The organism is Pseudomonas kuykendallii (assembly GCF_900106975.1).
Lineage (GTDB): Bacteria > Pseudomonadota > Gammaproteobacteria > Pseudomonadales > Pseudomonadaceae > Pseudomonas_O > Pseudomonas_O kuykendallii.
On record NZ_FNNU01000002.1, the window covers coordinates 780277 to 836054 of the forward strand.

Below are 55778 nucleotides of genomic sequence, written 5' to 3' on the forward strand. Positions count from 1 at the left end.
CCCGCTGCATTCCAAAGGCAAGAGCAACATCGATACGCCGGAAACGCTTTCCTTCAGCGCCTTCCATCAGCTCAACGAGCGCATCGCGTTGATGGCCGACCTGACCTTCACCGGCCACTCGCGGCTGGACACCGTGAGCCTGGCGATCGACGAAACTCCCGGCTACCCGTACTTCAATGGCGTCAAAGAGGGTGATCTGTCGGTCAAGCAGGACTGGAAGGACACCTACAAGATCTCCCTTGGGATGAACTACCAGTACACCAAGGACCTGATGCTGCGCACCGGGGTGGCCTACGACAAATCGCCGGTGAACGGCACCGACCTGCGCCATCCCGGCTTCCCCGATGCGGACCGCTACTGGCTGTCGTTCGGCGCCAACTACAAGTTCACCCCGGAGACCTCGGTGGACCTGGCCTACAGCTTCGTCAAGTTCGACAGCGGCAAGATGGACTACACGGACGGCTGCTCGCCGGCTGGCTGGGTGCCCGGACCGGGCGGTCTCTACGAGGACAGCGGGGTGCGCTGCACCGGCAACGGCGGCACCTACAGCGGCGAGTACAAGACCCGCATCCACTTCATCGGCCTGGCGCTCAACCACAGCTTCTGATGCCTGGGGCGGTGCCGGCGGGTCTGCTAGACTCGCCGGCCCTTCGCCAATGCCCCGTCGATCATGCATGCCGTCGCCCGCCTGCGCGCCGAACGCCTCGCCCGCAGCCTGAAACCCTTCGTCGCCCGTGGATCGCGTGCGCCGCGCTGCCCCGATTGCCGAATCCAGTTCAGCCACTGCGTGTGCGCCTGGCGGCCACGGGTGGAGACGCGCTCGGCGATGTGCCTGCTGATGCACGACGTCGAAGCGTTGAAACCGAGCAACACCGGCTGGCTGATCGCCGACCTGGTACGCGACACTTCGGCGTTCGGCTGGCTGCGCACCGCGGTCGACCCGGCGCTACCGGCGCTGCTGGAAGACCCGCAATGGCAGCCGTACCTGGTGTTCCCCGGCGAGTACGCGGCGCCCGAACGGGTGGTCGACGAGGTGCGGGTGGAAGAGGGCAAGCGGCCGCTGTTCGTCCTGCTCGACGCCACCTGGACCGAGGCGCGCAAGATGTTTCGCAAGAGTCCCTACCTGGATCGCCTGCCGGTGCTCAGCCTGCAGCCCGAGCAACTGTCGCGCTACCGCCTGCGCCGCTCCAAGCGCGATGACCACCTGTGCACCGCCGAAGTCGCCGCGCTCTGCCTCGAGCTGGCCGGCGACGCCGCCGCGGCCGATGCGCTGGGCGTCTACCTCGACGTGTTCACCGCCCACTACCTGGGCGCGAAGTATCACCACGAGATCGACCCGAAGGACGACGCCCACCAGCGCCTGAAAGCCTTCCTGCCGTAGGGTGGATCGCGCTTTACCGATCCACCAGGCGCTGCGTCATCCCGCCTGCGCGGACAGCCGCGCCACCAACGCCAGGGTCAAACCGCTTTCCTCTGCCACAGCTGCGCCACCAGCATGCCGGCGAACATCAGCGCGCAGCCGATGTAGCCTTTGGGCGCGAGAATCTCGTCGAGGAACAGCGAGCCGGCGAGGGCGGCGAACACCGCCTCCAGCGAGAGGATGATCGCCGCATGGGAGGCGATGGCGTGTTTCTGCGCCACCACCTGCAGGGTGTAGCCGATCGCCACGCCGCACAGACCGCCGTAGAGGATAGCCGGGCCGGCGTCGAGAATCGCCGCGAGGCGGATGTCCTCCAGGCACACCGCCAGCAGCAGGCTGACCACCGCGCAGGTGGCGAACTGCAGCAGCGCCAGGCGCAGCGGATCGTGGCGGCTGGCGAAGAACCCCACCAGCAGCACATGCACGCCCCAGACGAACGCCCCGGCCAGTTGCAGCCAGTCGCCCGAGGCGACGTGGAAACCCTCGCCGACGCTGAGCAGGAACATCCCCACCACCGCCAGCGAGGCGCCCAGCCAGGTGCCGGCGCCGGCGCGCTGGCCGATCAGCAGTCCGAGCAGCGGCACGATGATTACGTAGAGCCCGGTGATGAAGCCGGAATTGGTGACGCTGGTGAACAGCAGGCCGACCTGCTGCAGGTTGATCCCCAGCGATACCGCCAGGCCCATGCCGATGCCGCCCAGCAGCAGCCCGCGATTGAGCGGCTGGTGCGGCTGGCCGTTTCGGGCGCGGCCGAGGAACAGCACGATCGGCAACAGCACCAGGCTGCCGAGGGCAAAGCGCAGGCCGGTATAGAGGAAGGGACCGATGGAATCCATGCCCAGGCGTTGCGCGACGAAGGAAAATCCCCAGATGAGGGCGGTCAGGACCATCAGCAGGTCGGCGCGCAGGGCGTGGCTTCGCATGGAGACTCTCGGCGGAAAAAGGCGCAGACTTTGCCGCAAAGCCCGCAGCTTGACCACCCCGGCATCGCTCGGCATGCTTGGCGCCGCTCAGAGGGGTGTTTAGGATCGATGCGGGTCCGGGCGGCGTCGAAATCGGCACCAAGGTGCTCACTCACGCCGGATGGCCGGGTGTACCAGCCCAGCCGTCGTTGGCTGATCCGCGTCGCCCGGGATCGCGCGTTACGTCCGTAACACCCTCTCGAATGTTCGGGCCCAACAAGAAATAGGGATATGTCATGGCCGCCCACGAAATTCTCATCGCCGACGATCACCCGCTGTTCCGCAGCGCGTTGCACCAGGCTCTGACCCTGGGGCTGGGCAGCGGCGTGCGGCTGGTGGAAGCCGCCAGCATCGCCGAGCTGGAAAGCCGCCTGGCGGAAAAGGGCGACTGGGACCTGGTGCTGCTCGACCTGAACATGCCGGGCGCCTACGGGTTCTCCGGCCTCGTGCTGCTGCGCGGTCAGTACCCGCAAGTGCCGGTGGTGATGATCTCGGCCCAGGAAGAGGCCGCAGTGGTCGCCCGCTCGCGGGAGTTCGGCGCCAGCGGCTTCATTCCCAAGTCCAGCCCGCTGGAAGTGATCCAGCACGCCGTGCGCGCGGTGCTCGATGGCGATGAGTGGTGGCCGGTGCTCTCGGACACCGCGGTCAGCGTCTCCGCCGAAGCCAAGGCCGCCAGCGCCGGCCTCGCCAGCCTCACCCCGCAGCAGTTTCGCGTGCTGACGATGGTGTGCGAGGGCCTGCTGAACAAGCAGATCGCGTACGAGCTGAGCGTCTCCGAAGCCACCGTGAAAGCCCACGTCACCGCGATCTTCCGCAAGCTCGGCGTACGCACCCGCACCCAGGCCGCGCTGCTGCTGCAGCAGATGGAAAGCATCCCGGCGAACTGAGCGCCGCCTCGCTTCACGTTTTCTTGACCGACCGCCGCCTAGCATCGCCCCTCTCGAACAACGAGGGGCGCAGCATGTCACCGTACAAAGGGCAGGTCGGATTCAAACGCGTCTTCAACGCCACCGGGTATTCCCTGGCCGGGCTGCGTGCCGCCTTCCGCGGCGAGGCGGCGTTCCGCCAGCTGGTGCTACTCAACCTGGTGCTGATTCCGCTCAGCTTGGTCTTCTCGGTCAGCCGCGGCGAACGCGCGATGCTGATCGCCGTGTGCCTGCTGGCGTTGATCGTCGAGCTGTTCAATTCGGCGATCGAGGCGGTGGTCGATCGGATTTCCCTGGAGCGGCACCCCCTGTCCAGGGATGCCAAGGACATGGGCAGCGCCGCCCAGTTCGTCGCGCTGACGATGATCGCCGTGGTCTGGGCGCTGATCCTGCTGGGTTGATCAGGCGATCGGCAGCAGCTGCACCTGGTCGCTGCGCTCCACGCCGGCGGTGAGTTGGCGGCACTGTTCGAGGAACTCGCGCATCGCCGCGGTCTGGTACTTCTGCCGGTGCCAGATGAAATAGAACTGCCGGCGCAGGTCCAGGTCGGGCGTTTCCAGCGCCACCAGACTGCCGCGGCGGAAGGCGTCGCGCAGCGCCAGGCGCGAGATGCAGCCGATGCCCAGGCCTGACTCCACCGCGCGCTTGATCGCCTCGGTGTGCTCCAGCTCCAGGCGCACGTTCAGCTCGGCGAGGTGGGTGCGCAGGGCCTGCTCGAAGGTCAGCCGCGTGCCCGAACCGCTTTCGCGCAGAATCCACGCCTCGGCGGTGAGCTCCGCCAGGCTGGCCCGGCCGCGACCGGCGAGCGGATGGCTGGGCGCGCAGAACACCACCAGTTCGTCCTGCACCCAGGGTTGCACCTCGATGTCCGGATGCCGGCAATCGCCCTCGATCAGGCCGAGATCGAGTTCGTAATGCGCCACCTGCTGCACCACGTTGGCGGTGTTCTGCACCTGCAGCTTCACCCGGCATTCCGGATGGCGCTGCATGAAGCTGCCGATCAGCAGGGTCGCCAGGTAGTTGCCGATGGTCAGGGTCGCGCCCACCGCCAGCGAGCCGAAGCTGCTGCGACCGTCGAGGAGGTTCTCGATCGCCTTGGCCTGGTTGATCAGCGCCATCGCCTGCGGCAACAGCTGATGGCCGAGGGCATTCAGGCTGACGCGCTTGCCAGCGCGGTCGAAGAGCTGGCAGTCGGTCTGCCGCTCCAGCTCGGTCAGCGCGGTACTCGCCGCCGATTGCGAAAGCGCCAGCGATTCGGCCGCACGGGAGACGCTTTCGTGCTGGGCCACGGCGACGAAGATCTGCAATTGCCGGAGAGTAAAACGCATATCTATATAACCGATAACCCTTATCTTGATAATTCATTTAACAGATATTGTGGGCGCGATTAGAATCCCGCGCAATTCTCTGCCCGCCTGGGCGGCTGCTTCTATCTGGAGACCCCGAATGAGCAAGTTGGCGACCGAACGCGTTCTCAGTGTTCATCACTGGAACGACACCCTGTTCAGCTTCAAGGTGACCCGCGATCCGGGGTTGCGCTTCCAGAATGGGCAGTTCGTCATGATCGGTCTCGAAGTCGACGGTCGCCCGCTGCTGCGCGCCTACTCCATCGCCAGCCCGAACTACGAGGAGCATCTCGAGTTCTTCAGCATCAAGGTGCAGGACGGCCCGCTGACCTCGCGCTTGCAGCACCTCAAGGAAGGCGACGAGCTGATCGTCAGCCGCAAGCCCACCGGCACCCTGGTGCTGGACGACCTGCTGCCCGGCAAGCACCTCTATCTGCTCAGCACCGGCACTGGCCTGGCGCCCTTCATGAGCGTGATCCAGGACCCGGAGACCTACGAGCGTTTCGAGAAGGTCATCCTGATCCACGGCGTGCGCTACGTGAACGAAGTGGCCTACGAGCAGTTCATCACCCAGGAACTGCCGGAAAACGAATTCTTCGGCGACGCGGTGCGCGAGAAGCTGATCTATTACCCCACCGTGACCCGCGAGCCCTATCGCAACCAGGGGCGCCTGACCGACCTGATGCGCAGCGGGAAGCTGTTCAGCGACATCGGCCTGCCGCCGATCAACCCGCAGGACGACCGCGCGATGATCTGCGGCAGCCCGAGCATGCTCGACGAGACCAGCGAAGTGCTGAACAGCTTCGGCCTGAAGATTTCCCCGCGCATGGGCGAACCCGGCGACTACCTGATCGAGCGCGCCTTCGTCGAGAAGTGAGTGAGTCGATGTGAAAGAAGCCCGCCTTCCGGCGGGCTTTTTTTGTGGGTGCTTTTCCTGGGGGGCTTGTGAGTCGCCGCCGGGAAACTCAGCTGACCTGCAGCACGCGAATCATCCCGGCCTGCGGGTAGTGCCATTGCACGTCGACGTCCCACAACCGTGCGCCGTAGCGGCGTTCGGGCTCGGGTTGCTGATAGGCCGGGCGCGGGTCCTGCGCCAGGCACTGCTCGATCAGTTCCACCAGCGGCTCGCCCAGGCGCTGCGCGTGCTCGCGGGCTTCCTGCAGCGCCAGGTCGTTCCACTGCACCGGAATCGAGGTCGGCGGCGCCGGCGCGATGCCGTTGCGTGCCTGCGCGACGCTGTCGGCGTAGGGCACGTAGGGCTTGATGTCGAGCACCGGCGTGCCGTCGAGCAGGTCGATGCCGGACAGCCACAGGCGCCCGGTCTCGATCCTGTCCAGCTTGACCACCGACTGACCGATGCCGTTCGGACGGTGCGTGGAGCGGCTGGCGAACACGCCGATCGAGCGGTTGCCGCCCAGGCGCGGCGGGCGAACCTTGAGCCGCGGCTGATCCTCAAGCGCCTGGTGGAAGAGGAACAGCAGCCAGACATGGCTGACCTGCTCCAGGCCGTCCAGAGCCTCGGCCTTGTCGAAGGGCGGCAGCAGTTCCAGCACGCCGCGTGCGGCCGGCGCCAGGTGTGGCTGGCGAGGGATGGCGAACTTCTCCTTGAAACAGGAGTGAACGTAGCCGATGGGAGAAACCTGATAAGACATCGTTGGGGCTCGTCGCGGGTTGCGGTCCTCAGGGCTTGCAGGCCGCATTGCGGAAGGGACCACTGACCCGCTGCCAGTTCGGCGCGGGGCTGTGCTGGGCACAGACGCGTCGCTCGCTGTCGGCGCTCTGCCACCAGTACCAGGGCGCTGGCGCGGCTATCGCGGCGGCGCTCCAGCCGCAGGCAAGAAGCAGCAGGGCGGCGAGGAGGGGGCGTGAACGCATGGCGGGTTCCGGGTTTGAGTAAAGCAGACACGCAGGATAATGGCTGCGGCCAATCGCGCCAACCGCGCGCGGGGAGTTCCCCGCGGAGCACCCCCGCGCACTGCCGCGGCCCCTTGAACTGGTCTAGGATGCGGCGCTGCCCGCCCGATCATTCACGGAAAAAAGTGCCATGCCCGAACTGCCCGATGCGCATCAGGAAGCCTTCGCCCGCCACCTTGCCGACCTCTGGCCGAGCGTCGAGGCGGCGCCGCGGCTGCACGGCTTCCCGATCAGCCGTCATCCGGCCTGGAAGCAGTGGCGCGCGCTGACCGGCCAGGAAGCGAACAGTTGGTGGTGCACCTCCCTTGAGCAGGCGCAGCGGCATTACTCCTGGACGCAGCGCGAGTCCGGCGAGCCGTTCGAGGTGTTGGCCGCCGGTTTGCGCGCTGCGCTGGACGAGGGCGACGAGGCGGGTGCCCGGCATTTCTGCCTGGCGATCTTCACCTGGGGCGGCGTGGCGAAGAAACCGGACGATGGCTCGCGGCTGTGGGTCGAGCGGCAGTTCGCCAATGCCACGCTGTGCCGTCAGATGCTCGCCGCGGTCGCCTTGCTGCAGCCGGGTTCGATGGCGTCGCTGGCGTGTTTCGACGGCGCCGACCTGCTGATGAACGCGGCGATGACCAAGGTCTACGCGGCGGCTTCGCCGGCGTCGCTGATCATCTATGACGGTCGTGTCGGGGCCGCGCTCGGGCTGCTCGCCCGGCGCCTGCTGGCGGCGCAGGGTACGATCGGTGTGCCGGCGTCGCTGGCGTTCCGCTGGGGCGCGGCGCAGACCAGGCCCTACGATTCGCGCAACCCGTCGCAGGCGGGCTATGCGTTCCAGTCGCTCTACCAGCAATCGCGCCGCGCCGAGCGGCATCCCGACCGGCTCTGGGCGGAGCTGGTGCGCGGTAGCTCGACGATGCTGCTGCGTGCGCGCGAGTTGCTGACCGGGCGCGGCATTCGCACGAGCCTGGGCGACTTCGAGCAGGCGCTGTTCATGCTCGGCTTCAACGTGCGCTATCCGCTGCACGACGAACCCCGCGCCGGGGCCCAGCGCCTTCCGGCAACCTGCGCCTGACCAAGGAGCCCAGCATGACCTCGACCTGGCATTTCGATCCCACTCCCGGCGCCGCCAACCGGCTGCCCGAGACCGTGCTGGAAACCGTGCGATCGGCGCAGCGCGCGGTGGTTTTCGGCGGCGCCGGCATGTCCGCGGAAAGCGGTATCGCCACTTTTCGCGATGCCCAGAGCGGCGCGCTCTGGGCACGCTTCGATGCCGAACAGCTGGCCACGCCGGAGGCCTTCCTGCGCGACCCGGAGCGGGTCTGGGGCTGGTACGAATGGCGCCGCATGCAGGTGCTGCAGGCACGCCCGAACGTGGCCCACCGGGCGGTCGTCGAACTGGCGCAGCGCCTGCCCCAATTGCGCGTGATCACGCAGAATGTCGACGACCTGCACGAGCGCGCCGGTAGCCGCGAGGTCCTGCACCTGCACGGCAGCCTGCACCAGGCGCGCTGCTTCGACTGCGCGGCGGCGCACCCGCTGGACGCCCTGCCCGACGAACCGGAAGGCGGGCGCTACCTGGCGCCGCCGCGTTGCCTGTGCTGTGGCGGGCCGGTGCGGCCGGGCGTGGTCTGGTTCGGCGAGAGCCTGGACCCGCACGTGCTGGACGCCGCCTTCGCCGCCGCTGGTGCCTGCGACCTGTTCCTCAGCGTAGGCACGTCGGGGCTGGTGCATCCCGCGGCCCAGTTGCCGGACGTGGCCCGCCAGCAGGGCGCGACGCTGCTGCACGTGAACCCGCAGAGGCCCCAGGGCGTGTCCGGCGAGGACGTCTGCCTGCTTGGCCCCGCCGGGCAGATCCTGCCGCTGCTGCTGCGCCAGGCCTGGGGCTGAGCAGCGCCGTCCGACACCCGGAGGGAATTCGCGAGGCGCTACCGGGTTCTCATGCAATGAGGCCCCATCCATCGTTGGAGGTAGAAATCATGATCAGCCCGCACAGCGAACGCGATCCGCATGCGATTCCCGCGCCCCTGCTGGCCGGTGGCGTTCCCGGCGACCCGGAAGAACCCGGCCTGCCGCCGACGCCCAGCGAACCCGGCGAGCCGACGCTTCCCGACCAGCCGCCGCCGATCCCCGTCGCCTAGACGGGCCGGCCAAGAACGGGCGAACTGTGCGCGGTGGGTGGGTCTAACCCACTCATCACGGTGACCCCGTTCCGAATTTCGCTCATGAGGAGGGCAGCGCATGGCGCAATGGACCATCAGCTATAACAACGACAACAACACTTCGACCCTGGACATCGAGTCCGCCGACAAACCGACCATGGAGCAGGCGGTCCTCGAAGTGCTCGAATGGGCGTCCCGCAACCTCGAACGTGGCGAGTTCGGCGATGGCGAAGAAAGCAGCACCGAGCCCGCCATGCGTCTACTCAACGACTACGGCATCACCATCACCGGCATCGCCGCCCGCTGATCCCTCTCCCGGCAGCGCCCACACGCCGCCGTCGCCCACCAGGTAGAGCCTGGTTCCCGGGGCGGCGGCGACGTCCATTCCGCCGGTGAAAGTGCCGAACGCCGGCAGCACGCTCACGCGTTCGCCAATCTGGAAACACGGCAGCCGCAGGCTGAGCCGACCACGCCCGCGCAGCCGATGCACCGGGTGCAGGTGGCCGGCCAGCACGTGATGGCTGGGATGTGAGTGAGGTTCGTGCTGCAGGGCGAAGGGGCCGAGTAGCAGCGGCTCGGCGACCACCTCGATGTCCAGTTCGGCGGGCGGATCGCCGGCGCGGCGGTCGTGGTTGCCGCGGATCAGCGTCATCTGCAGCGCCGCATGCGCCTGCCGCCACTCGGCCAGCGCGGCGAGGGTGGCCGGGGCATGGGATTCCGGCGCGTGGAGGAAGTCGCCGAGAAAGACGATTCGCCGGCTGGGATAACGCGCCAGCAGCGCGTCGAGACGCGCGAGGTTGGTTTCGGTGCTGCCGTGCGGCACCGGTTGGCCCAGCTTGCGGTAGGCGGCAGCCTTGCCGAAGTGCACATCGGCGATCAGTAGCGCCTGCTGCGCCGGCCAGTGGATCGCCTTGTCGCCGAGCAGCCAGAGTTCGGCGCCGGCGAGGGTGATCGGTAGGTGGTCGGTCATCGCTTACAGCCTTTTCTTCATGCCTGTCGGTCGTTTATGTGGCCGCTCATTCGCCGGCCTTGCGCTTCTTGCGTGGTGTGCCGTCCTTGCGCGAGCGCGGGGTTCGCGGCCGCGCGGTTTCGCGCTCCACCTCGATGCTGTCGCTGCGATAACCGCACGTGCCGGCGGCCTTCTCCAGGTCTTCGACCATGCGGCGGATGCGATCGGCGAGTTTTTCCGAACTCATGCTCTCGCGCATGCGTTCCACCAGCAGCGGAAAGCCCAGCGGCGTCGGCCGCCTCACCGGGCGAATGTCCAGGCGCCGGGTCTGCAGGCGTTGCAGGGTCTGTTCCAGGCGCTGCACGTCCAGCTCCTGGCGCAGCACTTCTTCCTGGGCCTGGCCGAGCAGCAGGTTGTCCGGGTCGTACTGGCGGAACACGTCGAAGAACAGCCCGCTGGACGCCTGCAACTGGCGCGCGCTTTTCTGCGCGCCGGGGCGCCCGGCGAAGACCAGCCCGGCGATGCGGGCGATCTCGCGAAAGCGCCGCCGCGCCAGCTCGCCGGCGTTGAGGCTGCCGAGCACGTCGTGCAGCAGGTCCTCGGTGGCGAACAGCTCCGCCGTCAGCCAGCGCGTCCAGTCGACCTCGGTCGCCGAGAGCAGCTCGAAGCCGTAGTCGTTCACCGCGATGGAGAAGGTCACCGGGGTGCGCCGGGCCAGGCGCCAGGCCAGCAGGCTGGCGAGGCCTAGGTGAACGTGGCGGCCGGCGAAGGGGTAGAGGAACAGGTGCCAGCCCTCGCGCGAGCGCAGCACTTCGGCGAGCAGGCTGGTTTCCGTGGGCAGCGCGGACCAGTCCAGCTGCACCTGCAGCAACGGCTGCACCAGGCGCATCTCGGCGCTGGCGTATTCGCCGCGCGAGGCCGCGCCGAGCTTTTCCACCACCGCGTCCGCCAGCTCGCTGGAAAGCGGCATGCGCCCGCCGTTCCAGCGTGGCACCGCGGCCTTCTTGCCGGTGGCGCGGCGCACGTAGGCGGTCATGTTCTCGACCCGCACCAGTTCCAGCAGGCGACCGGCGAAGAGAAAGCCGTCACCAGGGCGCAGGCGGGCGATGAAACCCTCTTCCACCGAGCCCAGCGAGCCGCCGGCGCCGCCGCGGGTCCAGTATTTCACCGTCAGGCTGGCATCGCTGACGATGGTGCCGATGCTCATCCGGTGGCGCAGCGCCAGGCGCCGGTCGGGCACCTTCCACAAGCCGTCCGCGTCGGGCTCCACGCGCTGGTAGTCGGGGTAGGCCGTCAGTGAGTGGCCACCGTGGCGGACGAAGGCCAGCGCCCAGGCCCATTCGTCGTCGCTCAGGGCTTGGTAGGACCAGGTCTGGCGGACTTCGCACAGCAGTTCGTCAGGCCGAAAACCGCCGCCCAGCGCCATGCTCACCAGGTGCTGGACCAGCACGTCGAGCGGCTTGGCCGGCGCCTCGCGGCCTTCGATGCGCCGCGCGGCGACGGCATCGTGGGCGGCGGCGGCCTCGACCAGCTCCAGCGAATGGGTCGGCACCAGGGTGACCCGCGACGGCCGGCCGGGGGCGTGGCCGGAGCGCCCGGCGCGTTGCATCAGACGCGCCACGCCTTTCGGCGAGCCGATCTGCAGCACCCGTTCCACCGGCAGGAAATCCACCCCGAGGTCGAGACTGGAGGTACAGACCACGGCCTTCAGCGAGCCATCCTTCAGGCTCAGCTCGACCCAGTCTCGCACCTCGCGTGACAGCGAGCCGTGGTGTAGCGCGATCAGGCCGGCCCAGTCCGGGCGCGCCTCGAGGATCGCCTGGTACCAGATTTCCGACTGCGCGCGGGTGTTGGTGAAGACCAGCGAGGTGGCGGCGGATTCGACCTCGGCGACCACCTGCGGGAGCATCCGCAGGCCCAGGTGCCCGGCCCAGGGAAAGCGCTCGATGGCCGGCGGCAGCAGGGTGTCGACGCGCAGTTCCTTGGCCATCTCGCCCTGCACCAGGCGGCCGTCGCCCGGCGCCAGCAGTACCTCCAGCGCGTGGGCCTGATTGCCCAGCGTGGCGGAGAGGCCCCAGACGATCAGCTGCGGATTCCACAGGCGCAGCCGCGCCAGCGCCAATTGCAGCTGCACGCCGCGCTTGTTGCCGAGCAGCTCGTGCCATTCGTCCACCACCAGCATGCGCAGGCCGGCGAAGGTCTGCCGGGCGTCGGCGCGGGTCAGCAGCAGGGTCAGGCTTTCCGGCGTGGTCACCAGCGCGCTGGGCAGGCGGCGACCCTGGCGCGCGCGCTCGGCGCTGCCGGTATCGCCGGTGCGCAGGCCGATGCTCCAGTCGATCTCCAACTCGTCCAGCGGTGCTTGCAGGGCACGCGCGGTGTCGGCGGCGAGGGCGCGCATCGGGGTGATCCAGAGCAGCGTCAGCGGTGCCGCCTTGTCGCCGCGTTTCGCCGGGGCGCTGCGCGGCCTGGCGAAGCGGTTCAGCGCGGCGAACCACACCGCGTAGGTCTTGCCGGCACCGGTGGTGGCGTGCAGCAGGCCGGAGTCGCCCTCCTTCACCGCGCGCCACACGGCCTGCTGGAAGGGAAAGGGCGTCCAGCCCCGAGCGGCGAACCAGCGCGCGCCGAGGCCGCTCATGCCGCACGCTTCGCGGTGCCGGTGCGCGCGGCGCACCCTACGGTTTTCGTGTGCAACGCGGCCCCGGCTCCCGTAGGGTGCGCCATGCGCACCGTAAGCAGATTCAACCGGGCGGGCGGCCTCACCCGAGCCGCTTCCGCTGGCTTGCCGGTGCGCGCGGCGCACCCTACGGTTTTGGTGGGCAACGCGGCCCCGGCTCCCGTAGGGTGCGCCATGCGCACCGTGGGCGGATTCAACCGGGAGGGCCGCCTCACCCGAGCAGCTCCCGCAGGCTTTCCAGGGTGTCGGCATCGTCCACCGGCTTGTCGTGGCGCCAGCGCAGCATGCGCGGGAAGCGCACGGCAATGCCGCTCTTGTGCCGGCTGCTGGCGGCGATGCCCTCGAAGCCGAGCTCGAAGACCAGGCTCGGGGTGACGCTGCGCACCGGGCCGAACTTCTCCACGGTGGTCTTGCGCACGATGGCGTCGACCTTGCGCATTTCCTCGTCGGTGAGGCCCGAGTAGGCCTTGGCGAAGGGCACCAGCTTGCGTTCGGGATCGCCCGGCGCGCCCTCCCAGACGGCGAAGGTGAAGTCGGTGTAGAGGCTGGCGCGACGGCCGTGGCCGCGCTGGGCGTAGATCAGCACCGCGTCCACCGAATAGGGGTCGACCTTCCACTTCCACCAGGTGCCGACGTCCTTGGTGCGGCCCACGCCGTACTGGCCGTCGCGGGCCTTGAGCATCATGCCTTCGACGCCCAGCTCGCGTGAGGCTTCGCGCTGGCGCGCCAGGTCGGCCCAGTCGCGGGCTTCGAGGCGCGGCGAGAGCATCAGTACCTCCGGGCCGGCGGGCAGGCCGTCGAGCAGATCGCCCGCGGTGGTTTCGGCGACCAGCGCTTCGAGCTGCGCGCGACGCTGCTGCTGCGGATGCTGGCGCCAGTCCTCGCCGCGCCATTCCAGCAGGTCGTAGGCGAGCAGCGCTACCGGCGCCTGTTCCAGCACCTTGGCGGTCAGCGTCTTGCGGCCGATGCGTTGCTGCAGCAGGGCGAAGGGTTGCACGGCGAAGCGTTTCAGCGCCTCGCTGCCGGCCGTCGCGGTATCGACCGGCGCGCGCTCGGTGAGGGCCTCGGGCGCGCCTTTCCAGACCACGATCTCGCCGTCGATCACGCAGCCGTCGGGCAGGCGCGCGGCCAGCGCCTGCAGTTCGGGAAAACGCTCGGTCACCAGTTCCTCGCCGCGCGACCAGACCCACAGCTGGCCGTCGCGCTTGACCAGTTGCGCGCGGATGCCGTCCCACTTCCATTCCACCAGCCAGTCCGCCGGCGCGCCGAGCTGGGCGTCGAACTCTTCCAGCGGAAGTTGCAGCGGGTGGGCGAGGAAGAACGGATACGGCTGGCCGCCGCGCTGCGCGTGCTCGTCGGTGGATTCGGCGGCGATCAGCGCGCGATAACCTTCGGCGCTCGGTCGGTGCGACAGATCGGTGTAGCCGACCAGCCGTTGCGCCACGCGCTTGGGGTCGAGGCCGCCGACGCTGGCCAGCGCGCGGGTCACCAGCAGTTTGGAGACGCCAACGCGGAAGGCGCCGGTGATCAGCTTGATGCAGACCATCAGGCTGCGCCGGTCGAGCTGCGCCCAGAGCCGCGGCAGGCGCTCGGCCAGCGCTTCCGGCGGCAGGCCGCGCAGCGGCAGCAGCTTGTCCTGCATCCACGCGGCGAGCCCTTCGTCGGAGCTGTGCGGCGATTCCGGCAGCAGCAGCGAAATGGTTTCGGCGAGGTCGCCGACCGCCTGGTAGCTCTCCTCGAACAGCCATTCCGGCAGCGCCGCCGCCTGCATCGCGGTCTCGCGCAGCAGCCGGCTCGGCACCAGTTGGCGTGGCCGCCCGCCGGCGAGAAAGTACACGGCCCAGGCGGCATCGGCGGCGGGCACCTGCTGGAAGTAGAACTGCATGGCGGCGAGCTTGGCATTGCTCGAGGTGGTGGCGTCGAGCCGCGCGTAGAGGTCGGCGAAGGCTTTCATCGGCGCGATTCCGCCGTGGCGCGGGCCTTCATGTCGGCTCCGCCGCGCTGTCGTCTTCCTCGCCGTACTCGGTCTCGAAGCCCTGGGCGTCGAGGCCCTTCTGTTCGCGCAGGTAGCGCACCAGGACCGCCACCGAGCCGTGGGTGACCATCACCCGTTCGGCGCCGGTCTGCTCGATGGCCCACAGCAGGCCGGGCCAGTCGGCATGGTCGGAGAGCACGAAGCCACGGTCCACGCCGCGCCTGCGGCGGGTGCCGCGCAGCATCATCCAGCCGCTGGCGAAGGCATCGGAATAGTCGCCGAAGCGGCGCATCCAGGTGCTGCCGCCGGCCGAGGGCGGAGCGAGGACAATGGCCTGGCGCAGGCGCGGGTCGTTCTTCTTCAGGTCGCCGGCGTAGAGCGTTTCCGGGATGCGGATGCCGGCCTCGCGATAGACCCGGTTGAGCGGTTCCACCGAGCCGTGGGCGACGATCTGGCCGATGCTCTCGTCCAGCCCGTGGAGAATCCGCTGGGCCTTGCCGAACGCGTAGCAGAACAGTACCGAAGGGCGTCCGGCGGCGGCGTTGGCGCGCCACCAGTCGTTGACCTCGGTGAAGATTTCCGCCTGCGGTTGCCAGCGGTAGATCGGCAGGCCGAAGGTCGATTCGGTGATGAAGGTGTGGCAGCGCACCGGCTCGAAGGGCACGCAGGTGCCATCCGGTTCGACCTTGTAGTCACCCGAGGCGACCCAGACTTCGCCGCGGTATTCCAGGCGCACCTGCGCCGAGCCGAGCACGTGGCCGGCAGGGTGGAAGCTCAGGGTGACGCCGTGGTGTTCGAGGCGCTCGCCGTAGGCCAGGGTCTGCAACGGCATGTCCGCGGCGATGCGCGAGCGCAGTACGCCTGCGCTGTCCGCGGCGGCCAGGTAATGGCCCATGCCCCAGCGCGCGTGGTCGCCGTGGGCGTGGGTGATCACCGCGCGTTCCACCGGGCGCCAGGGGTCGATGTAGAAGTCGCCGGGTGGGCAGTAGAGTCCTTCGGGGCGGGCGATGACGAGGTCCATGGGGCTCTGCGCTGACGGGCTTGTCAGTTTGGAGCGACGGCAACGCGGCGAAGTTCGCCGCCTTGACCGGCGGCGCACCCGGCGAAACGGGTGCGCACGCCGTCATCCGCGGATCATTTCGCCGGCAGCAGGTACAGGCGTTTGTTGCCGTAGGCGCGGTCGAGGTTTTCCGCCTTGAACGGGAAGGTCTGGTACTGCGCCTTGAGCCAGGCGTCGATGCCGTCCGCGTAGTTCTTGCTGGCCGGGTTGCCGGATTGCCCGGAGCTGTTCACGCCCATCAGCGGCTCGTCGCGACCGAAGTCGACGACGATGCGCATGGCCGGCACCAGCCAGGTGTCGAAACCCTCGCCCCAGTGGTAGGCGGAGACGTTCAGCGTACTGTGGTCGCCGCCGGCCATGTACGGGCCGCGGTCCAGATATCCCTTGATCGCGTCGATCTTGGCGCGCTCGCCGGCGGCCATGTGCGGCGCCATCTTGCTGGCGTCGCTGGCAAAGGTGTAGGTGTGCAGCTTGCCCCACTGCCAGGCGCTGCGGTCGCTGCCGAGCTTGCTTTCGCTGAAGGTGACGGCGGCGGCCAGGCTGCGCGCGAGGATCGCTGGCTTGTCTTCCTTTTGCGGCGTGTTGACGTCATCCCAGAACGGACTGTCGACACGGCCGAGCAGATGGTCGGCCTGCGCCGAGTAGGAGGTGTCGGCGGTCTGCACCAGGGCTTTCCAGGCCGGGCTGGTCTCCGGGCCGAGTTCGTCGAGGAAGGTCTGCCGCGCGCTTTCGTAGAGGAAGGCCTCGTACAGCGCGGCGTCGGGCGAATTCGCCGCCAGCTTGCCGTCGAAGGCGCGCAGGCGATCCAGCGCCTCGCGCGCCTTGCCGCGCTGGTCGGCGGGCAGGGCGTCGATGGCTTTCTTCAGCGGTCCGGCCATCAGCGGCTCGTCGAACATCGCCTTGAGCTTGGCGGCGAACGGCGTGGTCTGGTCGTACTGCATGGCGACCATGCCCTGCGCGTCCTGCTTGCCGCGCCCGGCGAGTTCGGCGATGCGCTCGGCGCGCTCCGGGTAGTACCAGGAGTTCGACAGCTGCACGCCGTAGCCGCCCTGCACGGTGCGGTTGTTGGCGGTGCCCAGCCAGCCCTGCGGCGGGTCCTGGTCATAGGGGAAGAGCATCGAGTCGGCGTAGCCGTCCCAGCCGTAGCGGTCGTCCCAGCCCGGCGAGGGCATCAGGCCGCGGCCCAGGCGGCGGTTCGGGTAGCGCCCGGTGACCTGCCAGCCGATGTGCTCGGCGTCGGCGAAGACGATGTTCAGCGCCATCGCCTGCACGCCGCGGGTGATGTCGAACGCCTGCTCCACCGACTTGGCGCGCGACAGGTCGAAGAACGCATCGAGGGTCTTGTCACCGTCAGGCTGGATGCTCTTGAGCGCCAGCCCGTAGCCGCTGGAGAGCTGCAGCGGTTGCAGCGGGGTCTTGCGCTCGCCCAGCACGCTGTTCAGCAGCGGACCGTTGCGGGTCTCGTAGATGGTTTCGCGGATCGGCTTCTGGCCTTTGACGAAGAAGGTCTCGCTGCGCTCGCGCGCCGGCTGCCACTTGCCGTTGACCTGGTAATAGAGGCGACCGCCTTCCTTCTTCACCTTCTCCAGGAACAGGTCCTGGTTGTCGCCCATGACCATGGTCATGCCCCACGCCAGCTTGCCGTTGAAGCCGGCGACCACGGCCGGCACGCCAGCGATGGACACCCCGGCGGCGTTGTACTTGGGTGAGCGGATCTGCACGAAATTCCACAGCGACGGCATCGACAGCGGCAGGTGCGTGTCGTTGGCCAGCAGGCTCTTGCCGCTGCGACTCTTGTACGGCGCGATCGCCCAGTTGTTGGAGGCGGCGACGCCGAGCATGTTCAGGCTGGCGACCTGCGCGGCGGCGGAGTCCACGGCGGCGAGGCCGGGAATCTGACCTCCGAGGTTGAGGCCCTTGAGCTTGTCCGCTTCGTCGAACGGCAGCGGCTCGTCCGGGTAGGTCGGCAGCAGCCAGGCCAGCTTGTCGCTGCCGACCTTCTGCGCCAGCACCAGCGAATCGATTTCTTCCTGCAGGTTCACCGCCAGGCCGAAGTTCAGCAGGCAGAACACCAGCACCGAGTCCTCCGGTTTCCAGTAAGCCGGTTTGTAGCCGGATTCGGCGAGGTCCATCGGCAGCTTGTCGCGGTAGCGATAGAGGTAGGCATTGACCCCGCGCGAATACACCTCGAAGAACTGCTTGAGGCGCGGCGAGGCGTTCTTGTAGAGCACCTCGGCGCTGGCGCGCAGGTTCACCGCGCGCATGAAGCGGTCGATCTCCAGCGCGCCGGGGCCGGCCATCTCCGACAGCCGTCCTTCGGCCATCAGACGCATGCCGACCATCTGGCTCAGGCGGTCGCTGGCGTGCACGTAGCCCAGCGCGAACAGCGCGTCGTGGAAGTTGCCGCTCTCGATCAGCGGCATGCCCAGCGGGTTGCGCCGCACCACCGCGCTTTCCGCCACGCCCTTGATGCGCAGCACGCCCTGGTCGGGCGCCACGCTGTCGGCGTAGCGGCTGTCGAGCAGGGACTGGCAACCGGCGAGGCCGAGCAGGGCACCGAAGCCCAGGCCAAGGGACACACCGGTCAGCGGACGGAACAGGCGAAAGCGCATGCGAAAAGCCTCTTGCAGCGAAGACGATAGGAAGAGGTGAGGGGCGACCTGGGTTTCGGCCAGCCTAGCAAAGGCGCTGGCGACCGGCGCGGCAACGCGCCGCGAAGGCGAGCTAAGGTAGTGAGCGACGCGGCGGCTGGCAAGGGGTGCACGGGGGCAAATTCAAAGACGTTCGGGCGGGGCTGTAACCGGGCGGGCAGCCGGGGCGCCGGCTGCCCGAAAGCGCCTCAGGCGCCGTGGCACTTCTTGAATTTCTTCTCGCTGCCGCAGGGGCACGGATCGTTGCGACCGACGTCCTTCAGCGGGTTGCGCAGCGGTTCCTGGTGCGCGTGGCCGCAGTCGGGACCGTGTACGTGGTGGTGATGCTCATGGTCATGCTCGTGATTGCAATCGGGACCATGGACATGCGGTTCTTGGGACATGGAAAGCTACTCCGGTAGGTAATCGCCCGGGATTATCTCGCCTATGCGCAGAACCTGCACGTTGCGGGAGAACATTCCGGTCTTCACCTCGCCCTTGAGGCGGTAGCGGATCGGCGCATCGGGCTCCTCGAGCATCTTCACCATGCCCTTGACGTGCCGCCAGAGGTTGGTGCGCACCGGGATCTCGAAGGTCTCGTGACCATGCGCGGGCACGCTGACGTGCTTGTTGAACTCGCCCTCGGTGAGCGGGATGTCGTTCAGGTAGATGTCGTAGATGAGGCCGCGCACCGACAGGCGAACGTCGTTCGGGTTGTCGATCCTGAAGCGCAGCGTGAAGCGTTGCTCCAGCAGGCGCGCCTTGACCACCTCGACCTTGACCAGGCGGACCTCGGGGTCCTTCAGGTGGCTGGTGAACCAGGTCGAGCAACCCACCTGACTGGCGCTCAGGGCGAGCAGTGCCAGAAGGCCGAGAATTCTTGCTAGGTAAACCTGGGGAAACATGCCGGTACTCCGATTGACGGCTGAGTGTAACAAGCAACTGCTTGGCGGCAATCGGTTGTGGAGGGAAAAAAAGCTGCGCCATACTGGAAACGGTTTTTACAGGAGTTTCACCCATGAGGCTTTACGAGATCGCTTTCAGCGGCCGATTGATGCCCGGCGCACAGCCCGATGCGGTCAAGGCCAACCTGGCGCGTCTGTTCCAGGCCGACGCGCAACGCATCGCGTTGCTCTTCTCCGGTCGGCGCATGGTGATCAAGAACAACCTCGACGAAGCGGCGGCGGAAAAGTACCGCGTCGCGCTGGAGCGAGCCGGCGCGCTGGCCGAAGTCAGCTCGATGGAGGTGGACGTCGAGGAAGTCGAAATGGCGCCACCTCCGCCGATGCCGGCCGCCGAGCCACCGGCTGAGTCCACGCCGGCGCGCCGGCTGCAGGTGGCACCTCGCGACGAGTACATGGCGGCCTTCGTCGACGTCGAGGCGCCGGATTTCGGTATCGCGCCCATCGGTGCGGACCTGCAGGACCGCAAGCCCGAACCGCAGGCGCCGGCGGTCGACCTCTCCGCGCTCAGCTTGGCACCGGTCGGCAGCGACATGGGACAAGCCAAGGCAGCGCCCGCCGCTCCAGCCCCGGATGTCTCGCACATCAGGCTGATGTAATCAGAAGAAACCTGCACAGCACTTCTTGAATTTCTGCCCGCTGGCACAGGGGCAGGGATCGTTTCGTCCCGTGTTCAGCGGCACGCCCGGGTCGATGAAGTACCAATGACCGGCGTTCTGCACGAACGCCGAGCGCTCCTGCTGGGCGTGCTCGCCCTGGCCGTCGTGCCAGCGCGCGACGAACGTCACGAAGGCATGTTCGGGCTGGCCGCCGAGCACCTCGCTGCTTTCCACCTGCAGACCCAGCCAGGTGCTTTGCGCGCTCCAGGCCGCCATCGCGCCGCGGTCCAGCGCCGACTGCTGGGCGGGGAGGGTGGTCGCGACGAGGTAATCGATCAGCCCGAGCACATAGGCGCTGTAGCGACTGCGCATCAACTGCTCGGCGCTCGGCGCCGGCGTTCCGCCGTGGTAACGACCGCAACATTCGATCAGCAGGCTGCCGCTGCCGCAGGGACAACTGGGACTCATGGCTTCACCACCAGTATTTGCCGAAGTTTTCCGGGTTGGCCCAGAACCGGGCGTTCAGCCAGTCCGGGACCTGCTTGTAATCATGGAGATCATAGGTGAACAGGGTCAGAACCTGCTCGTCGCGGCGGAAACGTTCGCGGGCCTGCATCCCCAGCGAATAGAAGTCGGTGGCCTGCCAGTCGCAGGCGGCCAGGTCGACCAGCACGGCCAGCCGATGGGCGTTCAGGTTGCGGATGCCGCCGAGCAGTTCCAGGCCGCTGCGTTTGGGCAGATGTTCGAGGCAATCGGCGACCACCGCCAGTGCATAGCGCTGCGCTGCGATGGCCGCCGGTAGCGGGCCGGGGGCCACATAATCTATCTGGCAGCTCGGGTGCGTATCGCGGTAGGCTTGCAGCGCTGGCAGATCGCTGGCGCCAGCCAACAGCAGGCGTTCAGGGACCTGGCTTTCCAGTAATGCAGCCAGGGCTTGTTGGGGTGTTCGTTGCGAAAAGCTTTCCGTCATTGGGGAACCTCAGCGTGAAGCAGAGAGACTAACGTCTCGAACCCTCATGGCACAGGGCCAGTCGCCCACGCCTGGCGGACTTATAAAAGCGTTGCCATCCAAAGTGTCGGCATACGATCCGATTCTTCCAAGGAGACTTCACATGAGCATGTTAAGGAAAGCTGTACCGCTGGTTCTGATTTCCGGCGTTCTGACCGGTTGTGCCGGTGTACAGAAATCCGACTGGCCGATGTGCGCGGCTGTCGGCGGCGTCACCGGTGCCGCTCTGGGCGCCATCGAAAGCAGCGCTTACGCTGGTTGGGGCGTGCTGGTAGGCGGCGCTACCGCTGCAGCCTACTGCTGGGTTCACGGTCAGGGTGAAGAAACCGTCGCCTACGTCGAAGAGACGCCGGCTCCGGCACCCGCTCCGGCTCCGGAACCGGCCGCTGAAGCCGTTCGCGTCGAACTCGACGTGAAATTCGACTTCGACAAGGCCACCGTGAAATCGGAAAGCCTGGGCGATATCCAGAACCTGGCTGACTTCATGAAGCAGTATCCGCAGACCACCACCGTTGTTGAAGGCCACACCGACTCCGTCGGCACCGACGCCTACAACCAGAAACTGTCCGAGCGCCGCGCCAGTGCCGTTCGTGACGTTCTGGTCAACAAGCTGGGTGTCTCGGGCGCTCGTGTCGAGTCCGTTGGCTACGGCGAGTCGCGTCCGGTTGCCGACAACGCAACCGACGCCGGTCGTGCCATCAACCGTCGCGTTGAAGCCGCAGTGGAAGCCGAAGCCAAGTAATCTTGCGCCGAGGCCACGCCGGCCAAGGTCGGCGTTCCACGAAAAACCCGCTTCGGCGGGTTTTTTTATGCTCGGGCAATGCCTTCGTCGGGGTCATCGGCTAGCATCCCGGCACGCGTGGCGGCCACCGTCGCGAACACTCGGAAGGAAGTTGGATGAAACTGTTGAGCCTGCTGGGCAAAACCATCGTGCTGGTGTTCTGGCTGGTGCTGCTGGTGAACCTGCTGCAGCCCTTCGCCGCGCCGTTCGCGCTGTTGCTGAATCTGTGCGGCGTGCTGTTCCTGGTCGCGCACCTGATCGAAATCCTGGTGTTTCGCGCGCGTCTGCAGGGCCGTCCCAAGCCCTGGTCCGATCGCCTGCAGATCATGCTTTTCGGCGTGTTCCACCTGCTGGCGCTACGTCCGGCCAAATCGGCCGGGTGAACGTCAGAAGCTCGGCCGCGCGGCGACGACCGCCACCAGCGCCAGTCCGAGCAGCAGGTTGATACCCACCAGGCGGCGAATCTTCCCCAGCGCCGCGCCACCCGCCGGCCAGTCCTCGGCGCCCACTGCCTGGCGCAGCGCCGGCAATTGCAGCAGTTGCACCCGCAGGAACAGCGCGAGCATCGCCAGGTACAGGCCGATCATCACGTGCACATAGCGCGGCGTGGTCTCGAAGCCGGTGAAGCGCAGTTGCAGAAGGCCGACGCCGCTGACCGGCAGGATCAGCACCGCCACCCACACCCAGACGAAGAACCGGCGCAGCACCTCGAGCCACAGGCGCAGCCGCTGCGGAGGCTCGAGCGCCACGACCGCGGCGGGCCGCAGGATCATCCAGGCGAAGAACATGCCGCCCACCCAGGCCAGCGCGGCGAGTACGTGAAGGGCGTAAACCAAAGCGTAGAGCGTCATTCGGGCTATCTCCGGAGGTTTGGGAGGAAACACGGGATCTGGCGATACGGCGTCGGGGTCGGCCGGGGACACCTCTCGGGAAAGGTACAGGTCGCGTCGCCGACGGATTTCGTCGTGCCTGTCCGTCGCCGGCCGCTTTTGTGAACACCCCTGCGGCGAAACGCGCGCTATCATAGCGACCCGCTCGAAACACTGAAAATTTATCCAGCCCTCCGGCTTTCCGACGCCCATGCTCAGCACCGAACTCAAGTCCCAGATCCAGGGCGCCTATTCCCGTTTTCTCGAAGCCAAGGGGCTGAAGCCGCGCTATGGCCAGCGCCTGATGATCGCTGAAGTGGCGAAGGTGCTCGGCGCGATTTCCACCGACGACGAGAACCGCCGCGACAGCGATCCGGCGGTGGTGGCGGTCGAGGCGGGCACTGGCACCGGCAAGACCGTGGCCTATGCGCTGGCGACCATTCCCATCGCCAAGGCGGCCGGCAAGCGCCTGGTGATCGCCACGGCGACGGTCGCGCTGCAGGAGCAGATCGTGCACAAGGACCTGCCGGACCTGATGCGCAACAGCGGCCTGAATTTCAGCTTCGCCCTGGCCAAGGGGCGCGGCCGTTACCTGTGCCTGTCCAAGCTCGACATGCTACTGCAGGAAGGCCAGACACAAAGCGCCACCGCGCAGCTGTTCGAGGAGGAGGGCTTTCGGATCGACGTCGACGAGAACAGCCAGAAGCTGTTCAACCAGATGATCGAGAAGCTCGCCGGCAACCGCTGGGACGGTGACCGCGACTCCTGGCCCGAAGCGCTGGAGGACCAGCACTGGGCGCGGCTGACCACCGACCACAGCCAGTGCACCAACCGGCATTGCCCGAACTTCCAGCAGTGCGCCTTCTACAAGGCGCGCGAAGGCATGACCAAGGTCGACGTGATCGTCACCAACCACGACATGGTGCTCGCCGACCTCGCCCTCGGCGGCGGCGCGGTGCTGCCCGATCCGCGCGACACGCTCTACGTGTTCGACGAAGGCCACCATCTGCCGGACAAGGCGATCGGCCATTTCGCCCATTTCACCCGCTTGCGTTCCACCGCCGACTGGCTGGCGCAGATGGAGAAGAACCTGACCAAGCTGCTCGCCCAGCATCCGTTGCCGGGCGAACTCGGCCGGCTGATCGAGAAGGTCCCGAAGCTGACCCGCGAGCTGCGCAGCCAGCAGCAGTTCATGTTCGCCGCCTGCGAACAGCTCGCCGACTTCAAGGCCGGCGAAGACATGGAGGGCCGCGAGCGGCCGCGCCATCGCTTCGTCGGCGGCCTGGTGCCCGAGCACCTGCGCGAGCTGGGCATCGAGCTGAAAAAGGGCTTTTCCCAGCTCACCGACGTGTTCACCCGGCTCGCCGAGCTGCTCAAGCAGGCGATGGACGGGGAGCCTGGCCTAGGCATCGCCAGCCACCAGGCCGAGGAATGGTACCCGCTGTTCGGCAGCCTGCTGGCGCGTGCCCAGGGCAACTGGGAGCTGTGGACCGCGTTCACCGCCGAGGACCCGGAAAACAGCCCGCCGATGGCACGCTGGCTGACCCTCGCCGACAGCGGCGCGCTCTACGACATCGAGGTCAACGCCAGCCCGATCCTGGCCGCCGAGACCCTGCGGCGCAATCTGTGGAACGTCGCCTACGGTGCGCTGGTGACCTCGGCGACGCTCACCGCGCTGAGCACCTTCGACCGTTTCCGCATGCGTGCCGGGCTGCCCAAGGCCGCGGTCACCGCCATCGTGCCGAGCCCGTTCCACCATGCCGATGCCGGCGTGCTGCGGGTGCCGGACCTCAAGGCCGACCCGCGCGACGCCGCCGCGCACACCGCGGCGATCATTCGCGAGCTTCCGCAGATGGTGGAAGGCGCGCGCGGCACCCTGGTGCTGTTCTCCTCGCGCCGACAGATGCAGGACGTCTTCGACGGCCTCGAGCGCGACTGGCGCAAGCGTGTGTTCATCCAGGGCAACCTGTCCAAGCAGGAAACCCTGAACAAGCACAAGGCGCGGGTCGACGACGGCGAGGCCAGCGTGCTGTTCGGCCTCGCCAGCTTCGCCGAAGGCGTCGACCTGCCAGGCGCCTACTGCGAGCACGTGGTGATCGCCAAGATTCCCTTCGCCGTGCCTGACGACCCGGTGGAAGCGGCGCTGTCGGAATGGATCGAGGCGCGCGGCGGCAACCCGTTCATGGAAATCGCCGTGCCGGACGCCTCGCTGCGCCTGATCCAGGCCTGCGGCCGCCTGCTGCGTACCGAAGCCGACCGCGGCACCATCACCTTGCTCGACCGTCGTCTGGTCACCCAGCGCTACGGCAAGGCGATCCTCAATGCCCTGCCGCCGTTCCGCCGTGAAATTGCCTGAGGGCGAACGCCCGCTGCACCAGGGATTGGGCATTCTTTCCCGACATCGTTGTCTACTGCCGGTCGTAATGGAGATACCGCCTCATGATTCACCGCTCGTTGTCCACGTTGTTCGCCCTGTTGCTGAGCGCGCCGGCGCTCGCCGCGTCCGAACCCGCCGCCGCGCCGGCGGCGGTTCCTGAGCCGGCGCCGCAGGTGCTGTTCAACTTCGTCCGCCCCACCGACGTGGTGAAGGTGCAGACCAACGATGCGTTCTTTCCCGAACTGACCGCGGAGAGCACCCCGGAGGGGGAAATCCTCCGCCGCCTGGTATTCAACCCGGCGCAGAAGCCCAGCCTCGTCCTCACCCCGCAACAAGGCACCTGGGACTGGTCGCAGATGCGTGCCATGAGCCTGCGCCTGCAAAGCGCGATGGACTGGGCGCTGACCGTCGACGTGCGCATCGAGAGTGCCGACGGCAAGGCGCTGACCACCCGCATCGCCCTGCCGGCCGGCCCGGCGCAGACCCTGTTGGTGCCGCTGCAGGCCACCTCCCCGCGGGCGCTGGGCATGCGCGCCGGCCTGCCGATGCCGTGGGCGCGGGGCGACCGCAAGCTGCTCCTGGCGGATACCGTCGAGGGCGAGCTGAACCCCGCCCAGGTCAGTTCGGTGACGGTTTCCCTGAGCAATCCGGACGTGGCGCAGAACATCCTGCTTGGCCGCTTCGGTGTGCGTGGCGACCAGGATTTCCACGACGCCTACAAGGGCATCGTCGATGGTTTCGGCCAGTACACACGCGGCAACTGGCCGGAGAAGGTCAGGAGCGACGAGCAACTGCGCGCCGCCGCGGCGAAGGACGCCGAACAGGTCAGGAAGTGGCAGCAGCAGTTGCCGCAGCAGGATCGCTATGGCGGCTGGCTGCGCGGCCCTTCGTTCCCGGCCAAGGGCTTCTTCAATACGGTCAAGCAGGACGGTCGCTGGTACCTGGTGACCCCGGACGGCCATCCGTACTTCTCCCTCGGCGTCAACGCGGTGACCCTGCAACAAAGCCAGACCTACATCGAGGGTCGCGAAAGCATGTTCAGCGACCTGCCGCCCGCCGACGGCCCGCTGGGGCGGTTCTATGGCAAGGGCGACAACCGCAGCGACACCGGCGCCAACAAGGGCCGCGCCTACGCCAGCGGACGCTGGTTCGACTTCTACAACGCCAACCTCGAGCGTCAGTACGGCGACCTGCCGTGCGCCGGCTCCAGCGAGTGCGTGGGCTGCACGCCCGCCGCGCTCACCGCGGACTCCGCCGCTCCCGCACCGAAACCGGAAGTCGTGGCTCCGGGCAGCGAGACGCAACTGAGCGCGCCGGCCCCGGCCGCCGCCACGCCGAACGACGCGCCGAAAAGCGACGCCGAACCGCCGACCGCGGAAGAATGCGACCGTCTCAAGCGCGCTGCCGCCGTCGAGCGCTGGGCGTCGCGTAGCATCGACCGGCTGAAGGCCTGGGGCTTCAACACCCTCGGCAACTGGAGCGATGGGGAGCTGGGGGACGCCAGGCGCATGCCGTTCACCGTGCCGCTGTCGATTTCCGGCGACTACGCCACCATCAGCACCGGCCACGACTGGTGGGGCGGAATTCCCGATCCCTTCGATCCGCGCTTTGCCATGGCCGCCGAGCGCGCCATCGCCATCGCCGCCCGCGGCCACCGCGACGACCCCTGGCTGATCGGCTTCTTCGCCGACAACGAGCTGTCCTGGGCCGCGCCGGGCAACGAGCCGCATGATCGCTATGCCATCGCCTACGGCACCCTACGCCTGACCACGGACGTGCCGGCCAAGCGTGCCTTCCTCAAGCAACTGCGCGACAAGTACCGCAACGAGCAGGGCCTGTCGAAGGCCTGGGGCATCGGCCTGGAACACTGGGAGCTGATGGAAGACCCCGGCTTCGAGGCGCCGCTGCCGAGCCCGGAACACCCGGCCATCGAGGAAGACCTGCAGTACTTCCAGCGGGTGTTCGCCGAGACCTACTTCAAGACCATCTCCGACTCGCTGGAATGGCACGCGCCGAACCACCTGCTGCTGGGCGGCCGCTTCGCCATCAGCACGCCGGAGGCGGTCGCCGCCTGTGCCAAGTACTGCGATGTCCTGAGCTTCAACTTCTATACCCGGGAGCCGCAGCAGGGTTACGACTTCGAGGCGCTGCGCAAGCTGGACAAACCGGTGATGGTCACCGAATTCCACTTCGGTTCGCGTGACCGCGGGCCGTTCTGGGGTGGCGTCGCCGAGGTCTACAAGGAAGAAGAGCGCGGGCCGGCCTATGCCAACTTCATCGCGCGCGCCATTGCCGAGCCGACGATCGTCGGCGCCCACTGGTTCCAGTATCTCGACCAGCCGGTGACCGGTCGCCTGCTCGATGGCGAGAACGGCCACCTGGGGCTGGTGGGTATCACCGACCTGCCTTATCAGGGCTTCATCGAGGCGGTGCGCAAGGCCAACCTGGCGGTTCCGGAGAAGTGGCTGCCGGCCACGGAAAAGGCGAAAACGCTCTGACCGGCGATGCGCAGCCGCCGTTGCGCGGTGGCTGCGCGTGAATGTCGGGCCGAAACCCGTCTTTCTTCCGGTTCCCAAGCGCGTCCGGTGCTGGAACAATGCGCGCTGACTCGTTATCCGCAGGTGCCGGCGTGCAGATTCAGGGCTACTACGACCTCAAGTTCGAAGCGGTGAAGGACGCTTTCGCCGAACTGTTCGACAACCCCCAGGAGCGCGGCGCCGCGCTGTGCATCCAGATCGGCGGCGAGACGCTGGTGGACATCTGGGCCGGGACCGCCGACAAGGATGGCGCCGAGGCCTGGCACAGCGACACCATCCTCAACCTGTTCTCCTGCACCAAGACGCTGACCGCGGTCGCCGCGCTGCAACTGGTGGGCGAGGGCAAGCTCGAGCTGGACCTTCCCGTGGCGCACTACTGGCCGGAGTTCGCCGCCGCCGGCAAGCAGCACGTCACCCTGCGCCACCTGCTCAGCCACAGCGCCGGCCTGCCGGCCCTGCACGCGCAGCTGCCTGGCGAGGCGCTCTACGACTGGACGGCGATGACCGATGCCCTGGCCGCCGAGCAGCCCTGGTGGACACCGGGCGAAGCACACGGTTACGCGCCGATCACCTACGGTTGGCTGGTCGGCGAATTGCTGCGCCGCGTCGATGGCCGCGGCCCCGGCGAGTCCATCGTCAACCGGGTGGCCAGGCCGCTCGGCCTGGATCTTCACGTCGGCCTGGCCGATTCCGAGTTCCACCGGGTCGCGCACATGTCGCGGGCCAAGGGCAACTTGGGCGACGCCGCAGCGCAGCGCCTGCTCAAGTGCTTCATGAGCGAACCGAACGCCGTCAGCACGCGCGCCTTCACCAATCCGCCGTCGGTACTGACCAGCACCAACAAGCCCGAATGGCGGCGCATGGCGCAGCCGGCCGCCAACGGCCATGGCAACGCCCGCTCGCTGGCGGGTTTCTACAGCGGCCTGCTGGACGGGCGTCTGCTGGAGCCCGAACTGATCGGCGAGTTGACCCGCGAGCACCGTCGCGGCGAGGATCGCACGCTGCTCACCGCCACCCGGTTCGGCCTCGGCTGCATGCTCGACCAGCCCGAAGTCGCCAACGCCACCTACGGCGCCGGCCCCAAGGCGTTCGGCCATCCGGGCGCGGGCGGCAGCATCGGTTTCGCCGATCCGGAGCGCGACCTGAGTTTCGCCTTCGTCTGCAACAGCCTCGGCCCCTATGTACTGATGGACCCGCGGGCGCAGCGCCTGGCCCGAGTGACGGCGGTATGCCTGGAATAGCCGCTCGTCAGTTTCTCAACGGAAGCCTTTTCGAATTAATAAGTTGCGTCCAGAATTTAACTTGAAGTATGAGAGCGCGGCGCCGCTTCCTTATCTTGCGCCTATCGACCCGACCATCAACTTCCAGATTACGGAAACCATTTCATGAAGCTGTTCAAGACCACTACCTTGATTCTGTGCATGATCGTATCGGGCTGCAGCACCTTCAAAAGCGATGACGCCGGCGAAAAGAGCAGCTCGTGGTGGCCGTTCGGCAAGAAGGAAGCGGTGGCTGAACAGAAGAAGGTCGAGATGCCCGATCCGAAGATCACCCAGGCCTGGCTCGACACCTACGAGCCGCAGCTGCGTGAGACCCTCAAGGGCAGCAAGTTCGAAGTCGAGCGTCGTGAAAACCTGCTGGTGATCACCGCGCCGGTGGACTCCTCGTTCAACCCGGATCGCCCGGAAATGCTCCTCCCGGTCACCCTTGGCCCGGTGACCAAGGTCGCCAAGCTGGTGCAGGACGATTCCAAGACCGCCGTGCTGATCCTCGGCCATGCCGACAGCTCCGGTGCCCTCGACCTGAACCGCAAGCTCAGCCAGGATCGCGCCCGCGCCTTCGCTTCGATCTTCCGCCTCAGCGGCCTCAAGCAGGATCGCCTGAAGCAGCAGGGCGTAGGCTCCGACATGCCGCGCGCCGCCAACGACAGTGCCCAGGGCCGCTCGCTGAACCGCCGCGTGGAGATCATGCTCACGCCGCAGGACACCCTGACCGCGCTGCTCGCCCAGTACAGCCAGCCGGCCAAGGCCGAGACCAGCGTCCAGGCCACGCCGGGCGCGCCTTTGGCGAGCGGTCCGAAGATCGCCGCGGTGGGTAAGGTGGTTGCCGCAGATCAAGCCAAGTAAGGCTTGCCTGGCTAAGCTAGGACTCTTTTTCGTCAGGAGTGCAGCATGAACCAGAGCCTCGCCGATATGCGTCGCGACTACACCCGCGACGGGCTGAGCGAGCAGCAGGCGCCGGCCGAGCCGCTGTCGCTGTTCCAGCAATGGTTCGCCGACGCGGTGAAGACCGAGCAGGCGCCTGTCGAGCCCAACGCGATGACCTTCGCCACGGTCGACTCCGAGGGCCGTCCGCATTGCCGGATCCTGCTGCTCAAGGGGCTCGACGAGCGCGGCTTCACCTTCTTCACCAACTACCTCAGCGCCAAGGGCGAGCAGCTCGCCTCGCAACCCTTCGGCGCCATGACTTTCTTCTGGCCTTCCCTCGAACGTCAGGTGCGCATCGAAGGGCGCGTCGAGAAAGTCACCCCCGCCGAATCCGACGCCTATTACCAGGTGCGTCCGCTGGGCAGCCGCCTCGGAGCCTGGGCTTCGCCACAGAGCCAGGTCATCCGTGACCGCGAACAGCTCGCCGAGCTGCTGGCCAAGACCGAAGCGCGTTTCCAGGACCAGGAGCCCAGTTGCCCCGAGCACTGGGGTGGCTATCGCCTGCTGCCCGAGCGCATCGAGTTCTGGCAGGGCCGTTCCAGCCGCCTGCATGACCGGCTGAACTACCGCCTGGAGGATGGCGCCTGGGTACGCGAGCGGTTGGCGCCCTGATCCCCTGACGCGCATTTCCTGCCTACACTAGCGGCCTCTTTCCAGAGGCCGTTTTTTCATGCTCGAACTCGATTCCACCCTGGCGCAACACATCGTCGACCGCGCGATGGCGATCCTGCCGCACAACATCAACGTGATGGATGCGCAGGGCATGATCATCGGCAGCGGCGATCGCGAACGGCTGCATTCGCGTCACGAGGGTGCCCAATTGGTGCTGGCGAACCGGCGCACCGTGGAGATCGACGCACAGGCCGCGGCCTGTCTGCGCGGCGTCAAGCCGGGAGTCAATCTGCCGCTGCTGTACGCCGACCAACTGATCGGCGTGCTCGGCATCACCGGCGATCCCGAGGAACTGCGGCCCTACGCGGCGCTGGTGCGGATGACCGCCGAGATGCTCGTCGAGCAACGCCAGTTGCAGGCCGAGCGGCACTGGCAGCGGCACCAGCTCGAAGCCTGGTTGCGCCGGTTGCTCGATCGCCAGCAGGGATTGTCGATGCTCGCCGCCGAAGCCGAGCGCCTGGGCCTGCAATTGGGCTGGCCGCTACAGGCCTGCCTGCTGCACCTGCAGCCGGGCAGCGAGGCGCAGGCGCTGCTGACGTCGCTTGCCGGCAGGGCGGACAACCTGTGCATCGCCCTGAGCGCCCATGAGCTGTTTTGGTTCCGCCCCTGGCAGAACGAGCGTGACGATGCGGCCTGGCTGAGCAAAGCCGACCAGCGCGGCTGGGGCGTCGCCAAGCTGATGCTCAGCGGTTCGTTGCGACAGCTGGACGATCTGCGTGAAGCCTGTCTCGCGTTGCGCGATCTGTACGCCTACGGGCAGGTTCGCCATCCGCAGCGGCGCCTGCTCGACCTCGAAGGGTTGCGCCTGCAGGTGCTGCTTTTCGCCCGGCGCGGTGACTGGCTGATCGATGGCTGGCTGCAGCCATTGCGCGAGCTGGTCGAACAGGACGCGGGAGGCATCCTGCTGGAGACCCTGGAAGCCTGGTGCGCACACCGTGGTCAGGCGCAGGAGTGCGCGGCGTTGCTCGGCATCCACCGCAATACGCTGCGTTACCGCCTCGAACGGATCGCCGAGATCAGCGGATTGAACCCGCTGCGCGACGATCAGCGCACGCACCTGGCGCTGGGCCTCGATCTGCTCGCTGCAGGTTGAATTGTGCGTCTGCACCAACGGCATCGCCTACGCGGGTTGGCGCTGGTGCGCAGGGACAGCGCGGCGCTTGGCCCGGCTGAGCCACAATGGATGCCAATGGCCTGACTCCGGCAGGCGCTTATGCAGTAATCGCGAGGTCCCCATGAAAATAATAATTGCCCCCGACTCGTTCAAGGAAAGCCTCAGTGCCGACGCGGTGGCCGCCGCGATTGGCGAGGGCTGGCGGCAGGTCTTTGCCGATGCCGAGATCGTCGCCAGGCCGATGGCCGACGGCGGCGAAGGCACGGTGGACGCCTTGCTGGCCGCCACCGGTGGCGAACGCCGCGAATCGCCCGTGCGTGGCCCGCTCGGCGAGGTGGTGAACGCGCACTGGGGCTGGCTCGAGGACGACACCGCGGTGATCGAGATGGCGTCGGCCAGCGGCCTGCACCTGCTGACGCCGGCGCAACGCGATGCGCGGATCACCTCGAGTTTCGGCACCGGGGAACTGATCCGCGCGGCGCTCAATGTCGGCGCCAGGCGGATCATCCTCGGTCTGGGCGGCAGCGCCACCAACGATGGCGGCAGCGGACTGCTGCGCGCCCTGGGCGTGCGTTTTCTCGATGCCGAAGGGCGCGAACTGGAGGAGGGCGGCGCCGCCCTGGCCAGGCTCGACCGGCTCGATCTCGACGGCCTGGACGCACGCCTGGCGCAGGTGCAGGTGGAAGTCGCCGCCGATGTCGACAACCCGTTGTGCGGGCCGCGGGGCGCCTCGGCGGTGTTCGGTCCGCAGAAGGGCGCCACGGCGCAGCACGTCGAGGAACTGGACGCCGCCCTGCGGCGCTTCGGCGAGGTGGCCGCGCGGGCGCTGGGCGAGGATCACGCCGAGTCTCCCGGTGTCGGGGCGGCGGGTGGCTTGGGCTTCGCGGCGCGGGCGTTCCTGGCGGCGCGTTTCCGTCCGGGGGTCGAGGTTGTCGCCGAACTCAGCGGCCTGGCCGAGGCCATGCAGGGTGCCGATCTGGTGATCACCGGCGAGGGCCGGCTGGATGCGCAGAGCCTGCACGGCAAGACACCGATGGGCGTGGCCAGGATCGCGAAGGCGGCGGGGGTTCCGGTGGTGGCGATAGCCGGCAGTCTCGGCGACGGCTATCAGAAACTCTATGAAGTGGGCATCGACGCCGCGTTCAGCCTGGTGCCGGGGCCGATGCCGCTGGAGCAGGCGATGGGCGAGGCGGCGGCGCAGTTGCGGGCGCGGGCGGCGGATGTCGCCCGACTCTGGCGACTGGCTCAGTCGCGGCGATAGTCGTCGGCTGCCCGCTCCAGCCACCGCGGCAGGTCGCGGCGCTTGATCCCTTCGCTGCGCGCCTGTTGCAGGCGTTGCAGCATGTAGTCGCGCTTGTCCTTGTCGTCTCCGCCGAGGGACAGCGCCAGGTCGCGATCTGTCCAGCGGCGGATGCGCACATAGAGCCACCAGTGGAAGTACAGGCCGGCCAGCGTAACCACCGCGATGATGAAGTAATCCATGACGTCGTCTCGGGTAAAAGCCGGCCAGACTAGCGGATGCGGCCCAGCTGGCAAAGGTCGTCAGTGTCGCGGCGGCCACCGCGCGCGCTGTCGCGCAAAACCGAAAAAACGTAGAATCGTGGGCACTCGCCGTGACATGTGGAGCGGCGAGCGGTCTACAAGACCATGTCCTTTTGGAGATTTGTCATGTTCAAGCCTGCCCTGATCGCTTCGTTCGCCGCCATGAGCCTGGCTCTGGGCGGTTGTACTTCCAGCCTGACTGGCGACACCTATTCCCGCGACGAAGCGCGCGTCGTGCAGACCGTGCGCATGGGCAGCATCGAAGCCCTGCGTCCGGTGAAGATCGAAGGCACCAAGACCCCGATCGGCGCGGGTGCCGGCGCGGTCGTCGGTGGTGTCGCCGGTAGCGGCGTCGGTGGCGGTCGCGGCAGCCTGGTCGCGGCGGTGATCGGTGCGGTGGCGGGCGGCCTGCTCGGCTCCGCGGCGGAAGAGGGCCTCACCAAGACCCAGGGCGTCGAGATCACCGTGCGTGAAGACGACGGCAGCATGCGTGCCTACGTCCAGGAGGTCGAGCCGAACCAGGTGTTCCGCGTCGGCCAGCGCGTGCGCATCCTCACCGTGGACGGTACCAGCCGCGTCAGCCCCTGATCTTCCCACTCATTCGCCGCCCGCGCCGCCTTCGCCTGCCGGCCGGGCGGTGCTTTCCCCGCTCCGCTCTCCGCTTTCCCTTCCCTCGGCGAATTCGTCGGAATCAAATCGAGCTTTTGCAGCCTAACCCCGGTGCGTATCGGCTTTTCGCGGGGGCGACGGTGGCGCGTTCAGTTTTAGTAATACTTATATCCATGACGCTAGATCGATAGTTACGGATAATCGAAGGCCACCCGCGCGACTGGAACAAGGGACCCGCTCATGGTGCTAGCGCTGATCATCGCCTTGCCGTTCATTGGCGTACTGCTGAGTGCGTTCGTGGGCCGCGGTGGGCGACCGGTCAGTGCCCTCGGCGCCGCCGTCGCGCCCTTCGCCGCGCTGGCCTTGCTGCTGGCGCAATACCCGGCGGTGTTCGCCGGCGAGCACCTCGTCTACCGGCTGGAGTGGATGCCGGCGCTGGGCCTGAACCTCAGCCTGCGCCTCGACGGCCTGGGTTTTCTCTTCGCGCTGCTGATCCTCGGCATCGGCCTGCTGGTGATCCTCTACGCCCGCTACTATCTGGCGAGAAGCGAGCCCATGGGGCGCTTCTTCGCCTTCCTGCTGCTGTTCATGGGCGCCATGCTTGGCGTCGTACTGGCCGATAACCTGCTGCTGATGCTGCTGTTCTGGGAGCTGACCAGCCTTTCGTCGTTCCTCCTGATCGGCTTCTGGAACGGCGCCAGCGACGCGCGCAAGGGCGCGCGCATGGCGCTGACGGTGACCGGTTTCGGCGGGCTGGCGCTGCTCGCCGGCATTCTGTTGATCGGGCAGATCGTCGGCAGCTTCGAGCTGCCTGCGGTGCTCGCGGCAGGCGACCGGATTCGCGCCCACGCGCTCTATCCCGTGGCGTTGATCCTGGTGCTCCTCGGCGCGTTCACCAAGTCCGCGCAGTTCCCCTTCCATTTCTGGCTGCCGCAGGCGATGGCCGCGCCGACGCCGGTGTCTGCCTATCTGCACTCGGCGACCATGGTCAAGGCTGGCGTGTTCCTGCTCGCGCGTCTGTATCCGGCGCTGTCGGGGACCGACTGGTGGTTCTACCTGGTCGGCCTGACCGGCATGGCGACGCTGTTGTTCGGCTCGGTGATGGCGCTGTTCCAGCACGACCTCAAAGGGCTGCTGGCCTACTCGACGATCAGCCATCTCGGCCTGATCACGCTGCTGTTCGGTCTCGACAGCGACCTGTCCAACGTCGCCGCGATCTTCCACATCATCAACCACGCCACCTTCAAGGCCTCGCTGTTCATGGCCGCGGGAATCATCGACCACGAGACCGGCAGCCGCGACCTGCGCCGCCTGGCCGGCCTCTGGAGGTTCATGCCGCACACAGCCGTGTTGGCGATGGTGGCCTGCCTGGCGATGGCCGGGGTACCGCTGCTGAACGGCTTCCTCAGCAAGGAGATGTTCTTCAGCGAGACCCTCGGGCAGAACCTGCTGGGCGGTTTCAACTGGGTGATTCCGGCGGCGGCGACGCTGGCCGGGGTCTTCTCCGTGGCCTATTCGCTGCGTTTCATCCATGACGTGTTCTTCAACGGCGCGCCGCGCGACCTGCCGATCTACCCGCCCCACGAACCGCCGCGCTTCATGAAGATTCCGGTGGAGGTGCTGGTGCTGCTGTGCCTGCTGGTCGGCATGCTCCCGGCCTACACCGTGGCGCCGCTGCTCGCCGCGGCGGCCGCCTCCAGCCTGGGTGGTGCGCTGCCCGAGTACAGCCTGGCGATCTGGCATGGCTTCAACCTGCCGCTGGCGATGAGCGTCGTCGCGCTGGCCGGCGGAATGGTCGTCTATGCCTGCCGCCGGGCGCTGTACCGCTGGTACGAAGGGCTGCCGGCGATCGATTCGAAAGCCGTGTTCGAGGCGCAGGTGCAGGCCAGCGTGAGCGCGGCGCGGCGCCTCACCGAATGGCTGGAGAACGGCTCGCTGCAACGCTACCTGGCGCTGATGCTGGGCAGCGCGCTGCTCTGCGTGGCGGTCGCGTTGGGGCCGCTGCACGCGCTGGAGGGCGGCGTGCGCCTGTCGCCGCTGGACCCGATCGGCGTGCTCGGCCTGGGCATCCTGATGCTCAGCGGGCTGCTCACCGTCGGCTTCCATCGTCGCCGGCTGCCGGCGTTGATGATCCTCAGCGTGGCCGGCCTGCTGGTGACCCTGACCTTCGCCCGCTACTCGGCGCCGGACCTGGCCCTGACCCAGCTCAGCGTCGAGCTGGTGACGCTGATCCTGCTGGTGCTGGCCCTGTTCTTCATGCCCGATCGCACGCCGGCGGAATCCAGCAGCCTGCGCGCCTTCCGCGACCTGATCCTGGCCAGCGGCAGCGGCATTCTCGTGGCGCTGCTGGCCTTCGCGGTGATGACCCGCCCCTACGACGGCATCGCCTCGTTCTTCCTGGAGAACGCGTTGACCGGCGGGGGCGGCAGCAACGTGGTCAACGTGATCCTGGTGGACTTCCGCGGCTTCGACACGATGGGCGAAATCTGCGTGCTGGCGATCGCCGCGGTAGGCGTCTACGGCCTGCTGCGTGGCCTGCACCTTCCGCATCCGCTGCACGATCGCAACGGCCGGCGTTGGTCGACCGACAGCCATCCGATGATCCTCGACAGCCTGTCGCGAGTGATGCTGCCGCTGGCGCTGCTGGTCTCGGCGTACATCTTCCTGCGCGGCCACAACCAGCCGGGCGGCGGTTTCATCGCCGGGCTGATCACCGCGGTCGCGCTGATCCTGCAGTACATCGCTCACGGCGTCGGCTGGACCCAGCAGCGGCTGCCGTGGAGCCTGCATGCGCTGGCCGGCAGCGGAATCCTCGTCGCCGGTCTCTGCGGTGTCGGCAGCTGGGTGTTCGGTCACGAATTCCTCACCAGCGCCTTCGGCCACTTCGAGATTCCGCTGATCGGCGAGGTGGAGCTGGCCAGCGCGCTGTTCTTCGACCTCGGCGTGTACCTCACGGTGCTCGGCGCCACCCTGCTGATCCTGTCCAACATCGGCCACGTCAGCCAGGACGAAAGCAGCCAGGAGGTGCTCTGATGGAAGCCCTGTTCGCGGTCACCCTTGGCGTCCTCACCGCCTGCGGCGTCTACCTGCTGCTGCGCGCGCGAGTGTTCCCGGTGGTGATGGGCCTGACCCTGATTTCCTACGCAGTGAACCTCTTCCTGTTCGGCATGGGCCGCTTGAACAGCGGCATGCCGGCGGTGCTCGGCAAGACCGGGGAGTACGCCGACCCGGTGCCCCAGGCGTTGGTGCTGACCGCCATCGTCATTGGTTTCGCCATGACCGCCTTCGTCGTGGTGTTGTCGTTGCGCGCGCTCGGCGAGGTGAAATCCGATCACGTGGATGGGGAGGAGCCGCGCGAATGAAGCATGCGCTGATCCTGCCGATCCTCCTGCCGATGTTCACCGGCGCGCTGTTGCTGGCCGCCGCGCGGATGCCGCTGGGCCTGCGCCGCGGCGTGTCGCTGGGCGCCACCTGGCTGCTGCTGCCGCTGAGCATCCTGTTGCTGGCGCAGGCCAGCGACGGCCAGCTGCGCCTCTATGCGCTGGGTGGCTGGCAGCCGCCGTTCGGCATCGTCCTGCTGCTCGACCGGTTGAGCGCGCTGATGCTGCTGGTGACCGCGGTGCTGGCCGGCTTCGTCGCGCTCTACGCCTGCCGCGGCGACGACGAGCGCGGCAGCGACTTCCACGCGCTGCTGCAGTTCCAGCTGATGGGCATCAACGGCGCCTTCCTGACGGGCGATCTGTTCAACCTGTTCGTCTTCTTCGAGATCCTGCTGATCGCCTCCTACTGCCTGTTGCTGCACGGCGGTGGCGCGCAGCGGGTGCGTGCGGGCATGCATTACGTGCTGCTCAACCTGCTCGGCTCATCGTTCTTCCTGCTCGGTGTCGGCACCCTCTACGGGCTCACGGGCACCCTGAACATGGCCGACCTGGCGCTGCGCATCGGACAGGCGGCGCCGAGCGAGACGCCGTTGCTGGCCGCCGCCGGCTTCCTGCTGCTGGTGGTTTTCGCGCTGAAGGCGGCGGTCCTGCCGCTGTACTTCTGGCTGCCGCGTGCCTATGCCAGCGCCACCGCGCCGGTGGCGGCGCTGTTCGCGATCATGACCAAGGTCGGGCTCTACGCGATCCTGCGGGTGTTCACCCTGCTTTATGGCAGCGAGGCCGGCGAACTGGCCAACCTGGCGCGCGACTGGTTGTGGCCGCTGGCGCTGCTCACGGTGATCGGCGGGGCGCTCGGTGCGCTGGGGGCGCGCACGCTGCAGATGCTGCTGGGTTACCTGATGATCCTCTCGGTCGGCACCTTGCTGGCCGGCATCGCGCTGGGCTCGCCGGCGTCCATCGCCGCGCTGCTGTATTACCTGATCCACAGCACCTGGATTTCTGCAGGGCTGTTCCTGCTCGCCGACCTGATCGCCCGCCAGCGCGGTGAGCAGGCCGGCGCACTGACGGCCGGGCCGGCGCTGCAGCAGCCGTTGCTGCTCGGCGGGATGTTCTTCGTCGGCGCTATCGCCATCGCCGGGCTGCCGCCGTTCTCCGGGTTCATCGGCAAGCTGCTGCTGTTGCGCGCGGCGCCGATGGGTTACCCGACGCTGCTGCTGTGGACGGTGCTGCTGACGGGCGGGCTTTGCGCGCTGGTGGCGCTGAGCCGGGCTGGCAGTACGCTGTTCTGGCGCGCAAGCGGGCAGCCGTCGGTGACCGTCGAGCACGACCCGCTGCGCCTGATCGCCAGCAGCGGGCTGCTGCTCGGCGCGCCGCTGCTGGTGCTGGCCGGCGGGCCGCTGCAGGCCTACCTGCAGGCGACGGCGGAACAGCTGCTGGACCTGGCGCCCTACCTGCGGATCGTCGGAGGTGGCGCATGAAGCGGCTGTTACCGCAGCCGGGCCTTAGCCTGTTGCTGATCGTCATGTGGCTGTTGCTGACCAACAGCCTGAACCTTGGCCAGCTCCTCCTGGGCGGCCTGCTCGGCGTCGCCATTCCGCTGCTCTGCCGGCGTTTCCTGCTCGAGGTGCCGCCCGTGCGCAAGCCGGCGAAGCTGGTGAGTTTCGCCCTGCTGGTGCTCTACGACATCGTCATCGCCAACGTGCATGTGGCAAGGCTGGTGCTCGGCCGGCGCGACCGGTTGCGTCCGGCCTTCGTCGAGGTGCCCATCGAGATTCGCGACGAGTTCGTCCTCGCGGTGCTCTCCAGCGTGCTGTCGCTGACGCCGGGCACCGTGTCCGCCGGCCTCAGTCCCGATCACTCCCGGCTGTTGCTGCACGTGCTCGATCTCGAGGATGCCGACGACCTGGTGGCGCAGGTGAAGACCCGCTACGAAGCCCCGTTGCTGGAGATATTCGAATGTTCGCCTACGTGATTCCGCTGTGCCTGGCGATGCTTGCGCTCGCCGTGGTGCTCAACCTGCTGCGCCTGATCGAGGGGCCGGACATGCCGGACCGCGTGCTGGCGCTGGATACGCTGTCGATCAACGCGCTGGCGCTGATCGTCCTGCTCGGCATCTGGCTGCGCAGCGGCACCTTCTTCGAGGTCGCGCTGCTGATCGCGGTGATGGGTTTCGTCACCACCGTGGCGCTGGGCAAACACCTGCTGCACGGCGACATCATCGATTGACGGGCCGGACGACCTCTTAAGGCCTCGCGGGAGACGACATGAACATCTGGATCGAAATCGCGGTATCGGCGCTGTTGCTGCTCGGCTGCAGCTTCGCGCTGATCGGCGCCATCGGCCTGTACCGGCTGCCGGACTTCTTCACCCGCCTGCACGGCCCGACCAAGGCGACGACGCTGGGCGTCGGCAGCCTGATCGTCGCCTCGATGCTGTTCTTCGCCGGGAGCGAGCACCGGCTCAGCCTGCACGAGCTGTTGCTGGCGATCTTCCTGTTCATCACCGCGCCGGTCAGCGCGCACATGCTGGCGCGGGCGGCGCTGCAGCAGAAGGTCAGGCTGGTCGAGCGCACCCGCGGCCAGCCCAGGGAAGAGTGACACGCGCACAGTTTTGCCGGCTGGCTGTGCCTGTGCCCGCCAAACCGCCGCCGTTAGACTGACGGCCTTTTTTCACGGGAGCAGGTCATGGCGGGGCAGGGTAAGGGAGTGGCGGTGGGTTGCCTGATTCTGGCGACCGCACTCTGGGCCAGCGCCTTCATCGGGTTGAAGATCGCCTTCGCCGAGCTGCCGCCGCTGTGGGTGATCTTCGGTCGCATGGCGCTCGGCAGCCTGGTGTTCCTGCTCGCCTGGCGCTGGCGCGGGCAGATGCGCTACCAGGCCGGCGACTGGAAGTATCTGCTCGGCCTGGCGGTCTGCGAGCCGTGCCTGTACTTCATCTTCGAGTCCATCGCCCTGCAGCACACCAGCGCGGCCCAGGCCGGGATGGTCACCGCGCTGCTGCCGTTGCTGGTGGCGATCGGTGCGTTTTTCTTCCTGCGCGAGAAGATCAGCCGCAGCATGTGGGCGGGCTTCTTCGTCGCCATGCTCGGCGCGGTCTGGCTGAGCCTGGCCGGCGAGTCCGACGAGCACGCCAGCGCGCCCTTGCTGGGCAACTTCTTCGAGTTCCTCGCCATGCTCAGCGCGGCCGGCTACACGCTGCTGGTCAAGCACCTGGCCGAGCGTTACTCGCCGTTCCTGCTCACCGCGCTGCAGGCGTTCATCGGCGCGCTGTTCTTCCTGCCGCTGGCGGCCTGGCACGAGCCCTGGCCAAGCCACTTCAGCGCCACCGGCCTCGCCGCGGTGGCCTACCTCGGGATCGTCGTCACGGTCGGCGCCTACGGTCTGTTCAATTTCGGCGTCAGCCACCTGCCGGCCGCGCAGGCCTCGGGCTTCACCAACCTGATCCCGGTGTTCACCCTGATCTTCGCCGTGCTGCTGCTCGGCGAGCGCCTCAATGCGACCCAGATGGTCGCCGTGGTGCTGGTGTTCGCCGGTGTCGCCCTGAGCCAGTGGCGCAACACGCCGCCGACGCCGCGCGGCATCCTCGACTGAGCCAGCGCGGAAAACCCCTCCACAGCAGGAGACCAGCATGAGCGACCCACGCCTGGAAAACGCGACGTCCGCCGACGCCGAGCGGCTTCTCGCGTTTCTCTTCGAGCACGCGCGAAACCCCTGGAACTACCTGCCCGAAGAGCCGCTGCGCGAGCACTTCGCCGGGCTGGCGGAGGGCAAGGTGGAAGCGCTGATGGCGTGGGTCGACGGCGAGCTGGCGGGCTTCGTGAGCTTCCAGACGTCGCGCTACTTCGCCCGCTACCAGCCCGCCGAGTCGCGCGACCGCCCGCACGGCTACATCAGCGAAACCGCCGTGCATCCGGGATATGCGGGGAAAGGCCTGGGATCACTGTTGCTGGGCGCGGCGGTGCGTCGGCTGGAGGGGCGGGGCGTCGATGCGGTGTTCATCGATCGCCACGAGGAGAACGCCGCCTCGGCGGGAATGATGCGCAAGGCCGGCTTCGTCGCGGTGGACACCTACGCCGATCCCGACCGCCGCCCCGAGGGTTCGGGGCGGACGACCGTCTGCGTGTATCGGTTGGCGTAGGGAGGGCGATCAGGCCCCGGTCCACTCCAGCAGCACGTCCAGCATGCGGTTGGAGAACGCCCACTCGTTGTCGTACCAGGCCATCACCTTGACCATGTCGCCCTGCACGCGGGTGTGGTTGAGGTCGACCACGCAGGACACCGGGTAACCGTTGAAGTCGTGCGACACCAGCGGCAGCTCGTTGCATTCCATCACACCGGGCGGCAGCGCCGCGGCGCCGGCCTGCAGGGCGGCATTGACGGCGGCGACGTCGGTCGGCCGTTCGGCGGTGAAGGTCAGGTCGACCAGCGACACGTTCGGCGTCGGTACGCGCACCGACATGCCGTCTAGGCGCCCGGCCAGCTCCGGCAGCACCAGGCCGATGGCCTTGGCCGCGCCGGTGCTGGTGGGAATCATCGACAGCGCGGCGGCACGCGAGCGGTAGAGGTCCTTGTGCTCCTTGTCGAGCAGGTTCTGGTCGTTGGTGTAGCTGTGGATGGTGGTCATCAGGCCCTGGCGAATGCCCACCGCGTCGTGCAGCACCTTGGCCAGCGGCGCCAGGCAGTTGGTGGTGCATGAGGCGTTGGAAACGATGGTCTGCTCGCCGAGCTTGTCGTGGTTGACGCCGTAGACCACGGTCAGGTCGGCGCTGTCCATCGGATGCGAGAGCAGCACGCGCTTGGCGCCGGCGGTGAAGTGCTGGGCCGCCAGTTCGCGGGTCTTCATCTTGCCGGTGCATTCGAGCACCACATCGACGCCCAGGCCGGTCCACGGCAGCTCGGCCGGCGAGCGCACGCTGAGCAGCTGGATGTCCTGGCCCTGGATTCGCATCTTGTCGCCGGCCAGCCCGACCTCGCCGTGGAAGCGGCCGAAGGTGGAGTCGAAACGGGTCAGGTGGGCGAGGGTGTTGTAGTCGCCGAGGTCGTTGATCGCCTCCAGCCGAATGCGGTCCTGCAGACCGCGTTCATAGAGCGAGCGAACCAGGGCGCGGCCGATACGGCCGTAACCATTGATGGCAATGCGCAACATGAGCTATGTCCTTTTCGGGTAAGTGGCTGACACCTGCTTAGGCCCTTCGAGACTACTCGTGTTCGGCAGAGAATGGCGCCGTTGAGCGGCCGGCGCATTGCGAAAATGTCGCGCGATGTGAGCGTGCCGGGTGCCGGGTGCCGGAGCGCCGCAGCCGGCAGCCGGCAGCCGTCGCGGGCTCCGGCGTTACTGCGTGCGGGCGCCGCCGAAGTAGGCGCAGCCGCGCTGAACCTGCCCGTCCACGCGCAATTCGGCGGAAAGGCTCTGCACTGCGCCGGTCTTCGCATCCACGCAGCGTTGCGGGGCGATCCACAGTTCGAGGCGTTGACCGTTGGCCTCGCTGGTCAGGTTGAGGCGGCCCTCGGGAAGCTGCTCCTCCAGATACGGCAGTGCCTGCGTCGGCTGGCCGCTGCGTTCGAGCATCAGCCCGCGCTCGCCAACCTCGACGCTCCAGTCCGGCTGCTGGCCGCCGGCGTGCAGCAGCAGGCGCGGGTAGTTGGGGTTTTCGCAGCCGTGCGCGTCGTTCTGCAGGCGATAGCGCTGCTCGACCTTGAACTCGCCGTCTGTACCCTCGACCCGTGACGCACCGTAGAACCCGCTCAGGTCGGCGAACAGCGGCCCGCTGCCGCCGCCGAGCAGCTCGCGGGCGTCCTCCAGCAGGCCGATGCCGGCGGCGTCCGTCACGGCGAAGTGGCGCTGTTCCTGGCAGGGGCCCAGCAGCATCTGGCCATCGACCAGGTTGAGTTCGCCCTGCAGGCGCACCGGCGGCTTCGGCGCGCCATCGTTGGCGGGGTTGTAGACGCAGCCGGCGAACAGCGGCAGCAGGGCGTAGATCCAGTAGCGGACGGGCATGCGGGTCTCCTCGAAGTGCCGCCACGTTACTCAGCCGGACCGGCCCGCACAAGCGCCCGCTGGCGACGCCGGGCGAGAATAAAAACCGATGATTGGGCGCTGGCGGCTTCCGCCGGGCGCGGGTTCGCCTCTATGCTTGGCGCATTCGGCCACGTTGACCTTGGGGCCGCCTGCTGCGGTCACCCTATCGTGTCGATTCGCTTCAAACTCACTCTGCTGGTGATGGCGGTTCTCGCGCCCACGCTGATCGCCTCGCTCCTCGCCATCGGCTATGTCTATCAGGATCAGCGCGTTCGCGTTGCCCAGAGCATGCGCGAGACGACCCGCGCGCTGGCGCTGGCGGTGGACCGCGACATCGCCCAGCGCAATGCGATCATCCGCACCCTGAGCAGCGTGCCCTCGCTGTCGCTCGCCGACCTGGAACGCTTCTACACCACCGCCCGCGACGTCGCCGACTCGTGGGAAAACTCGATCATTCTCGTCGACACCCAGGGCCAGCAACTGCTCAATACGCGCATGCCGTTCGGCGCCGAGCTGCCGCACACGCCTTTCCTCGCTACGCCGCTGGACGATCCGGCGGCGGAATTCGACGTCACCAACCTGTACATGGCGCCGATCGGCAAGCAGTACAGCTTTTCGGTGCGCCGCCCGATCTACATCGACGGCACCCTTCGCTATTTCCTCTCCATGGGCTCGTTCGCCAACCAGATCAACGAGGTGCTGGTGGATCAGAACCTGCCCAAGGGCTGGCTCGGCACGGTGGTGGATGGCAGCGGCCGGATAGTGGCGCGCAACATCTCGCCGGAGGCGTTCATCGGCAAGCACGTCACCGGGCCGATCGCCGAGGCGCTGGGGGGCAGCGAGGAGGGATTCCGGGAAACCGTGTCGCTGGACGGCATCCCTCTGTTGTCCTTCTACGCCCGCTCGCCGGAATCCGGCTGGTCGGTGATCATCGGCCTGCCGATCAGCGAGGTACGCCAGAGCGCGGTGCAGGCGATGACCGTCGTCGGCGTCTTCGCCCTGTTGCTGATCGGCGTCGCCACGCTGCTGGCATTCTGGGTCGGCCGGCGGATCACCCGGCCGCTGCGCATGCTCGACGCCACCGCCCAGGCCATGGGCCGCGGCGAGGCGGTGCATCCGGCGTCCACCGGGATGTCCGAAATCGACCGCACGGCGGCGGTGCTGGCCCAGGCCAGCGAACGCATCCAGAACGCCAGCGCGGAAATGAGCGCGCGGGTCGCGGCGGCGGTGGAGCAGGTCGAACGCTCGCAGAAGGCCATGCAGCAGACGCAGAAGCTCGAGGCCCTCGGCCGTCTCACCGGCGGCATCGCCCATGACTTCAACAACCTGCTGCAGACGCTGACCATCGGCCTGCAACTGGCCGACATGGCCTCCAGCGATCCGCGGGCGAAGAAGGCCATCGAGGCGTGCAACAAGTCGGTGGTGCGCGGCACCAAGCTGACCCGCCAGTTGATGGCGTTCGGCCGGCACAAGGTGGAAGAGACCCGGCACGTCGACCTGCTCCAGCTGATCGTCGAGATGGGCGACCTGCTCGACGGCGCGCTGCCAGGCCGCATCGGTCTGACCCTCGAACTGCCCGAGCGGCCCTGGCCGGTGTTCATCGACCCGCTGCAATGCGAGCTGGCGGTGCTCAACCTGGTGTTCAACGCCCGCGATGCGATGCCCCGCGGCGGCAAGGTCACGCTTTCCCTGGCACAGCGCGCGGTCGCCGAGGGCGAGATCGAGGGTCTCGCCGCCGGCGCCTATGCCGAGCTGTGTATCGTCGACAGCGGCGAGGGCATGAGCGAGGAGGTGATGTCCAAGGCCTTCGAGCCGTTCTTCACCACCAAGAATGTCGGCGAAGGCACCGGGCTCGGCCTGGCGCAGGTGTACGGCTTCGCCAGCCAGGCGCACGGCACGGTGCTGCTGCAGAGCGCGCCGGGCGAAGGCACGCGGGTCCGGGTGTTGTTGCCGATGAGCCAGGAGGAGGGCAGCGTGCCCCTCGAGGCGGGTGCCGGACCGCGGCCCGACGTGCATTCGGCCCGCGTGCTGCTGGTCGACGACGACCCGCTGGTGCGCGACGTGGTCGCTCCCGCGTTGCGCGAGCTGGGGTTCAGGGTCGAGGTGGTCGGCAATGCCGACGAGGCCCTGCAGCGCTACCGCGAGCGGCGCGGCGGAGCGGGCAAGCCGCGTTTCGACATCGTCTTCTCCGACATCGTCATGCCCGGCACGCTGGACGGCATCGGCCTGGCGCAGGCCCTGCGCGAACAGGAGCCGAACCTGCCGATCGTCCTCGCCACCGGCTACACCGAGCGTGCGCCGAGCGACTACGGCTTCACCGTGCTGTCGAAACCCTACGACGTGCAGACGCTGGTCGAGGCGTTACGCGCGGAACTGGTCAGGACGGCGCGCTGATCCGCTCTCAGGGCAATGCCTTCTCTGCGAACGAGCGGACTTCCAACCCCAGCTGCGCGCGAAAGCTCTCCATGTCGAACATCGTGCAGATTTCCTCGATCTGGCCCATGCGGTCGAAGCGCCAGAAGGCCATCGCGGAAATCGCCAGGATCTTGTCGCTCGGCGGATAACCGAGCGCCGGTTTGGCGATGCAGCCGATCAGCGTGCTCCAAGTGGCCACCTGGTCGCCCTCCGCGACGCAGTCCTCGATGATCACTTCAAGGTCCGGCATGGCGTCGCGAATCTGCTCCACCATGGCGATGAAGCCTTCGCCGTTCAGCGCATGTCCGACGAAGGAACTCTTGTAGAGGAAATTCGGACTGTGCAGGTGGCCAACCAGGTGCAGATGGCCCTTGTTCCAGCTCAGTTCGATGTGGCGGCGGACCACCCGTTTCATTTCTTCCCGTTGCATGGCGCACTCCCTGGCGCAATTGTCGCGGGCATTCTAAACCGTGGGGCCTGCGCTACAGCCAGCCGGCCAGTTGTAACGCCTTGTAGCCGGCGAACAGTGCGAGAACGGCGAAGCAGGCGGCGGCGAGGCGATGGATCAGCGTCAGCGGCAGGCGATCGGCGGCGAAATTGCCAGCCAGTACCACTGGCACGTTGGCCACCAGCATGCCCATCGTGGTGGCGAGTACCACCAGCAGGAAGTGCGGGTACTGCGCGGCCAGCATCACCGTGGCGATCTGCGTCTTGTCGCCCATCTCGGCGAGGAAGAAGGCGATCAGCGTGGTCAGGAACGGCCCGTAGCGCTTGAGCTTGGAGTCTTCGTCGTCGTCCAGCTTGTCGGGGATCAGCGTCCACACCGCCACTGCGGCGAAAGCCAGCGCGAGGATGGTGTGCAGCACCGCCGGGGAGAAGAACCCGGCGACCAGATTGCCGACGTAGCCGGCGACGAAGTGGTTGGCCAGTGTGGCCGCCACCATGCCCCAGATGATCGGCCAGGGGCGTCGGAAACGTGCCGCGAGCAGCAAGGCGAGCAACTGCGTCTTGTCGCCGATTTCAGCCAGCGCAACGATCAGGGTAGGGACGAACAGGGATTCCAGCAAAGTAGCTTCCTGAGGGGCGGGTCGACAAATTCACCATGACACGCACCGCCTTCCCGCCCCGGGTAAGGTGTACGTGTCATAGGTCTTGTCGAACCTGGAAACGCAGCCGGGCGGCTGGATTCCGGGTCGCACGCACCATGGTCTGTGGACCAAGCATGTTGATGCGTGCCGGGCGAGCGGAAGCTCGCGGGAGACTACTCCCCTAGGACGGGGCGCATTGTGCCCAAGCGTTGCCGTCCGGGCAAGCACCGGGCGCGCCTGTTCCGGCGGGCGGATGGCCATTTGCCCACGGCGCCGCGCGCGGCGCACGCGAGGCTAGCCGCGGTTGGCCTGATACACGCGGAATCCGTCGTCTTCGGCCAGCGTGCGACAGGCGCCCAGGTGCTGCTCGATCAGCGGCGCATAGCGCAGGAAGCTGTTCGCCACGAGGCGCATCTGGCCCTTGCCGAGCAGGTGGCTGGCCGCCTCGCGCAGCAGGGTTTCGGTGGCCTGGTAGTCGGTGTGCACACCCTGGTGGAAGGGCGGGTTGCTGATGATCGCGGCCAGTTCGCGGGGCGCGCAGCGAATGCCGTCGCCAGCGATCACCTCGGCGTCCAGCCCGTTCGCCGCCAGCGTCAGCCGGCTGCTGGCGACGGCGAAGGCATCGACGTCCAGCAGCGTCACCGCGCTGTCCGGATAGCGCCGTTTCAGCGTGGCACCGATCACGCCGGCACCGCAGCCGAAATCCAGCAGCGGACCGCTCGGCAGGCCGTCCAGATGCAGCAGCAGCAGGGCGCTGCCGCGATCCAGGCGACCGTGGCTGAACACGCCCGGCAGGCTGACCACCTGCAGCGGGCCGTCCGCCAGCGACAGGCTGAAGGTCTGCGCCAGCGCGTTCAGGTCCGGCGCGGGCGGCGGGGTTTCCACGCTTACCTGCCACAGCTGGCAATGCCGGGCGCTGTCCAGCTTGCGCGGCTTGCCGTAGGCGGCCAGTTGCTGTTTGCCGGCGCGTTCGATGCCACCGCGCTTCTCGCCGACGAGGTACAGCGCGGCGCCCGGCAGGCGGGCTGCCAGCGCCTGCAGCAGGTAGTCGGCGAGTTCGCGGGATTTCGGCAGGAACAGCACGGCGCTGTCGAAGTCCGTATCCGGCACTTCGACGCCGAAGTGGCTGCGCCCGGCAAAGCGGGCCTCGAGCGCCGACTGGTCGCCGGCGTGCCAGCTCCAGCCGCTGGCGGCCGGCAGCGAGCCGAGCAGGTCATCGGCCGGGAGACCGGCCAGCAGTACACGGCCGCCGAACAGCTCGGCCTGGCGCAGCAATACTTCACTTCGCGGATCCATGCGTCCCCCAGCGAAAAAAGCGGCTAGCTTAGCCGACCACGCGCACGGCGGCGCCCTTGAAGAACGCCTCGGCGCTTTCCGCCAGCTGGCCGACGATGCGCTGGCGGGCTTCGCGGCTGCCCCAGGCGCTGTGCGGGGTGACGATCAGCCGGGGAATGTCCGCATCAAGCAGCGGGTTGCCGTTCTTCGGCGGTTCCACGGTGAGCACGTCGGTGGCGGCGCCGCCGAGATGGCCGCTGCGCAGCGCGGCGGCGAGGGCCGGCTCGTTGACCAGGCCGCCGCGTCCGGTGTTGACGAGGAAGGCGCCCGGTTTCATCAGGGCGATCTGCTCGGCGCCGATCAGGTCGCGGGTCTGTTCGGTCAGTGGGCAGTGCAGGGTCAGCGCGTCGATCTGCGGCAGCAGTTCATCCAGCGGCAGGCGACCGTCGCGCACCGGGCGCCCCGGCAATTGGCCGATCAGCACGCGCATGCCGAAGGCTTCGGCGAGGCGGGCGACGGCGCTGCCGAGTTCGCCATGTCCGAGCAGCCCCAGGGTCTTGCCGGCCAGTTCGACGATCGGGAAATCCAGCAGGCAGAACTGCTCCGACTGCTGCCAGCGCCCGGCGCGCACGGCGGCCTGGTAATCCTGCAGGCGGGTCGCCAGGGCGAGCAGCAGCAACAGGGTGTGCTGCGCCACCGACGGCGTGCCGTAACCCTGGCAGTTGCACACGGTAACGCCGTGCGCGCGGGCGGCGGCCAGGTCGATGTTGTTGGTGCCGGTGGCGGACACCAGGACCAGCTTGAGATCGGGGCAGGCAGCGAAGGCGGCGGCATCCAGCGGCACCTTGTTGCTGATCGCCACGCTGTGGCCCTGGAGGCGTTCGATCACCTGCGCGGGCGTGGTTTTCTCGTGCAGGGTCAGCTCGGCGAAAACCTGGCGCAGCGGTGAAAGGTCGAGGTCGCCCAGGTCGAGGGAGGTGTAGTCGAGGAACACGGCGCTGCTGTTTTGCATCAGCTGTACCTTCTTCTTGGAGTGTGAGGACAAAGACGCCCAGCCTACCAGAGCTGAAAACCCGAATGGCCGTCGCCGAACCTACGGATGCACCGGCCGCGCCCGAGCGGCGGGCTGAACCGTGCCGAGGCGCCGTTTTTTCGTCCTCGCCGGGCGCCGGAAATCATTCTTTTGACTGATTTGCTCGGCGCATCGCCCCCCTAGAGTGCGCGGCATAACAACAAAGCTCGCGAACAGGTGCCTCATGTTGCAGACCCGTATCATCCCTCCGGCGCAGAATGCGCACGCCTATCCCTTGCTGATCAAAAGCCTGCTGCTGTCCGGCAGCCGCTACGAGAAGACCCGCGAGATCGTCTATCGCGACAAGCTGCGCTACAGCTATGCCACCTTCAACGAGCGCGTTGCGCGCCTGGCCAACGTGCTGGGCGCGGCGGGCGTGAAGGCGGGCGACACCGTGGCGGTGATGGACTGGGACAGTCATCGCTATCTGGAGTGCATGTTCGCCATCCCGATGATCGGGGCGGTGCTGCACACCATCAACATTCGCCTGTCCGCCGAGCAGATCCTCTACACCATGAACCACGCCGAGGACCGCTTCGTGCTGGTCAACGCCGAGTTCGTGCCGCTCTACCAGGGCATCGCCGCGCAGCTGACCACGGTGCAGCGCACGCTGCTGCTCACCGATGGCGAAGCGCAGGACGCCGACCTGCCCGAGCTGGTCGGCGAGTACGAAAGCCTGCTCGCACAGGCGTCGCCGCACTACGACTTCCCCGACTTCGACGAGAACTCTGTGGCCACGACGTTCTACACCACCGGCACCACGGGCAATCCCAAGGGGGTCTATTTCAGTCACCGGCAACTGGTGCTGCACACCCTCGCGCTGGCCTCCACCATCGGCGCGCTGGACAGCATCCGCCTGATGGGCACCGACGACGTCTACATGCCGATCACGCCGATGTTCCACGTGCATGCCTGGGGCGTGCCCTACGTGGCGACCATGCTCGGGGTGAAGCAGGTCTATCCCGGGCGCTATGACCCGGAGTTGCTGGTCGAGTTGTGGAAGCGCGAGAAGGTGACCTTCTCCCACTGCGTGCCGACCATCCTGCAGATGGTGCTCAACGCCCGCGCGGCGAAGGGCGTGGATTTCGCCGGCTGGAAGATCATCATCGGCGGCAGCGCGCTTACCCGTGCGCTCTATGACACTGCCAAGTCGCGTGGCATTCAGCTCACCGCGGCCTACGGCATGTCCGAGACCTGCCCGCTGATCTCCTGCGCCCATCTCAACGAAGAGCTGCGCGCCGGCAACGAGGACGAGCGCATCACCTACCGCATCAAGGCGGGCGTTCCGGTGCCCCTGATCGAGGCCGCACTGGTCGATGGCGACGGGCGTTTCCTCCCCGCCGATGGCGAATCCCAGGGCGAACTGGTGCTGCGCGCGCCCTGGCTGACGCAGGGCTACTTCAACGAGCCGGAGAAGAGCGAGGAGTTGTGGGAAGGCGGGTGGATGCACACCGGCGATGTGGCGACCGTGGACGGCATGGGTGTGATCGACATCCGCGACCGCATCAAGGACGTGATCAAGACCGGTGGCGAGTGGATTTCCTCGCTGACCCTCGAGGATCTGATCAGCCGCGATCCCGCGGTACGCGAAGTGGCGGTGGTCGGTGTGCCCGATCCGCAGTGGGGCGAGCGCCCGTTCGCGCTGATCGTCGTCCATGAAGGGCACGTGCTCGACGCACGGACGGTCAAGGACCACCTCAAGCCTTTCGTAGAACAGGGGCACATCAACAAGTGGGCGATTCCGTCGCAGATCGGCCTTGTTACCGATATTCCCAAGACCAGTGTGGGGAAGCTGGACAAGAAGCGTATCCGCCTGGACATCGCCACCTGGCAGGCGGCCGGAAGCGAGTTTCTGTCGACCTTGTAAGCGCCATGTAGCCAAGTGTAGCAACGTGACCGATCAGTCAAACAAGCGTTTGGCTTGGTAATTGCTCTTCGACATCACCCCGCTCGCGGGAACCCGTTGAAAACGGACGGGACGGGGAAGTGGAGGGTCCTGCAAATCACACTTTCGAGGGATCAAGCAGTACTACCCGCTGGCTATAGTCACTCCGCACCATCCATAACAAAAAACACAATGGAGTAGCGTCGATGCAAAAGATCAAACAGACCTGGCGTCTGGCCAAACTGCCCCTGGCCGTGAGCCTCGCTTCCACAATCGCCGCTCCTGCATTCGGCGTCTCGTTCAACATCGGTGAAATCGAAGGCCAGTTCGACTCGTCCCTCTCCGTGGGCGCCAGCTGGTCCACGGCCAAGCCCGACTCCGATCTCATCGGTGTCAACAACGGCGGACGTGGCCTGTCGCAGACCTCCGATGACAGCCACCTGAACTTCAAGCGTGGCGAGACCTTCTCGAAGATCTTCAAGGGCATCCACGACCTCGAACTCAAGTACGGCGACACCGGCGTGTTCGTGCGCGGCAAGTACTGGTACGACTTCGAGCTGAAGGACGAGAGCCGTGAGTTCAAGGACATCAGCGACTCCAACCGCAAGGAAGGCGCACAGTCCTCCGGCGGCCAGATCCTCGACGCCTTCATCTACCACAACTACAACATCGCCGATCTGCCCGGCACCGTGCGCCTGGGCAAGCAGGTGGTCAGCTGGGGCGAAAGCACTTTCATCCAGAACGGCATCAACTCGATCAACCCCATCGACGTTGCCGCTTTCCGCCGTCCGGGTGCGGAGGTCAAGGAAGGCCTCATTCCGGTCAACATGTTCTACGTCTCGCAGAGCCTGACCGAAAACCTGTCGATGGAAGCCTTCTATCAGCTGGAATGGGACCAGACCGTCGTCGACAACTGCGGCACCTTCTTCTCGCAGCCCGACGTAGTAGCTGACGGTTGCGATAGCAACCTCGCCGTTCTTCGTAACCAGGAAGACCTGGCCGCCAGCCTCGGGGCATTGTCGCCGGCGGTGCTGGCCGTTCTGGGCAACAACGGCGTGGATTTCTCATCTTCACAGGAAGGCGTGATCGTCCGCCGTGGTCCGGATGACGATGCGCGCGACAGCGGGCAATGGGGTACGGCATTCCGCTACTTCTCCGTACCGCTCGATACCGAATTCGGCGCCTACTTCATGAACTACCACAGCCGTGCGCCGATCTTCAGCGGCAACGCTGCTGGGCTTAGCACGCTGGCCCTGCTGAGTCCGACGAACCCTGCCGGGTTAGGCGCACAGTTGGGAGGGGCCGGCGTTCCCGTCGGCGCGATTCCTGGTTTGGCGACTTCCATTGCCCCTTTGATCGTCGCCGGTAACTCCAACTACTTCATGGAGTATCCGGAGGACATTCGCCTCTACGGTTTGAGCTTCTCCACCACCCTGCCTACCGGTACGGCATGGAGCGGTGAAATCAGCTATCGCCCCAACGCCCCTGTGCAGATCAACACAACGGACATTCTTTACGGCGGACTGACCATCGTCGACCCTACCGTCTCCCTGATCCAGGCAACACCAGGCGGCACCACGCATGGCTACAACCGCAAGGAAATCACTCAGCTGCAAACGACGTTCACGCACTTCTTCGATCAGGTGATGGGTGCAGAACGGCTGACGTTGGTGGGCGAGGTTGGCTTTACGCACGTGGGCGGCCTTGAAAGCACGTCTGACATTCGCTACGGGCGCGACCCTATCTACGGTCCGGGCGAACTGCCCAATGGCCGATGCGAGTCTCTGAACGCCGGTACGCTGGCAGGTGGTTCCCAGAAGAACGCTACGAAGTACTGCAACAACGACGGTTTCACTACTTCCAACTCCTGGGGCTACCGCGCTCGCGCCATCTGGGACTACAACGACGTTTTCGCGGGTGTGAACCTGCGTCCCAACGTGGCCTGGTCGCATGACGTGAAGGGCTACTCCCCGGGCCCTGGCGCCAACTTCGAGGAAGGCCGCAAGGCGATCAGCCTGGGCGTCGATGCCGAGTACCAGAACACCTACAACGCCAGCCTCGCGTACACCAACTTCTTCGGTGGCGACTACAACACCCAGACTGACCGCGACTTCGTTTCGCTCAGCGTTGGCATGAACTTCTAAGCGACAGAATAAGAAGAGGATGTACATAACAATGAAAACGACTAGAAACCTCCTGCAAACCGGCGTCCTGGCGTTGTCGCTGCTGGCTACCAGCGTGATGGCGGCGGTGTCTGCCGACGAGGCGGCGAAGCTGGATACCACGCTGACACCGGTGGGCGCCGAGCGCGCCGGCAACGCCGATGGATCGATCCCGGCCTGGACCGGTGGCCTGCCGAAAAACGCTGGCGCCGTGGACGGCAAGGGTTTCCTCGCCGATCCGTTCAGCGCCGAGAAGCCGCTGTTCACCATCACCGCGCAGAACGTCGAGCAGTACAAGGCCAAGCTCAGCCCCGGCCAGTTGGCGATGTTCAAGCGCTACCCCGACACCTTCAAGATGCCGGTCTACCCGACTCATCGCAGCGCAACCCTGCCCGAGAAGGTGCTGGCGGCGACCAAGGCGAATGCCACCAAGACCAACCTGGTGCAGGGCGGCAACGGCCTGGAAAACTTCCAGACCGCCAACCCCTTCCCGATTCCCAAGAACGGTCTGGAAGTCATCTGGAACCACATCACCCGCTATCGTGGCGGCAGCGTCCGCCGCCTGGTGACCCAGGCCACGCCGCAGCCGAACGGCTCCTACTCGCTGGTCTACTTCCAGGACGAGTTCGTCTTCCGCGATCAGCTCAAGGATTACGACGCCAGCAAGCCGAGCAACGTGCTGTTCTACTTCAAGCAGCGTGTGACCGCGCCGTCGCGTCTGGCCGGCAACGTGCTGCTGGTGCACGAAACCCTCGACCAGGTGAAGGAGCCGCGTCTGGCCTGGCTGTACAACGCCGGCCAGCGCCGTGTGCGGCGTGCGCCGCAGGTCTCCTACGACGGTCCGGGTACCGCCGCGGACGGCCTGCGTACCTCCGACAACCTCGACATGTTCAACGGTGCGCCGGATCGCTACGACTGGAAACTCGTCGGCAAGCAGGAGCTGTACATCCCCTACAACAGCTACAAGCTGGACTCGCCCGAGCTGAAATACGCCGACATCCTCAAGGCCGGCCACATCAACCAGGACCTGACCCGCTACGAGCTGCACCGCGTGTGGCACGTGACCGCCACCCTGAAATCGGGCGAGCGCCACATCTATGCCAAGCGTGACTTCTTCATCGACGAAGACACCTGGCAAGCCTCGGTGATCGACCACTACGATGGTCGCGACAGCCTGTGGCGTGTCGCCGAGGCGCACTCGCAGTACTACTACAACGTGCAGGTGCCCTGGTACACCCTGGAAACCCTGTACGACCTGCAGTCCGGCCGCTACCTGGCGCTGGGCATGAAGAACGAAGAGAAGCAGTCCTACGACTTCAGCTACTCGGCGTCGGAAAGCGACTTCACCCCGGCGGCGCTGCGCCAGGCTGGCGTTCGCTAAGCGCGGGCGTGGACGATGAAGCCGGCCTCTGGGCCGGCTTTTTCTTTTGCGCGATTTATCCGGCCGCTTCAAATGCCCGGTGCAAGGGGCTAGTCTGCATGCACAATTATTCGAGATAGCGCTTCGCCCGCGATGACTGTCCTTCAAACGCCCATTCTGCCCGGCACCGACTCCTGCGCTCCGACCGAAGGCCGTTTCTTTCGTCCGCCGTTGCCGGCCGGCTACGTGCCGCGCCCGCGGCTGTGCCAGCGCCTGAGCGAAGGTCTGGGGGGCCGCCTGCTGCTGGTCAGCGCGCCGGCCGGGTTCGGCAAGAGTTCGCTGGCGATCGAGTTCTGCCAGGAGTTGCCGCGCGAATGGCGCAGCCTGTGGCTGGCGCTGAGTCGCCGCGACAGCGATCCGGGCCGTTTCCTCGAACGGATGATCGAAGGGCTGCGACAGTTCTTTCCCGCGCTCGGCGACGAGGCCCTGACCCTGCTGAAGACGCGCCAGCGGCACCAGCCGTTCGCCTTCGAGCAATGCCTCGACGGTCTGCTCGACGAGCTGGCCGAGCGTCTCGATCCGGCGCGGCCGGTGTTGCTGGCGCTGGACGACTATCACCTGGCGAAGGGCGCGGTGCTCGATCGCTGCCTGCAGTTCTTGCTCAACCATCAGCCCGCGGGGCTGCTGCTGCTGGTCACCAGCCGCCAGCGTCCGGACTGGCATCTCGCGCGCCTGCGCCTGTCGCGCCAGTTGCTCGAACTGAACGAACAGGACCTGCGCCTGACCGCCGAGGAAACCGCCGCGTTGCTGGGCAGCCAGGGCGCACGCATCGACGGTGTCGTGCTGGAAAACCTGCTGCAGCGCAGCGAAGGCTGGGTCGCCGGGCTGCGTCTGTGGCTGCTCGCCAGCCAGGACGCCAGCGGGCCAAGGGACCTAGGCCAGGGGCCGCACGGTGCCGACAGCCTGATCCGCGATTACCTGCTGGAAGAGGTGATCGAGCGCCAGCCGGCGGAGGTGCAGGCGTTCCTCTATGAGACGGCCTGCCTGGACCGCTTCTGCGCCGAGCTGTGCGATGCGGTGCGCGAAAGCCATGACAGCGCCGCGATCCTCCTGCACCTGCAGGCGCACCAGGTGTTTCTCGTGCCGCTGGACGAAAATGGCCACTGGTTCCGCTACCACCACCTGTTCTCGGACCTGCTGCGGGTGCAGCAGGCGACCACCCATGTGCCGCAGACCGGCCTGCACCTGCGTGCCTGCCGCTGGTTCAACGCCCAGGGCATGCTCGACGAAGCGGTGGAACAGGCGCTGCGCGCCGGCCAGCCGGACGTTGCGGCGAACCTGGTGCAGAACCTTTCCGAGGAGCGGCTGCTCGCCGAGCAAAACGTCGCCATGCTGCTGCGCTGGAAGATGGACCTGCCGGACAGCCTGCTGGTGAGTACCTCGCGGCTGATCCTGCTGTATGGCTGGGCACTGGCGCTGGCCTGCCAGCTGGACGCGGCGGAGGAATTGGCCGACAACCTGTCGCGCTTCCTGCCGGCGCCGGATGCGCCCAGCCAGCGTGGGCTGCTGGCTCAATGGCAGGCGCTCAAAGGCGTGATCGCGCGCGGCCGGGGCGACATCGCGCTTGCCGAGCGCTATTGCAGCGAGGCGGTCGGCGGGCTACCGCAGCAACGGTACGGACAGCGCCTGATGTGCCTGTCGACGCTGGCCAACATCGCGGTGGTCAAGGGCGACCTGTGGCGCGCGCGCGGGCTCAATCGCGAGGCGCTGGAAATCGCCCAGCGCGTGGGCAACCCGCTGTTCGAGGCGCTGGCGCATTACGACCGTGCGCGCATCCTGCAG

The 55778-nt window shown here is 67.2% G+C and carries 52 protein-coding genes, 2 pseudogenes and 1 riboswitch (2 of these 55 only partly in view); of the genes and pseudogenes, 33 read left to right on the plus strand and 21 right to left on the minus strand.

Annotated features, from left to right (window positions below; all coding sequences use genetic code 11):
* Positions 1–607: the 3' portion of an OmpP1/FadL family transporter gene (locus BLV15_RS08780; protein WP_090226725.1), read on the plus strand. The gene continues 1046 nt to the left of window position 1, outside the view; 607 of the gene's 1653 nt are visible here — the last part of the coding sequence; its start codon lies beyond the left edge, outside the window; its stop codon occupies positions 605–607.
* A 60-nt stretch (positions 608–667) separates the two neighbouring features.
* The gene (locus BLV15_RS08785) at positions 668–1381 is read left to right on the plus strand and encodes a tRNA-uridine aminocarboxypropyltransferase (protein ID WP_090226728.1); all 714 of its coding nucleotides are present in this window, start codon (positions 668–670) and stop codon (positions 1379–1381) included.
* A 77-nt stretch (positions 1382–1458) separates the two neighbouring features.
* On the opposite strand, the gene BLV15_RS08790 is transcribed toward BLV15_RS08785, so the two are convergent.
* Entirely contained in the window at positions 1459–2418 is a 960-nt protein-coding gene (locus tag BLV15_RS08790; RefSeq protein WP_175534317.1) for a DMT family transporter, read from the minus strand.
* Between the two features lie 200 nt (positions 2419–2618).
* Between BLV15_RS08790 and erdR the strand changes: the two genes are divergently transcribed.
* The gene (erdR, locus tag BLV15_RS08795; RefSeq protein WP_090226733.1) at positions 2619–3269 is read left to right on the plus strand and encodes a response regulator transcription factor ErdR; all 651 of its coding nucleotides are present in this window, start codon (positions 2619–2621) and stop codon (positions 3267–3269) included.
* Between the two features lie 74 nt (positions 3270–3343).
* The gene (locus tag BLV15_RS08800; RefSeq protein WP_090226735.1) at positions 3344–3709 is read left to right on the plus strand and encodes a diacylglycerol kinase; all 366 of its coding nucleotides are present in this window, start codon (positions 3344–3346) and stop codon (positions 3707–3709) included.
* Here the strand turns inward: BLV15_RS08800 and BLV15_RS08805 are convergent, their stop codons facing one another.
* Positions 3710–4636: a LysR family transcriptional regulator gene (locus BLV15_RS08805; protein ID WP_090226738.1), complete on the minus strand. Its 927-nt coding sequence runs from the start codon at positions 4634–4636 to the stop codon at positions 3710–3712. It abuts the gene before it with no gap.
* A gap of 118 nt (positions 4637–4754) precedes the next feature.
* Here BLV15_RS08805 and fpr point away from each other — a divergent pair, with 118 nt between their 5' ends.
* Positions 4755–5531: a ferredoxin-NADP reductase gene (gene fpr / locus BLV15_RS08810; RefSeq protein ID WP_090226740.1), complete on the plus strand. Its 777-nt coding sequence runs from the start codon at positions 4755–4757 to the stop codon at positions 5529–5531.
* An 88-nt stretch (positions 5532–5619) separates the two neighbouring features.
* Here fpr and tsaA read toward each other — a convergent pair whose 3' ends face one another.
* Both tsaA and BLV15_RS08820 read right to left on the minus strand, forming a co-directional pair.
* Complete coding sequence (tsaA, locus tag BLV15_RS08815) at positions 5620–6306, minus strand: tRNA (N6-threonylcarbamoyladenosine(37)-N6)-methyltransferase TrmO (RefSeq protein ID WP_090226742.1); 687 nt, start codon at positions 6304–6306, stop codon at positions 5620–5622.
* A 28-nt stretch (positions 6307–6334) separates the two neighbouring features.
* Complete coding sequence (locus tag BLV15_RS08820; protein WP_090226745.1) at positions 6335–6529, minus strand: hypothetical protein; 195 nt, start codon at positions 6527–6529, stop codon at positions 6335–6337.
* Between the two features lie 169 nt (positions 6530–6698).
* Between BLV15_RS08820 and BLV15_RS08825 the strand changes: the two genes are divergently transcribed.
* From BLV15_RS08825 to BLV15_RS08835, 4 genes are all read left to right on the plus strand, one after another.
* Positions 6699–7628, plus strand: a complete 930-nt coding sequence (locus tag BLV15_RS08825; protein ID WP_090226748.1) for a hypothetical protein — start codon at positions 6699–6701, stop codon at positions 7626–7628.
* Positions 7629–7642: 14 nt separating this feature from the next.
* Positions 7643–8443: an SIR2 family NAD-dependent protein deacylase gene (locus BLV15_RS08830; RefSeq protein ID WP_090226750.1), complete on the plus strand. Its 801-nt coding sequence runs from the start codon at positions 7643–7645 to the stop codon at positions 8441–8443.
* An 89-nt stretch (positions 8444–8532) separates the two neighbouring features.
* Positions 8533–8694: a hypothetical protein gene (locus BLV15_RS22080; RefSeq protein WP_175534318.1), complete on the plus strand. Its 162-nt coding sequence runs from the start codon at positions 8533–8535 to the stop codon at positions 8692–8694.
* Positions 8695–8794: 100 nt separating this feature from the next.
* On the plus strand, positions 8795–9022 hold the full coding sequence (locus BLV15_RS08835) for a hypothetical protein (RefSeq protein WP_090226752.1): 228 nt from the start codon (positions 8795–8797) through the stop codon (positions 9020–9022).
* Here BLV15_RS08835 and pdeM read toward each other — a convergent pair.
* From pdeM to BLV15_RS08870, 7 genes are all read right to left on the minus strand, one after another.
* Positions 8975–9685 (minus strand): ligase-associated DNA damage response endonuclease PdeM, encoded by a 711-nt coding sequence (gene pdeM, locus BLV15_RS08840; RefSeq protein WP_090226754.1) that lies wholly within the window; start codon positions 9683–9685, stop codon positions 8975–8977. The two genes, BLV15_RS08835 and pdeM, sit on opposite strands and share 48 nt — an antisense overlap.
* A gap of 46 nt (positions 9686–9731) precedes the next feature.
* Complete coding sequence (locus tag BLV15_RS08845; RefSeq protein WP_090227436.1) at positions 9732–12299, minus strand: ligase-associated DNA damage response DEXH box helicase; 2568 nt, start codon at positions 12297–12299, stop codon at positions 9732–9734.
* A 250-nt stretch (positions 12300–12549) separates the two neighbouring features.
* A complete protein-coding gene (locus tag BLV15_RS08850; RefSeq protein WP_090226755.1) occupies positions 12550–14292 on the minus strand; it encodes an ATP-dependent DNA ligase in 1743 nt (580 codons plus the stop codon).
* Between the two features lie 28 nt (positions 14293–14320).
* The gene (locus BLV15_RS08855; protein ID WP_090226757.1) at positions 14321–15334 is read right to left on the minus strand and encodes a ligase-associated DNA damage response exonuclease; all 1014 of its coding nucleotides are present in this window, start codon (positions 15332–15334) and stop codon (positions 14321–14323) included.
* Positions 15335–15447: 113 nt separating this feature from the next.
* A complete protein-coding gene (locus tag BLV15_RS08860) occupies positions 15448–17985 on the minus strand; it encodes a penicillin acylase family protein (RefSeq protein ID WP_090226759.1) in 2538 nt (845 codons plus the stop codon).
* Between the two features lie 227 nt (positions 17986–18212).
* Positions 18213–18407: an SEC-C metal-binding domain-containing protein gene (locus BLV15_RS08865; RefSeq protein WP_090226762.1), complete on the minus strand. Its 195-nt coding sequence runs from the start codon at positions 18405–18407 to the stop codon at positions 18213–18215.
* Between the two features lie 6 nt (positions 18408–18413).
* Positions 18414–18908, minus strand: coding sequence for an LEA/WHy family protein (locus BLV15_RS08870; protein ID WP_090226765.1), 495 nt, complete (start codon positions 18906–18908; stop codon positions 18414–18416).
* A gap of 113 nt (positions 18909–19021) precedes the next feature.
* Between BLV15_RS08870 and BLV15_RS08875 the strand changes: the two genes are divergently transcribed.
* Positions 19022–19564 (plus strand): hypothetical protein, encoded by a 543-nt coding sequence (locus BLV15_RS08875; protein ID WP_090226769.1) that lies wholly within the window; start codon positions 19022–19024, stop codon positions 19562–19564.
* Here the strand turns inward: BLV15_RS08875 and BLV15_RS08880 are convergent, their stop codons facing one another.
* On the minus strand, positions 19565–20032 hold the full coding sequence (locus BLV15_RS08880; protein WP_090226771.1) for a YchJ family protein: 468 nt from the start codon (positions 20030–20032) through the stop codon (positions 19565–19567). It lies immediately after the preceding gene.
* 4 nt (positions 20033–20036) lie between these two features.
* Positions 20037–20534, minus strand: a complete 498-nt coding sequence (locus tag BLV15_RS08885) for a DUF6231 family protein (RefSeq protein WP_090226773.1) — start codon at positions 20532–20534, stop codon at positions 20037–20039.
* Positions 20535–20958: 424 nt separating this feature from the next.
* On the opposite strand from BLV15_RS08885, the pseudogene BLV15_RS22285 reads away from it, so the two are divergent.
* Positions 20959–21315, plus strand: a pseudogene (locus BLV15_RS22285) (OmpA family protein); the annotation flags it as partial.
* Positions 21316–21470: 155 nt separating this feature from the next.
* The gene (locus BLV15_RS08895; protein ID WP_090226779.1) at positions 21471–21737 is read left to right on the plus strand and encodes a DUF1145 domain-containing protein; all 267 of its coding nucleotides are present in this window, start codon (positions 21471–21473) and stop codon (positions 21735–21737) included.
* Between the two features lie 3 nt (positions 21738–21740).
* Here BLV15_RS08895 and BLV15_RS08900 read toward each other — a convergent pair whose 3' ends face one another.
* The gene (locus BLV15_RS08900) at positions 21741–22205 is read right to left on the minus strand and encodes a CopD family protein (protein ID WP_090226782.1); all 465 of its coding nucleotides are present in this window, start codon (positions 22203–22205) and stop codon (positions 21741–21743) included.
* Between the two features lie 229 nt (positions 22206–22434).
* Between BLV15_RS08900 and dinG the strand changes: the two genes are divergently transcribed.
* The 7 genes and pseudogenes from dinG (at position 22435) to BLV15_RS08935 (ending at position 32391) form a co-directional block, all read left to right on the plus strand.
* On the plus strand, positions 22435–24579 hold the full coding sequence (gene dinG, locus BLV15_RS08905) for an ATP-dependent DNA helicase DinG (RefSeq protein ID WP_090226783.1): 2145 nt from the start codon (positions 22435–22437) through the stop codon (positions 24577–24579).
* A gap of 83 nt (positions 24580–24662) precedes the next feature.
* A complete protein-coding gene (locus BLV15_RS22085) occupies positions 24663–27098 on the plus strand; it encodes a beta-agarase (RefSeq protein WP_175534319.1) in 2436 nt (811 codons plus the stop codon).
* A gap of 131 nt (positions 27099–27229) precedes the next feature.
* Positions 27230–28378 carry a serine hydrolase domain-containing protein gene (locus BLV15_RS08915; protein WP_090226785.1) on the plus strand — a complete coding sequence of 383 codons (1149 nt, stop codon included), beginning with the start codon at positions 27230–27232 and terminating at the stop codon, positions 28376–28378.
* Positions 28379–28522: 144 nt separating this feature from the next.
* Positions 28523–29260: pseudogene (locus tag BLV15_RS08920) on the plus strand (OmpA family protein); the annotation flags it as partial.
* Positions 29261–29308: 48 nt separating this feature from the next.
* A complete protein-coding gene (gene pdxH, locus BLV15_RS08925) occupies positions 29309–29956 on the plus strand; it encodes a pyridoxamine 5'-phosphate oxidase (RefSeq protein WP_090226790.1) in 648 nt (215 codons plus the stop codon).
* A 58-nt stretch (positions 29957–30014) separates the two neighbouring features.
* Positions 30015–31109 (plus strand): sugar diacid recognition domain-containing protein, encoded by a 1095-nt coding sequence (locus BLV15_RS08930; RefSeq protein ID WP_090226794.1) that lies wholly within the window; start codon positions 30015–30017, stop codon positions 31107–31109.
* Positions 31110–31251: 142 nt separating this feature from the next.
* Complete coding sequence (locus BLV15_RS08935) at positions 31252–32391, plus strand: glycerate kinase (RefSeq protein WP_090226796.1); 1140 nt, start codon at positions 31252–31254, stop codon at positions 32389–32391.
* On the opposite strand, the gene BLV15_RS08940 is transcribed toward BLV15_RS08935, so the two are convergent.
* Positions 32376–32612, minus strand: a complete 237-nt coding sequence (locus tag BLV15_RS08940) for a hypothetical protein (RefSeq protein ID WP_090226799.1) — start codon at positions 32610–32612, stop codon at positions 32376–32378. The two genes, BLV15_RS08935 and BLV15_RS08940, sit on opposite strands and share 16 nt — an antisense overlap.
* Before the next feature lie 186 nt (positions 32613–32798).
* On the opposite strand from BLV15_RS08940, the gene BLV15_RS08945 reads away from it, so the two are divergent.
* The 9 genes from BLV15_RS08945 (at position 32799) to BLV15_RS08985 (ending at position 40798) form a co-directional block, all read left to right on the plus strand.
* Positions 32799–33260, plus strand: a complete 462-nt coding sequence (locus tag BLV15_RS08945; protein ID WP_090226802.1) for an outer membrane lipoprotein — start codon at positions 32799–32801, stop codon at positions 33258–33260.
* A 261-nt stretch (positions 33261–33521) separates the two neighbouring features.
* Positions 33522–36314 (plus strand): monovalent cation/H+ antiporter subunit A, encoded by a 2793-nt coding sequence (locus BLV15_RS08950; protein WP_090226806.1) that lies wholly within the window; start codon positions 33522–33524, stop codon positions 36312–36314.
* Positions 36314–36643, plus strand: coding sequence for a Na+/H+ antiporter subunit C (locus tag BLV15_RS08955; protein WP_090226808.1), 330 nt, complete (start codon positions 36314–36316; stop codon positions 36641–36643). The genes BLV15_RS08950 and BLV15_RS08955 overlap by 1 nt, the downstream gene beginning before the upstream one ends.
* Positions 36640–38139 carry a monovalent cation/H+ antiporter subunit D gene (locus tag BLV15_RS08960; RefSeq protein WP_090226810.1) on the plus strand — a complete coding sequence of 500 codons (1500 nt, stop codon included), beginning with the start codon at positions 36640–36642 and terminating at the stop codon, positions 38137–38139. The genes BLV15_RS08955 and BLV15_RS08960 overlap by 4 nt, the downstream gene beginning before the upstream one ends.
* A complete protein-coding gene (locus tag BLV15_RS08965) occupies positions 38136–38633 on the plus strand; it encodes a Na+/H+ antiporter subunit E (protein WP_090226813.1) in 498 nt (165 codons plus the stop codon). The genes BLV15_RS08960 and BLV15_RS08965 overlap by 4 nt, the downstream gene beginning before the upstream one ends.
* Positions 38618–38887 (plus strand): K+/H+ antiporter subunit F, encoded by a 270-nt coding sequence (locus tag BLV15_RS08970; RefSeq protein WP_090226816.1) that lies wholly within the window; start codon positions 38618–38620, stop codon positions 38885–38887. Before BLV15_RS08965 ends, BLV15_RS08970 begins: the two co-directional genes overlap by 16 nt.
* Before the next feature lie 38 nt (positions 38888–38925).
* A complete protein-coding gene (locus tag BLV15_RS08975) occupies positions 38926–39258 on the plus strand; it encodes a Na+/H+ antiporter subunit G (RefSeq protein ID WP_090226819.1) in 333 nt (110 codons plus the stop codon).
* Between the two features lie 87 nt (positions 39259–39345).
* Positions 39346–40251, plus strand: coding sequence for a DMT family transporter (locus tag BLV15_RS08980; RefSeq protein ID WP_090226822.1), 906 nt, complete (start codon positions 39346–39348; stop codon positions 40249–40251).
* Positions 40252–40288: 37 nt separating this feature from the next.
* Positions 40289–40798 carry a GNAT family N-acetyltransferase gene (locus BLV15_RS08985; protein WP_090226824.1) on the plus strand — a complete coding sequence of 170 codons (510 nt, stop codon included), beginning with the start codon at positions 40289–40291 and terminating at the stop codon, positions 40796–40798.
* Between the two features lie 9 nt (positions 40799–40807).
* Here the strand turns inward: BLV15_RS08985 and gap are convergent, their stop codons facing one another.
* The gene (gap, locus tag BLV15_RS08990) at positions 40808–41806 is read right to left on the minus strand and encodes a type I glyceraldehyde-3-phosphate dehydrogenase (protein WP_090226828.1); all 999 of its coding nucleotides are present in this window, start codon (positions 41804–41806) and stop codon (positions 40808–40810) included.
* A gap of 186 nt (positions 41807–41992) precedes the next feature.
* Complete coding sequence (locus tag BLV15_RS08995; RefSeq protein ID WP_175534321.1) at positions 41993–42658, minus strand: COG3650 family protein; 666 nt, start codon at positions 42656–42658, stop codon at positions 41993–41995.
* Positions 42659–42847: 189 nt separating this feature from the next.
* On the opposite strand from BLV15_RS08995, the gene BLV15_RS09000 reads away from it, so the two are divergent.
* On the plus strand, positions 42848–45073 hold the full coding sequence (locus BLV15_RS09000) for a hybrid sensor histidine kinase/response regulator (RefSeq protein WP_175534322.1): 2226 nt from the start codon (positions 42848–42850) through the stop codon (positions 45071–45073).
* Positions 45074–45080: 7 nt separating this feature from the next.
* On the opposite strand, the gene BLV15_RS09005 is transcribed toward BLV15_RS09000, so the two are convergent.
* The 4 genes from BLV15_RS09005 to BLV15_RS09020 form a co-directional block, all read right to left on the minus strand.
* A complete protein-coding gene (locus BLV15_RS09005; RefSeq protein WP_090226834.1) occupies positions 45081–45524 on the minus strand; it encodes an ester cyclase in 444 nt (147 codons plus the stop codon).
* Between the two features lie 52 nt (positions 45525–45576).
* Entirely contained in the window at positions 45577–46158 is a 582-nt protein-coding gene (locus BLV15_RS09010) for a TMEM165/GDT1 family protein (protein WP_090227441.1), read from the minus strand.
* 84 nt (positions 46159–46242) lie between these two features.
* A riboswitch (yybP-ykoY riboswitch) is annotated at positions 46243–46376 on the minus strand.
* A 100-nt stretch (positions 46377–46476) separates the two neighbouring features.
* Complete coding sequence (locus tag BLV15_RS09015) at positions 46477–47478, minus strand: methyltransferase (RefSeq protein WP_090226836.1); 1002 nt, start codon at positions 47476–47478, stop codon at positions 46477–46479.
* 28 nt (positions 47479–47506) lie between these two features.
* Positions 47507–48469 (minus strand): 2-hydroxyacid dehydrogenase, encoded by a 963-nt coding sequence (locus tag BLV15_RS09020; protein ID WP_090226839.1) that lies wholly within the window; start codon positions 48467–48469, stop codon positions 47507–47509.
* A 244-nt stretch (positions 48470–48713) separates the two neighbouring features.
* Between BLV15_RS09020 and BLV15_RS09025 the strand changes: the two genes are divergently transcribed.
* From BLV15_RS09025 to BLV15_RS09040, 4 genes are all read left to right on the plus strand, one after another.
* Positions 48714–50396, plus strand: a complete 1683-nt coding sequence (locus BLV15_RS09025) for a fatty acid--CoA ligase (RefSeq protein ID WP_090226842.1) — start codon at positions 48714–48716, stop codon at positions 50394–50396.
* Between the two features lie 224 nt (positions 50397–50620).
* Complete coding sequence (locus BLV15_RS09030) at positions 50621–52558, plus strand: DUF1302 domain-containing protein (RefSeq protein WP_090226844.1); 1938 nt, start codon at positions 50621–50623, stop codon at positions 52556–52558.
* Between the two features lie 31 nt (positions 52559–52589).
* On the plus strand, positions 52590–53957 hold the full coding sequence (locus BLV15_RS09035; protein WP_090226847.1) for a DUF1329 domain-containing protein: 1368 nt from the start codon (positions 52590–52592) through the stop codon (positions 53955–53957).
* Between the two features lie 132 nt (positions 53958–54089).
* A protein-coding gene (locus tag BLV15_RS09040; protein WP_090226850.1) for a winged helix-turn-helix domain-containing protein crosses the window boundary here: on the plus strand, positions 54090–55778 show its 5' portion. 1047 nt of this gene lie beyond the right edge of the window; 1689 of the gene's 2736 nt are visible here — the first part of the coding sequence; the start codon lies at positions 54090–54092; the stop codon falls past the right edge of the window.

Bases quoted from the DNA above. Each gene is read 5' to 3' on its own strand.
- BLV15_RS08825 (WP_090226748.1), top strand. From the start codon at position 6,699: ATGCCCGAACTGCCCGATGCGCATCAGGAAGCCTTCGCCCGCCACCTT.
- pdeM (WP_090226754.1), bottom strand. From the start codon at position 9,685: ATGACCGACCACCTACCGATCACCCTCGCCGGCGCCGAACTCTGGCTG.
- BLV15_RS08870 (WP_090226765.1), bottom strand. From the start codon at position 18,908: ATGTTTCCCCAGGTTTACCTAGCAAGAATTCTCGGCCTTCTGGCACTG.
- BLV15_RS09005 (WP_090226834.1), bottom strand. From the start codon at position 45,524: ATGCAACGGGAAGAAATGAAACGGGTGGTCCGCCGCCACATCGAACTG.
- BLV15_RS08965 (WP_090226813.1), top strand. From the start codon at position 38,136: ATGAAGCGGCTGTTACCGCAGCCGGGCCTTAGCCTGTTGCTGATCGTC.
- BLV15_RS08850 (WP_090226755.1), bottom strand. From the start codon at position 14,292: ATGAAAGCCTTCGCCGACCTCTACGCGCGGCTCGACGCCACCACCTCG.
- BLV15_RS08980 (WP_090226822.1), top strand. From the start codon at position 39,346: ATGGCGGGGCAGGGTAAGGGAGTGGCGGTGGGTTGCCTGATTCTGGCG.
- BLV15_RS08875 (WP_090226769.1), top strand. From the start codon at position 19,022: ATGAGGCTTTACGAGATCGCTTTCAGCGGCCGATTGATGCCCGGCGCA.
- BLV15_RS08970 (WP_090226816.1), top strand. From the start codon at position 38,618: ATGTTCGCCTACGTGATTCCGCTGTGCCTGGCGATGCTTGCGCTCGCC.
- BLV15_RS08940 (WP_090226799.1), bottom strand. From the start codon at position 32,612: ATGGATTACTTCATCATCGCGGTGGTTACGCTGGCCGGCCTGTACTTC.
- BLV15_RS09035 (WP_090226847.1), top strand. From the start codon at position 52,590: ATGAAAACGACTAGAAACCTCCTGCAAACCGGCGTCCTGGCGTTGTCG.
- BLV15_RS08835 (WP_090226752.1), top strand. From the start codon at position 8,795: ATGGCGCAATGGACCATCAGCTATAACAACGACAACAACACTTCGACC.
- BLV15_RS08865 (WP_090226762.1), bottom strand. From the start codon at position 18,407: ATGTCCCAAGAACCGCATGTCCATGGTCCCGATTGCAATCACGAGCAT.
- BLV15_RS22080 (WP_175534318.1), top strand. From the start codon at position 8,533: ATGATCAGCCCGCACAGCGAACGCGATCCGCATGCGATTCCCGCGCCC.
- BLV15_RS08790 (WP_175534317.1), bottom strand. From the start codon at position 2,418: ATGCCGAGCGATGCCGGGGTGGTCAAGCTGCGGGCTTTGCGGCAAAGT.
- gap (WP_090226828.1), bottom strand. From the start codon at position 41,806: ATGTTGCGCATTGCCATCAATGGTTACGGCCGTATCGGCCGCGCCCTG.
- BLV15_RS08950 (WP_090226806.1), top strand. From the start codon at position 33,522: ATGGTGCTAGCGCTGATCATCGCCTTGCCGTTCATTGGCGTACTGCTG.
- BLV15_RS09020 (WP_090226839.1), bottom strand. From the start codon at position 48,469: ATGCAAAACAGCAGCGCCGTGTTCCTCGACTACACCTCCCTCGACCTG.
- BLV15_RS08885 (WP_090226773.1), bottom strand. From the start codon at position 20,534: ATGACGGAAAGCTTTTCGCAACGAACACCCCAACAAGCCCTGGCTGCA.
- BLV15_RS08845 (WP_090227436.1), bottom strand. From the start codon at position 12,299: ATGAGCGGCCTCGGCGCGCGCTGGTTCGCCGCTCGGGGCTGGACGCCC.
- fpr (WP_090226740.1), top strand. From the start codon at position 4,755: ATGAGCAAGTTGGCGACCGAACGCGTTCTCAGTGTTCATCACTGGAAC.
- BLV15_RS09025 (WP_090226842.1), top strand. From the start codon at position 48,714: ATGTTGCAGACCCGTATCATCCCTCCGGCGCAGAATGCGCACGCCTAT.
- BLV15_RS08860 (WP_090226759.1), bottom strand. From the start codon at position 17,985: ATGCGCTTTCGCCTGTTCCGTCCGCTGACCGGTGTGTCCCTTGGCCTG.
- BLV15_RS09015 (WP_090226836.1), bottom strand. From the start codon at position 47,478: ATGGATCCGCGAAGTGAAGTATTGCTGCGCCAGGCCGAGCTGTTCGGC.
- erdR (WP_090226733.1), top strand. From the start codon at position 2,619: ATGGCCGCCCACGAAATTCTCATCGCCGACGATCACCCGCTGTTCCGC.
- BLV15_RS08995 (WP_175534321.1), bottom strand. From the start codon at position 42,658: ATGCCCGTCCGCTACTGGATCTACGCCCTGCTGCCGCTGTTCGCCGGC.
- BLV15_RS08955 (WP_090226808.1), top strand. From the start codon at position 36,314: ATGGAAGCCCTGTTCGCGGTCACCCTTGGCGTCCTCACCGCCTGCGGC.
- BLV15_RS08930 (WP_090226794.1), top strand. From the start codon at position 30,015: ATGCTCGAACTCGATTCCACCCTGGCGCAACACATCGTCGACCGCGCG.
- BLV15_RS22085 (WP_175534319.1), top strand. From the start codon at position 24,663: ATGATTCACCGCTCGTTGTCCACGTTGTTCGCCCTGTTGCTGAGCGCG.
- BLV15_RS08895 (WP_090226779.1), top strand. From the start codon at position 21,471: ATGAAACTGTTGAGCCTGCTGGGCAAAACCATCGTGCTGGTGTTCTGG.
- BLV15_RS08960 (WP_090226810.1), top strand. From the start codon at position 36,640: ATGAAGCATGCGCTGATCCTGCCGATCCTCCTGCCGATGTTCACCGGC.
- BLV15_RS08935 (WP_090226796.1), top strand. From the start codon at position 31,252: ATGAAAATAATAATTGCCCCCGACTCGTTCAAGGAAAGCCTCAGTGCC.
- BLV15_RS08805 (WP_090226738.1), bottom strand. From the start codon at position 4,636: ATGCGTTTTACTCTCCGGCAATTGCAGATCTTCGTCGCCGTGGCCCAG.
- tsaA (WP_090226742.1), bottom strand. From the start codon at position 6,306: ATGTCTTATCAGGTTTCTCCCATCGGCTACGTTCACTCCTGTTTCAAG.
- BLV15_RS08975 (WP_090226819.1), top strand. From the start codon at position 38,926: ATGAACATCTGGATCGAAATCGCGGTATCGGCGCTGTTGCTGCTCGGC.
- BLV15_RS08880 (WP_090226771.1), bottom strand. From the start codon at position 20,032: ATGAGTCCCAGTTGTCCCTGCGGCAGCGGCAGCCTGCTGATCGAATGT.
- pdxH (WP_090226790.1), top strand. From the start codon at position 29,309: ATGAACCAGAGCCTCGCCGATATGCGTCGCGACTACACCCGCGACGGG.
- BLV15_RS08800 (WP_090226735.1), top strand. From the start codon at position 3,344: ATGTCACCGTACAAAGGGCAGGTCGGATTCAAACGCGTCTTCAACGCC.
- BLV15_RS08985 (WP_090226824.1), top strand. From the start codon at position 40,289: ATGAGCGACCCACGCCTGGAAAACGCGACGTCCGCCGACGCCGAGCGG.
- BLV15_RS08830 (WP_090226750.1), top strand. From the start codon at position 7,643: ATGACCTCGACCTGGCATTTCGATCCCACTCCCGGCGCCGCCAACCGG.
- BLV15_RS08900 (WP_090226782.1), bottom strand. From the start codon at position 22,205: ATGACGCTCTACGCTTTGGTTTACGCCCTTCACGTACTCGCCGCGCTG.
- BLV15_RS09030 (WP_090226844.1), top strand. From the start codon at position 50,621: ATGCAAAAGATCAAACAGACCTGGCGTCTGGCCAAACTGCCCCTGGCC.
- dinG (WP_090226783.1), top strand. From the start codon at position 22,435: ATGCTCAGCACCGAACTCAAGTCCCAGATCCAGGGCGCCTATTCCCGT.
- BLV15_RS08945 (WP_090226802.1), top strand. From the start codon at position 32,799: ATGTTCAAGCCTGCCCTGATCGCTTCGTTCGCCGCCATGAGCCTGGCT.
- BLV15_RS08855 (WP_090226757.1), bottom strand. From the start codon at position 15,334: ATGGACCTCGTCATCGCCCGCCCCGAAGGACTCTACTGCCCACCCGGC.
- BLV15_RS08820 (WP_090226745.1), bottom strand. From the start codon at position 6,529: ATGCGTTCACGCCCCCTCCTCGCCGCCCTGCTGCTTCTTGCCTGCGGC.